A 57,671-nucleotide genomic window follows, 5' to 3' on the forward strand; every position below is an offset into this window, starting at 1 on the left:
GCTTTTACCGCTGATACGTTTGTTGTCGAGTACTTCGGTAAAGGCAACCGGAGCGGTCAAGAAAAGGGCGAGGATGCCGATATCCTGCAGCAACGCAGTGATAAACAGGTCCTCAGCATGGTTGCCGGTTGCTCGGGCGAGGAGTTTGGCAGACACCGCGGTGGATATCGATCGGCGCCAAAACAGGTCAATATCGAAACCACTCTGTGGAAGGTCCTTGTAGGTATCAACAAGCACAAAGGAGAGGGCAATGTTCTGCAGGGTCTGGGTGCCGAGCAGGGCGGTAGCCTGGGCCAGGGAGGTTACCTGTTTCGGGAGGCTGTAGATGGAGGAGTTGGCAATTTTCAGCAGTTTGGCCGTGAGTACCGGGTCCGAGGTGACAATGTTCGCCAGGTCATTGAAATTATTTTCTTCCTGGCGAACCGCCTCAAGAATTTTCAGGGCAATTGCCGGTGGAGTCGGCAGTTTGTCCGCTTGACGGAGAAAGGTATGCAGCGCAGTCATGAACCCTCTACTCAGGAGTGAATGTGTACTCCGACGGTCGTTGACCGACGGGTGGACAAAACGATTATTCGGAGATGACGGGCGCGCCTCCGGTTCTTGGTTTCTCAAAGATGATGAAAAAAGTCAACAGCGAGGGAATGACAAAAAGGGTGAAAATGGTGGAGATCGCCAGACCGCCAAGGAGAATAGAACCCAGCCCACGGTAGAGTTCGCTCCCTGATCCTGTGGCAATGACCAGCGGCGACATGGCGAGCACTGAGGTGGTGGCACTCATGAAAATCGGCCTGATACGGGTTCGGACAGCTTCACTGATGGCCGCGTCCCCTGTCATAGCTTTGTAGCGGATGTTATTCAGGGATTGGTGAACAATGAGGATTGCGTTGTTCACCACTGTACCGATAAGGATGATAAACCCGAGCATGCTGAGGACATCAAGTGCCTGGGGAGCAATCAGGGCGTTGACGACTCGCAGTCCCATGAGACCGCCGGCGGCGGCAAGTGGCACAGTGAAAAGAATAATGAACGGATAGAGAAAGTTTTCAAACAGTGCCGCCATGAGCAGGTAGGTGATCACCAGGGCGAGCAGCATATTCCACTGCAGGGCCTCACGGGTTTCGGTGAGCTTGTCTGCGTTGCCGCCGATGGAAGTGGATACGCCATCGAGTTTTCCCGCTTTATTCAGGGGCGCGATGATCTCCTCTTCAATGATCTCCATTGCCGACTGGAGGGCGACATCCTGCGGCGGCGTCACCTGGAGGGTGATGGTACGATTTCTCTCCAGATGGTTGATCTGGGGCATTCCCTCGGTGTAGACAAGTTCGGCCACGTCGCCGACACGAATCAGATCGCCGTTTCCGGAAACGATGGTGGCGTTGAGGATGTCCTCCGGTGTGAGGATAAGCGCTTCATCGCCCTTGACGACCAGGTCTACCTGTTTGGTGCCTTCAGGACGGAATTCATCAATTTTGCGCCCATCCATGAGGATGTCAACGTAGATTCCCAGGTCCGCTTCCGTAAGACCGTTGGCGCGAAGCCGTTCTTTGTTGGGTATGATCTTTACTTCGGGGTAGCTTGTTTCCAGTGACGGGACCGGTCTGATCTGGGCGCCTTTGATCTGTTGGCTGGTCGCACCGTAAAGTGTTCGTGCCGCCTCTATGATGTTGTCAATCTGATCACCGGCGATATTGACCTCCACTGTTCGCCCTTTGCCTATCCCAGATTCAAAAATACCGGCCTGGATGCTGACGCCGAATATGCCGGGGATCGAGTGCATGATCCTGTTGAACAGCGGCATCATTTCCGCGGCCCTGGTCTCATGGACACTGATTCCGCCGAAAAGATTGATCCGATCGGCACCGACATAGAACATCTGCTTGATCTGCGGGATGCCGTCTTTCCCGTCTTCCTCAAAGTACGGAGCGGATTCGCTGTAGATGTATCTGCCCATGTCCTTCATTTTTTCAACCGAGTAGCCCGGTGGCGGGATGAGGATGTTGAGGATCAGGTTTCGGTTTCCCTGGGGGAGGTATTCCGCACTGGGCAGCAGAGAGATGATAAGAAACACCGACAGCGCGGTAAAAGCGAATACCGAGGATAGCCTGGTGAGGACGTTGCGCATACAGAGGTCGGATATTCGCATGATGAGTGCCGCAAGCCACGGGCCGACGTAGGAACGCTGCAACCGGTTTGGTTCGCTCTGCCCCCGTTTGCGGTAGAGCAGGTTGATCAGGGTGGGAATAACGGAAATGGAAACAAACAGGCTCAGCAGGATCGAGGAGGTGATCGCGATGGCTATATCGCGAAAGAGCTGCCCGGCCTCCTCCTGGATAAAAACAACAGGAAGAAAGACGGCCACGGTGGTTGCCGTGGAGGCGAAGATGGCTCCCCACACCTCTTTGGTCCCCTCATAGGCCGCGCTCATGGCGCTTTTGCCCATTTTACGATGTCTGTCGATGTTCTCCAGGACCACGATGGAGTTGTCCACCAGCATGCCGACGGCAAAGGAGATACCCGCCAGGCTGACAACATTGAGGTTCCTCCCGGTCAGCCAGAGAAAGATAAAGGCTCCAATGGCGGAGACGGGAATCGCCATGGCAATGGTGGCGGTGGAGCGGACACTTCGGAGGAAGAGCAGCAGTACGCCGATAGCCAGCAGGCCGCCGATAAGCACATTTTGTTTGACGATGGCAATAGCGCGGTTGATGTACGGCCGCTGGTCATAGACCCAGTCAATAAAGAGCCCGTTTTGATCAAGCAGGGTGGCGTTGAGGGTATCGACCACCTCTTCCAGTCGATCACTCATGTGGAGGACGTTGGCTCCCTGTTCTTTGCGCACCCCGACGACAATAACCTGGCTGCCGTTGTGGAGCACGGAAACGTCTTCTTTTTTATGACCGTGCCTGGCTGTAGCCACATCCCGGAGATAGACCCGGTTGATGCCGTCGTCGGCAATGACAACTTGCAGAACATCCTCAGGATTTTGGAACTGGCTGACCGTTCGGATCCGGTAATTCTTTTTTTCAATACCCAGCACCCCGGCGGCAATGTTGCTGTTGGCCTGCTGGACGGCCTGGACGATCTGATTGATCGTTACATCATAGCGGGCCATGTCCTGAGGAGAAACGATGACCTCCAGCTGATTCTCGGTGCCCCCGAACACGAACAGGGAGCCGACTCCTGGAACACGTTCCAGGTGCTGCCGCACGTAATCTTCGAAAAAAGTCCGGTAGTTGTTGATGGGTGTGGAATTTTCGGGTTGAGGGCGGATAACCATCCACACGACCGGTGAGCTCTGGGCGCCGGCTGCTTCGATAACCGGTCTCTTGGCGGTTTCTGGATAATCGGAAACCTCGTTGAGTTTGTTGGAAACACGCAGCAGGGCGTCGTCGAGGCTGGTTTCGATTTGAAAGGAAAGGGTAATTTCCCCAAAGGAATTGTAGCTGGCACTTTCCATTTTGGTCAGGCCCTGCAGTCCCTTGAGGGTTTCTTCCTGTTTTTCGATTATTTCTTTTTCCACCTCGTAGGGAGTTGCACCGCTCCAGGTGGTGTTGACCGTGATCTGCGGTGTTTCCACGTCCGGGGTCAACTGAACCGGCAAGGCATTGAGACCGATAAGGCCAAAGAGCACTACCAGGATGACGCCAACGGCGACGCTCACAGGCTTGTCCAGGGATGAACGGATAATGTCCATGGGTTTATTCTCCGATCACGGTAACAGGCTGGTCGGGGCGCAGTCGCTCGTTGCCTTCGATGACGACCGGCATTCCCGAGACCAGGTAGGGGTTATCGGCAGCGATCCTGTCCCCCAGATAGGTAACAATGTTAACCGGCAGAATAGCGGCTTTGTTTTCTTTGACGGTATAGACAAAATCATCGCCCTTGAACTTTATCAATGCATCTCTGGGCAGAATACTCAACTGCTGTTTCTCGCTGATCGGAAGATGCACGGTGGCGGAGAGGTTCTCTGTGCCGTTCTCCATAGGTGGTATACGGACCTTGATGGAGACATTTTTGGTTTTTGCGTCTGCCCGAGGGGCAATGGTGTCGATGGTTCCGGTCATGGTCAGGTCATAGGCGTTGATACGCACATCAACCGTTGCCCCCGGTTCGATATACTGCAGCAGAGTTTCGCCGATGGGAACATTGATGAACAGCGCGTCACTGGCACCGATCACAGCAACCTGTTTGCCCTGCTGGACCCAGTCGCCGGCCTCGACATTTTTCTCCAGAACAACACCGTCAAATGGCGCCTTAATGACACTTTTTTCTTTCTGTAACTGCAGCCTGGCAAGGGTTAACCGTGCAACCTGGAGTTCCTTTTCTGCATTGCTCAACGCAAACTGTGCATCATCGTATTTTTTTTCGCTTGCCCCTCTGTTTTCCAGTAGGCTTTTCTGCCGCTGGTAGTTTTTCGCCGTCAGCTCCTGTTCCAGTCGCTGTTGTTCGACCCGGGTTGTACTCAATTGGATATCCTTATCGAGCAGGTCGGTATTGAGGGAGACCAGAGGTTCACCTTCGAGAATCCGATCGCCTATGCGGATCTTGATCGATTCAACCAGTCCTGCTACTTCGCTGGAAACCTTGCTCACTCGATCGTAATAGAGTACCCCAAGAAAAGGTTTGTTGCGCGCAACCGTGTCGCTGGTGACGGGAGCAACCCGCACCTTGGCCGGGGGAGGGGTCTGGCATACTCCGGGAGCAGCCGTCATGCCGAGCAAGGCCACAAGCAGAAGGGAACAAAGACAGGCAATGGCTTTAGTTCTGGGGGGTGCAGTGCGCAGGCGTGCTGAGGCTGAGGCAGGAGCAGGTGTCGATAAGCTGGAAGATCTGAACATCATGGGTATGTTTCCTGAATGGTGGAAGAGCAGAACACATTGAGAGTACAGCCAGAAAGAGCATCACGATAATATAGCAATGGGGGAAACTCAACACTTTTTCCTGGAAGCAGGGCAACCTGGCCAGGGAGTGCGGTGTGGTCGACCGGATGTTGGATTGGATCAGAAACCTTTCGCCGGGAATTCGGGCTAATATCCAGGCAGGCAAAGGGGAGAGGCAGGTACCCCTCCCCCTTCCCGGAGACCGATGCAGGAAAGCTGCCTCAGGCTTCGGTGGTGACGGGGATGGAAAGGGTGAAGGTTGATCCCTTGCCGGTCACACTGGTTACATCCACCCGACCGTGATGGCTGTGGGCAATGTGCTTGACAATGGCCAGGCCCAGACCGGTACCGCCCATATCTCGATTTCTCCCCTTGTCGCAGCGGTAAAACCGTTCAAACAGACGAGGCAGATGCTTTTTCGGTATTCCCGGTCCCTGGTCGATAACGCTGAGATTTACCATCTTTCCCCCGTTCATGGCTTCGCCGGGAACGGCCCGAAGGGTGACCGTGGAGTTGGCCGGGCTGTAGGCGATGGCGTTCTGCAGCAGGTTGATGATCGCCTGCTCAAGCAGTGGTTTATTCATCGGCACGGTCAGCGAATCCGGGCTCTCCACCTTCACGGTGATGTCCTTTTCCTGGGCATGACGGCTCAGGGTTTGCACCGCGGCCTCAAAAACCGGGGTGACCGGCTGGGAGGTCAATGCAACCTGCCCGGACTCCTGCTTGTTTTCGATGCGCGAAAGGGCGAGCAGGTCGTCAATGATCGAATCGAGCCTGTTGGCCTGCTTGGAAACAATAGTGAGGAAACGGACAGCATCCTCTGTGTTTTCCAAGGCACCGTCGAGGAGGGTTTCGACATAGCCCTTCACAGCGGTGATCGGCGTTTTGAGCTCATGGGAAACATTGGCCACGAAATCCTGACGTATGTTTTCCAGCCGATTGAGCTTGGTCAAGTCATGCATGACCAGCAGTACCCCCATGGGCTGCTGTTCGTCGGCCAAGGGAACCACATGGACCTGAAGGATCAGGGGCTCGGTCCCGTCGAATAGAGTCACCTCCTCCTTGAGGGTTCTATTCTTGGTCAGCGCCTCTTCAATGAGGTTGAGCAGATCCTGGTTGCGGATCACCCCGTTGACCGGTTCTCCTTTGACCGCCTCCGAGGAAAGCTTGAAGAGGTTGGTGGCCGCATTGTTCATCCGTAATATTTTTCGGTTCACATCAATGGCCACCACAGAATCGGCCATGCTGGAGAACACGGCTTCCAACTCGTTGCGCTGCTGGATGATAACCCGAACCCGTCGGTTGATTTCGTCAGCCATCTTGTTCAGTGCTCCGGCGAGACCGGCCATCTCCACCGACATGTGTTCGCTGCTGATCTTGATCAGCTGATCAATGCGCCCCTTGGTCAGTCGTTCGGCACCCTGCTTCATCTGTTCCAGCGGCCTGCTGATGCGTCGTGCGCTGAAGAGGGCAAGCACCGCTGCCAGAGCAATAATACCAAGCCCAATAAAGATGATTTTGTTGCGGATGGAGGTGAGCTTCTCCTCATAGGTAGTGGTCGGAACAGACAAACGCAGGGCAGCCTGCTTGCCGTTGTTCAGTTGGATGGGGATAGCCACGTAGAGCATGTTCTGTCCGACCGTGCGGCTGAAGCGGATGGATGAACCTTGCTGCCCTGCCAGAGCTTTTTGCAGTTCAGGCCGGTTGGCATGGTTGTCCATTTTGGTATGATCCTCGTTGGAATCAGCGAGCACCACTCCATTGATGTCAACAAGCGTGATGCGGGTGGAGCCCTTGCGGCCTGCCTGCCGGACGAAGCTCTGCAGCCTGTCGTCGGGGCCCGTTGCTGCGGCGGCAATGGTTAACTCTATCAGCTGGGCTCTACGCTGCAGCCCCTCTTCGAGCTGGCTGAGATAAAAGGTACGGCCGGATTCGCTAATGAACCAGACCACAGCGATGAGGGAGATGACAGTGGTAAAGACAATTGCCGGATAGATTTGCCAGAATAGGCGGATATTCTTCATGGCGATATGGATAAGCTGGTTTGAGAGATTAATGTGTGGATACAGGGGGAGTGATGTGGGCAAGTGACCGTGGTCACTCCTTGATTCTATAGCCGATCCCCCGGACCGTTTCGATGTAAGTGCCCGCAGACCCGAGTTTCTTTCGCAGACCAAATATCTGCACGTCCACTGCCCGTGGGGTGATCATATAATCATAACCGCGAACGTGATCAATAATCTGCTGACGGGAAAACACCCACCCTGGGCGGCTGGCAAGCAGGGTGAGAATAGTAAATTCAGTGATGGTGAGGTGTACCTGTTCGCCATTGATGCGAACTTCGTGACGACCGGGATGGATTTCCATGGAGTGAACGGTGATAGCTCCGTCATCGTTATTATTGGTACCCTGCTGGTGTTCGGAGAGTCGACGAAGCACCGCCTCAATTCGTGCGAGCAGCACCCGGGGACTGAACGGTTTGGTTACATAGTCGTCCGCTCCGGTGTCAAGCCCCATGACGACATCGTCTTCCTCACCCTTGGCGGTGAGCATGACAATCGGCAGGGTGCGCGTTTTTTCCGTCTCTCTGACGATGCTGCAGACTTCCATGCCATCCTTGCCTGGCAGCATCAGGTCGAGCACCATGGCGTCGATAGGTTCACTGGCGAGAACCTGTAATGCCTCTTCTCCGGTATCGGCACAGGTGACATTGTACCCGGCCTTGATCAGGTTGTAGCTGACGAGCTGCTGAATGTCAGCATCGTCTTCAACTATTAATATTCTGAGTTTACTCACTTTTTTCCCTCAGTGCATGATAATGATGTTGCAATGTAATGTACTCTTTGACCAAGGGGTTGCAACAAAAAATAAAAAGGCTAACCGATTCTTAACAGTTTGCTAACAACGCGATAATCTCTATTGTTTTTAGTAACGCGTCCATTTTCAACTCTTTACAATAACAGGAGGAATACCGTGGCAAGGCATATGCATTTTCACCGTGAGATTGAGATGCTGAAACAGAAAATTCTTGAGCTTGGCGGCTTGGTTGAAGACAAGGTCCGCAGGGCATGTAACATCCTTGCCAACCCTGATAAACAACAGGCTGAACACCTGCTTGTTTCGGATTGGGAAGTTGACGATATGGAGATTATGGTTGAGGAGGAGTGCCTGAAAATTCTGGCGTTGCATCAACCTGTTGCCAGGGATCTGCGGTTAATTGTGGCGATAATCAAGATCAACAGTGAGCTGGAGCGTATAGCCGACTTGGCGGTGAATGTGGCCAAGCGAGTATTGACCATCGAAAAGAAAGAAATCGGTGGCTTGACTTTTGACTATCAGCCGATGGCGGAAAAGGCGCTGGCCATGGTTAAAATCAGCCTTGATGCTCTGGTGGCAGAAGATGCCGATCTCGCCCGCAGCGTGTTTCTTATGGACGAGGAGGTCGACAGGTATCGTAACCTAGCCTACAAGGCGGTCATTGAAGAACTGGACCGGCAGAGCGGCAATGCTGCGGGGCTGGTCAATCTCTATCTCATAGCCCGACATCTTGAGCGTATCGGTGACCGTACCAATAATATTGCCGAGGAGGTCATCTACCTGGTGGAGGGGGAAATCGTCCGTGCCGGCGGTGGAGCAGAGGTGTAGCCGGTTGTTTGTCTAGCAGACCGGGAGTGGCCGCGGTTAGCGCGTCACTCCCGGCTGGCTGGAGAGCTAAATCTGTGCGCCAAGGCAAGTGCCGGTATCAATGGCCGATCGTATCCATGGGTGATCAAGGGGGATGGTTTTACGTTGGCCGGCGACCTCTCTAAGGGGCACAAGGGTGGTCGACTCGCCGTCCACTGCCACCATGCAGCCGAACTTTTTCTGGCAAATGGCCTCCACGGCGGCATTCCCAAGGCGCGTGGCAAGGATGCGGTCAGCAGCAGAAGGCGTGCCACCTCGTTGCAGGTGTCCAAGGATGGTCAGCCTGCTTTCCAGTCCGGTCATCATTTCCAGTCTGCGTGAGAGCAGCAGCGTATTTTCACTTTGGCCGGATTTAAAGGTGGAGAGTGCATCACTGGCCTTGCGCAACTTCTTTTCGTCGCCATTTTCTTTGGCACGCTTTTTTTTCGATTGCAGTTGGTTGAGTTCCTTATAACTTTCTTTGGAAAGGGCGCCTTCCGACACTGCGACGATGCTGAAATTTCTTCCTCTGTGCCGCCGGCGACGGATGGCGTTGGCGACCATGTTCACGTCATAGGGTATTTCGGGGATGAGGATCACATCCGCTCCGCTGGCCATTCCCGCTCCCAGGCCAAGCCAACCCGCGTTATGACCCATGATCTCGACCACGATGATGCGGTGGTGACTGTGGGCGGTTGAATGCAGCCTGTCAATGGCATCGGTGGCAATGGACAGGGCGGTGTCGAAACCGAAAGTGATATCCGTGCGGGCAACATCATTATCAATGGTTTTGGGGAGGGTGACGATATTCATACCGGTCTTCACGAGCCGGTTGGCATTTTTCTGTGTCCCACCGCCACCAATACAGATGAGGGCCTCAAGATGATGCCGGTGATAGTTGTCCAGCATCACTTCAGTCATATCCTGCAGCTTTGAACCAACAGGCATCTTGTGTGGCTTGTCGCGGCTGGTCCCGAGAATGGTGCCACCAAGGGTCAGGATACCGGACAGGGCGTCGCCTTCCAGTTGGATGGTCCTGTTTTCCATGAGCCCGCGAAAACCGTCCTTGAAACCGATAACCCGCATGTTGTGCGCATTGAGTGCGCTTTTGCCGATGGCTCTGATTGCGGCATTCAGTCCCGGGCTGTCGCCTCCTGCCGTTAGTACACCTATACATTTCCCCATGGTCTTCTCCTTGAGCCTGTTCATCGTCTGCACATCCACGATAGGCACACCTTATTCATCATTGCAGGTTTTACCAGCTTCCCTCCCAGCGCCTTGCATGGGGGAGCCAAGCTGTGAGATTCCTTCAGTTATGGCCATCAGAGGAGGCTTCACCCGATCATTTGATTGCAAGGTCCCTACCATAAGCAGAAAGTGGAAGCAGTGGCAACTGCTCTAACCAAATTCTAACAATTGCCGAACGCATGGTTAACAAAGGGTCTGTAAGGTTTGCGCCTGATGACTAACTAACTTTTTCCGGTAAACCCTCATGTCGCCAAATTTCCTCCTTGTTTTCACTCTTGCCCTGTGTTCCATCGCGTTCATGGTTGGCAAGAAAAGAGCTTTCTCCGTCGCCGGAGAGGGGCACCCGATCAAGCTCCACTCCAGGCCGGGCTATTACGGAGCACTCACTGCGCTGTGGTGCGGCATTCCAGCCATGCTGATTTTCGCCGTGTGGCACTCCTGCTCGGATATGGTTTTGACCAATCTGGTCATGGGAGCCGTGGTCGGCCCGGACGAAGCGATTGATCCTGCGCGGATGAATCTCCTGGTCAATGACCTGCGGAACCTGGTAGCAGGAAATATAGTCTCCGGAACCATTGATCCTCAACTGCAGATTGCAGCGGATCGTTTTATTGCCATGCAGCGTGTCGGCAATATGGCTTTGACAGTAATCATGTTTGCCGCTGCAGCGGTCGGCGGGGCAATTATTTGCTCGCGGATCAAACCGACCATGCGGGCCAGGAATCATGTGGAAGGTATTGTCAAAATTGTCCTGATCCTCTGCTCAGCCATAGCTATTTTTACCACCCTCGGTATTGTCCTGTCCGTCCTGTTCGAATCCTACCGGTTTTTTCAGCAGGTACCGTTGACGGATTTCCTGTTCGGGCTCAAATGGAGTCCGCAGATGGCCATCAGAGCTGATCAGGCCGGCAGCTCCGGCAGCTTCGGGGCCATTCCTGTCCTTGCCGGCACCTTCATGATTTCCGGTATTGCCATGGCCGTCGCTGTTCCTATCGGGCTAATGGCTGCTATCTACCTCTCGGAATACGCGGGAAATCGATTCCGGGCCATTGTCAAGCCGCTGATGGAAATTCTGGCCGGGGTGCCCACAGTGGTATACGGCTTTTTTGCCGCCCTGGTGGTTGCGCCGCTCATCCGCAACACCGGCGCAACCTTTGGTCTGTCGGTATCTTCTGAAAGTGCCCTGGCCGCCGGCGTTGTCATGGGTGTGATGATTATTCCCTTTGTCTCCTCGCTTTCCGATGATGTTATCAATGCCGTACCGCAGTCGCTTCGCGACGGATCCTTCGGTTTGGGAGCGACCAAAAGTGAAACCATTCGCCAGGTCATTCTGCCAGCGGCACTTCCCGGTATCGTCGGTTCCATCCTGCTCGCTGTTTCCCGGGCCATAGGGGAAACCATGATCGTGGTGATGGCCGCCGGCCTGTCGGCAAACCTGACAGCTAATCCGCTTCAGGCGGTAACCACGGTGACGGTGCAGATCGTCACCCTGCTTGTTGGTGACCAGGAATTCGACAGTCCCAAGACGCTTGCTGCCTTTGCCCTTGGTCTGCTGCTGTTCGTGATCACCCTGGTGCTCAATGTCATTGCCCTCTACGTGGTCAGAAAATACCGCGAAGAGTACGAATAAATTCTCCCATCTTAGATGGTACAGAGTACAAAGCATATGGAAACACAGACCCCGTCAACCATGGAGATCGTTAATCGCGGTCTGGCCAGGCGATACCGTAAGGAGAAGCAGTTCCGGCTGCTTGGCCTTGCCGCCATTGTCACCAGTATCCTCTTCCTGGTCATTCTCTTCAGCTCCATTGTGAGCAATGGCTGGACAGCCTTCCGCCAGGCCTCCATTTATCTGGATATCACCTTTGATGAGGAGGTGCTGCAGGTCGAGAACCTGCGCAATGCCAATTATGCCCGGCTCATCAAATCGTCCATGGGCGACCTCTTTCCCGAGGTCTCGGGCAGGAGCCAGACCAGACGATTGAATAAGCTGGTCAGTTCCGGGGCAGCCTTTGAACTGCAGGAAATGGTACTGCGTGACCCGTCACTGATCGGTACGACCCGTCTTGTTCGTCTGCCTGCCGACGATGAAGTGGATATGCTGCTCAAGGGGCACGTTTCCCGGGATGTTCCCGAATCGGAGCGACGGATTTCCGACGACCAGATCCGGTGGGTGGATCAACTGGTCAGTGCCGGCCGGCTTGATTTGGAATTCAACACCACCTTTTTTACTGCCGGTGATTCCAGGGAGCCCGAGCTTTCAGGGATCAAAGGGGCGATCATGGGCTCGATGTTCACCCTCCTGGTGACGTTGGCGCTTTCGTTCCCCATCGGGGTCGCTGCTGCTGTCTATCTGGAGGAGTTCGCCCCGTCAAATAAATTCACCGACCTGATTGAAGTGAATATCAATAACCTGGCCGCCGTACCTTCCATTGTATTCGGTCTGTTGGGGCTTGCAGTCTTTCTTAACTTTTTCGGGCTGCCTCGTTCCGCTCCGCTGGTAGGTGGCCTGGTACTGACCCTGATGACATTACCTACCATCATTATTGCCAGTCGGGCATCGTTGAAATCGGTACCGCCTTCTATCAGGGAAGCAGCCTTGGGGGTTGGGGCGTCCAAGATGCAGGCCATCACCCATCATGTGCTGCCGCTGGCCATGCCCGGCATGATGACCGGGACCATTATCGGCATGGCCCAGGCGCTTGGAGAGACCGCCCCCCTGCTGATGATCGGGATGGTTGCCTTTATAGTCGATGTCCCCGGAGGGTTCACCGATCCCTCCACGGTCCTGCCGGTACAGATCTACCTCTGGGCAGATTCACCGGAACGGGCCTTTGTGGAAAGAACCTCTGCCGCCATCATGGTGCTGTTGACCTTTCTCATTTGTATGAATGCGATGGCAGTACTGTTGCGAAAGAAATTTGAGCGGCGTTGGTAAGTAAGAAGAAATGTCGTGCAGGCATTTTTTTATACTCAAGGGCAGCTGACTGTCCTTGGAAAAACTGAAGAATGAAAAGTATGATAAAGGAGAATAGTATGTTGAAGAAAAGTCTGACCATTGCGGCAGCTGCCCTTTTTGCTGCATCTGTCGCAAACAATGCAATGGCCGCCGGCGGAAGAGATTATATTTCCATCGTTGGTTCATCCACTGTCTATCCTTTTGCAACCACCGTTGCCGAGCAGTTTGGAAAGACCACCCAGTTTAAGACTCCGAAAATCGAATCCACCGGTTCCGGTGGAGGCATGAAGCTGTTCTGTGCCGGTGTTGGTGTTGAAACCCCTGACGTGACCAATGCCTCTCGCCGAATCAAGGCCTCTGAGTTCAAGAAGTGCCAGGAGAACGGCGTCAAAGACGTTGTCGAAATCAAGATTGGCTATGACGGCATCGTTGTTGCTAACTCTAAAAAGGCCGAACAGCTGAAGCTAACCCGCAAAGACCTCTTCCTGGCATTGGCCAAAGATGTTCCTGATCCCAAGGGTGGCGAAAAAATGGTACCCAACCCTTACACCACCTGGAAGGATGTCAACGCGGAACTGCCTGCGACCAAGATTGAAGTACTCGGTCCTCCGCCTACCTCCGGAACCCGTGACGCCTTTGTTGAGCTGGCCATGGAAGGCGGTTGTAAAACATTTGATTTCATCAAGGCCATGAAAAAGTCGGATAGCAGTGCCTACAAAGGGTACTGTCACACCGTTCGTGAGGACGGCGCGTACATCGAAGCTGGTGAGAATGACAACCTGATCGTCCAGAAACTGGAGGCCAACCCCCAGAGTCTCGGTATCTTCGGTTTCAGCTTCCTTGATCAGAACGGCGACAAGATTCAGGGATCTTTTGTCGATGGTCAAGCTCCCACCTTTGAGAACATTGCTGATGGCAAATACCCAGTATCCCGTCCGCTGTACTTTTACGTGAAAAAAGCGCATGTTGGCGTTATTCCAGGTATTGCTGAATTCCTTGCCGAATTCACCAGCGAAAGGGCCTGGGGAGACGATGGCTACCTCACCGAAAAAGGGTTGATCCCGGCCCCGACTGAAGAACGCAATAAGTTCGCTGCCGATGCAAAGGCGCTGGCGCCCCTTTCTATGTAAGACCTGACAAACAGGTAGTACGGTAGTATAATTAAATGAAAGACCTGCCGAAAAACAGCCCGACTGTTTTTCGGCAGATTAATCCTGGTAATGACAATGGGTATGGATACGGTTTTGGATATGGGTGATACTTATCTGGCTGGAGAGAATGTTCTCGGCAAGGTCGATGAGGCGGCAAGCGAAAAAGTCAGCCGCGAAGAGCGGGCTACGGTCGGCACCCAGTTTGTTGACGACCCACGCATGACCTGCCGAGGCGTTAATGTATTCTATGGTGAAAAGCAGGCCATTCAAGACGTTTCCATTGATGTGGCCAACAACGAAGTGCTGGCCATGATCGGACCGTCCGGCTGTGGAAAGTCCACCTTTCTCCGCTGCCTGAATCGAATGAATGATACCGTGGACATTTGCCGGGTCGAAGGGGAAATTTTGCTGGATGGACAGGACATCTACGATAAAAGTGTGGATGTTGTTCCCCTGCGGGCCCAGGTGGGGATGGTGTTTCAGAAACCCAATCCCTTTCCCAAGTCCATTTATGATAATGTCGCCTATGGCCCGAAGATTCATGGGTTGGTGAATAATAAATCTGAACTGGATGGGATTGTCGAAGAATCGCTGAAAAAAGCCGGCCTATGGCAGGAAGTGAGTGATCGACTTGAGCAGCCAGGGACGGGACTGTCTGGCGGGCAACAGCAACGACTCTGTATCGCCAGGGCCATTGCCGTTCGGCCTGAAGTAATCCTCATGGATGAACCGTGTTCTGCACTCGATCCCATTGCCACTGCCACGGTGGAAGACTTGATCACCGAGTTGAAAGAGCAGTACACCATCGTGATTGTTACCCATAACATGCAGCAGGCTGCAAGGGTTTCCCAGCGGACCGCCTATTTTCATCTTGGCGACCTGGTCGAAGTCGGCGCCACTGATCGGATATTTACCAACCCGCTGCACCAGTTGACCGAGGATTATATCACCGGTCGTTTTGGCTAAAGCCCCTACGGACGGTTACCGCAGTATTAGAAAAGCCGTTTCCCACCTATGGGAAACGGCTTTTCTTTTTCTCTTTTCACCGCCTAGACTACCCGACGGATATTAAGCGGGTCCCGCTGCACGGTACGAAAATATTTCACTGCCGGCTTTCCAAACAGCATCACATAACCGATCTGGTGATCTTCAGGGATATCGAGCTGTTCCTGCATTTCAGGAACAATAACGGTAAAGGCCCACTTCGCCAATCCATCCCAGAGAGTACCGATGTTCATGCTTGCCGCCAGCAACTCAAAGTAACTGAAAGCAATGATCGGGTCTGCCCCGGGAGATGGTCCGTTTTTCGGGACAGAGATAATCAACATGTGCGGCGCTTTCCTGAAAAGGACATCTTTGCCCTTGTCCCATGCCCTGACAATACCGGCGAAGAATTCAAGCCCCTCGGGCAGTGCCTTTGCGTCGGCCTTTTGCCGTATGCCCTCAATGGTGGTGCGAGCGATCCGTTCCATCACCGCCGGGTCCTCCACCACAGTAAAAAGGCACTGGCGCCTGTTAACACCGGTTGGGGCATGAGCAATGGTGGCCATCATCCTGTCGATGACCTCACTGTCCAGGGGGGTGGAGCGGTATCGTCGCACCGATCGGCGGCCCCTGATCAGCACATCCATCTGCTCCGGAGTTGGAAACTGTCCCTTGAGCGGCAGTGAATCAACCGGATCAAAGCCGAGAATGGAAAGGGCGCCGGTGGGGCAGACGGCCAGACAATGCTGGCACTCTATACACTGGTCGCTTTTGTCATCAATCGCCCTGGGGTAGTCGGGGTCAAGCTCAAGTATATGGTAAGGACAATCCTGAACACATGCTCCGCACTGGATACAGGCCTCTGTGTCGATCTTTAGTCGCAAGTCCATTGCATCCCTCCTCTGAGTGAATTATGGTTGTCTCTACTGCCTTTGCTGAAGGGGTATGGTACCATAAACCCATCCAATCCCCTAACATCTTACTCTGCATGGATATCCATTCCACCATACGGGATATGCATCACTTCCAGGGTGGTGCCATTGATACTTCATCATTGCTCTACCTTGAGCGGCTTGCTCTGCTTGAATCCGCTGCCACCTGCTATCGATTGCTGTTGATCCCGCAGGTTGCTGCAGAGCATGGACAAAGTCTCCCTTCAACACTAGTCACGGTGAGTGCACCTTCCGGTCCTGCAGACAGTGCCCTGTGTCCTGTGGCCGCTCGCCACCAGCTAGCCGTCATTTCCGAAGATAAACAGGTGCTCAGGCAGGCGGAGAATTCGGGGCTGACCTATTTTAACACCTTGATGTTACTCTTGATCATGTTGTACAATACTCAATTGACCGTAAATGAATGCAGTCAGCTGACCACCCAACTCAGCGAATTCGCTCATTATAGTCGTCATGTCTGGCGCTACGGGGAGCAAGTACGAGCTTACGTCATGTCGCTCGGCAGAGAACCCTCCTTGTCTGTACGGGACTTGACGATCAACCACTGCTGAGCTCATGGCTCCTGCCCGAAGTGATCGAAAACCAACTTGACCAGGTTGAGGAAGCTTTCCTGTACGAGGTGATGATTGCTGTGGGGAGGAGGTTAATTTATGAAATTTTAAGTGTTTGAGGTATGGGGATATGACTGAGAACCGACAACGCGACCCACGTTTTCATCGACGAAGATTTCTGCAGATAATTGCGGCAGCCGGTGCTGCCGGAGGACTCTATCAACTGGGCGCGCACTTCCGGGCCGACACCCCTGCCCAAATCGTTCGTGAAAGTCGACAGTTGATGGGGACACAGGTTAACCTGGTGGTGTGTGGTCCTGATCGTGATGCCTGTTACCAGGTGATCGATGCCACCTTGGGACGTATGCAGGCGGTTGAACAGGTATTAAGCAGATACCTGGAGTCCAGTCAGTTATCACGGCTTAACCGTCACGGGCAGGTCGACAGCCCCTCATCCTCATTTCAGTCGGTCCTTGACCTGGCTGGGCAGATCAGCGGGATGACGGGCGGGGCCTTTGATATTACCGTATTGCCGCTGTTGGAATTGTATGACAGGGCAGCTCTGCCAGCTCCGGAACACCTTGCCGCGGCCCGACGACTGGTTGATTATCGTGCCATCAGCTGGAACAGCAAACGTGCCCAGTTCCACCGGCCGGGCATGGGCATAACCGTGGATGGCATCGGGAAAGGGTATATTGTCGATCAGGGCGTCGAAGTGTTGCAGCAGCATGGTTTTCAGAATGTCTATGTGGAAGCCGGAGGCGACCTGATGGTTTCCGGTTCCAAGCCCCAAGACGCTCCCTGGCGGATAGGTGTACGTAATCCACGGCCGGAGAACACTCAACGGCTGCTGGTTATGGAGGTGAATCGTCCGACGGCCATTGCCACATCCGGAGATTATCTCCAGTGGTATACCGAGGATATGCTGCACCATCATATCATTGATCCCCGTACCGGCATATCCCCGCCAGAGCTTGCAAGTGCCACGGTAACTGCACCATCAGTGGCCCTTGCCGATGGCCTGGCTACGGCTGCCATGGTTATGGGACCAACCCAGGCCATGGAGGTATTGGAAGCGGCAGAGAACTGTGAAGGACTGCTGATCGGCAAAGATCTGCGTCATTATCGTACCAGCGGGTTCCAGGGATAATATGAAAACAATTACGATAGAGCGAGGCCTTGACCTTCCGCTCAAGGGGCAGCCACGGCAAACCATTCGCCAGGGGCCGTCGATACAGCAGGTGGCGCTGGTTGGAGATGATTATATCGGCTTGAAACCTACCATGCTGGTCGAAGAGGGTGATCGCGTCAAGCTGGGCCAACCGGTGTTCACCGATAAGAAAAATCCAGGTTTTCCTTTTACCTCTCCTGGTGGCGGGACCGTGGTCTCCATTCACCGCGGGGCAAAAAGAAAATTTGAGTCCCTGGTCATTGCCCTGGAGAGTGAGGAGCAGGTGTCGTTTGATGCGGCTGCAGCCACGCCGGTCGAGGAACAGGAACCGGAAGATGTGCGAAAAATCCTGCAGGAATCCGGCCTCTGGACCAGCTTTCGACAGCGGCCCTATGGCAAGATAGCAGGTGTTGACGGTAACCCGTCCTCCATATTCGTCACTGCTGTTGATACACGTCCCCTGGCCGCTGACCCTTCGGTGGTGCTGGAAGAGCGCATGGACCTGTTCACCGCCGGTCTTCGCGTGCTTCGAAGGATGGCCTCTGTTCCCATTCACCTCTGTATTTCTCCGGATTATACTAGTCTGGCAGCGATGGAAGAAGAAGGGGTGACTGTGTGGGGCTTCAGCGGACCGCACCCGGCAGGGTTGCCGTCAACCCATATTCATTTTGTTGATCCGGTAGGCGCCAGCAAGCGAGTGTGGCATGTCAATTACCAGGACCTGGTCCGTATCGGCCATCTTTTCGTCCATGGATGCCTGTCAACCGAAACGGTGGTCGCCCTGAGCGGCGAGGGGGTCAGGCAACCGACGCTGATCGCAACCCGGATAGGGGCCTCGCTTGATCAGCTGTGCGCGGATGAACTCCTTGCTCCCAATGAATACAGACTCCTTTCCGGAAGCGTTCTTGACGGCCGGCCCATAGGGGACAGCACCAGCTATCTCGGCCGGTATGCAACTCAGGTTTCCACCGTGAAGATCGACAGCGGCAGCGCTCTTTTCGGTTGGATGCATCCGGGAAAGGATCGTTTTTCCAGCACCAGGCTCTTTCTTTCTGCGCTGGCACCTAAAGCTCGTCGTTTTTCTTTCTCTACGGCTCTCTGGGGCGGGCCGCGGGCAATCTATCCCTTGCCGGTATACGAAAAGGTTATGCCGATGGATATAATGCCCTTGCCGCTGCTCAAGAGCCTGTCTGTCAGGGATACGGAAAAGGCGAGGTTGCTGGGTTGCCTTGAGCTGGTCGAGGAGGATCTTGCCCTGTGTTCCTATGTCTGCCCAGGGAAGAATGAGTTCGGTCCCATGTTGCGCGCTGTCCTCAATGATATTGAGTTGGAAGGGTAACTGCGCATTTACTGACTGAAAAAAGAAATTCAACGCGTGTACAGGAACATGAAATTTCTCAGTGATCAGTTCGAGAAGTTAGGACCAAAATTTGAAAAGGGCGGTCCGCTGGAGCGCTGGTATCCGCTCTACGAAGCCACCGATTCTTTTCTTTTTCATAGCCGCAGGATCACCAAAACCGCCCCGCATGTCCGTGATGCGACCGATTATAAGCGGATCATGATAACGGTGATTATCGCCTTGGTGCCCTGTGTTGTGATGGCGCTATGGAATACCGGTTATCAGGCCAACAGCGGGCTTCAGCAGATGGGCGTTGTCCTGCCGGAAGGGTGGCGCGGAAGCGTGATGAGCCTGGTCGGCTGTGATCCCGGCAGCATGGTGAGCAATTTTCTTCATGGGGCACTCTATTTTCTGCCCATTTACCTGGTAACGGTCATTGTCGGCAGCATCTGGGAGTGCCTGTTCAATATTGTCCGCGGCCATGAAATATCCGAGGCTTTTTTGGTAACCAGCTTGCTTTTTCCTCTGACCCTGCCGCCGACGGTTCCATTGTGGCAGGTTGCCATGGGAATCAGCTTTGGTATTATTTTCGCCAAAGAGGTCTTCGGCGGCGTGGGGCGCAACTTTATGAATCCTGCGCTGGTTTCGCGGGCATTTATTTTCTTTGCCTACCCTGCACGCATGAGCGGCGACAAGGTGTGGACAGCCGTGGACGGATATACCGGAGCCACGCCCATCGGGATGATTGCCGCCAGTGAACCTGGACAGGTTATGGAGAACCTGAGCTACACGTGGTCACAGTCTTTTCTGGGGGTTATCCCGGGTTCCATGGGAGAAACCTCGACCCTGGCCTGCCTGCTTGGGGTTGCCCTGCTGTTGGTCACCGGCATTGCTTCCTGGCGAATAATGCTCTCCATGCTCTTGGGCGGTCTCTGCATGGGCACGGTCTTTTATCTGCTGCCGGCTGGTTCCAATCCATTGCTGGAGGTTCCACCGCAGTGGCATCTGGTCATGGGCGGGTTTGCCTTTGGCCTGACCTTTATGGCGACTGACCCGGTATCAGCCGCCCAGACCCGCTTGGGCAAGTGGCTGTACGGTGGTTTCATCGGGGTCTTGGCCATTGCTATCCGCGTTGCCAATCCGGCATATCCGGAAGGGGTGATGTTGGCGATTTTATTGGGCAATGTACTGGCGCCGTTGCTTGATTATTTCGTCATACAGGCCAATATTAAACGAAGGGTGGTGCGTCATGGCTGAAGAATCTCCATTCAAACCTTTTTATTCGGTGTTGGTATTGGCCTTTGCCTGCTCTCTGCTGGTGGCAGGTGCCGCTGTTGGCCTTCGTCCTCTGCAGCGGGCAAATCAGCAACTGGATCAGAAGAAAAATATTCTTCGTGCTGCAGGGATGCTGCGCCCTGATCTGCCGGTTGCCGAGCAGTTTGAGGGGGTGCAGACCCGGCTGGTTGAGCTTGCAACCGGTCGTTTCGTCCCTCAAGAGGATATACCACTGCAGGCTCGAGACCAGGCCAAAGCGGCACTCAGTGATGAATGGGGACGACCGCTGCAAGAGGATAACGATCTTGCCCGACTTTCGCGGGTTGAAAAATATGCGCCCGTCTATCTGGTCATGGGAGATAATCAGGCAGTGGAACAGCTGATTCTGCCTGTCCGTGGCAAGGGGTTATGGTCGACCATGTATGCCTACGTCGCTCTGGATGCCGACCTGACTACCATCCGGGGGATCAGTTTTTATGCCCATGGCGAGACACCGGGCCTGGGAGGAGAAGTGGAAAACGACCAATGGCAACAGGGCTGGCAGGGAAAGAAGGTGTACGGCCCGGAAAACGAAGTCCAGTTCCAGGTGGTGAAGGGGAACGTTGAAGAGGGCAATCCGGCAGCCGCATACCAGGTGGACGGACTGTCCGGGGCGACCATGACCTCTGACGGCGTCAGTGACCTGATGCGTTTCTGGTTTGGCGACCATGGCTTTAAGCCGCTACTTGACCGGCTGCAACAGGAGGGAGGGCTCAATGGCTGACAGAAAGAGAGATTTACTGCTGCGCTCGATCATTGAGCGCAATCCCATAGCCTTGCTGGTGCTGGGCATCTGTTCGGCCCTGGCTGTCACCTCGCAAATGATTACCGCTTTTGTGATGTTTATCTGCGTGACCCTGGTGGTGGCTTTTTCCAGTCTGACTATCTCCATTGTTCGCTACCAGATTCCCAATTCAGTTCGGATCGGTATCCAGATCACCGTTATAGCCACCCTGGTCATCCTGGTGGACCAGTTTCTGAAAGCCTTTTATTTTGACCTGTCCAAGCAACTCTCCATCTACGTCGGCTTGATCATCACCAACTGCATCGTAATGGGCCGGGCAGAGGGATTTGCCATGAGTAATCCACCGATTAACAGTTTTCTCGACGGTATCGGCAATGGCCTTGGATACGGTTTTGTACTGATGTTTGTTGCCTTCTGCAGGGAGCTGTTCGGCTCGGGAACGTTGTTCGGGTATGAGGTCTTTCAGCTATCCACCAACGGCGGCTGGTATGAACGAAACGGGTTTATGCTGCTGCCAGTGAGCGCTTTTTTCCTTATCGCCGTCCTCATATGGTTTTTGAGAACCATTGACCCGGTACAGCAGGAGGATGCATGATGGCCCATTATTTTGATATCATCTTTCGTTCGCTGTTCATCGAAAACCTGCCGCTCAGCTTTTTCCTTGGCATGTGTACCTTTCTTGCCATTTCCAAAAAAGTGAAGAGCGCTGTAGGCCTGGGGCTTGCGGTGGTGGTTCTGATGCAGATAACCGTGCCGGTCAACAACCTTCTGCTCAATAACATGCTCAAACCCGGCGCTTTGGCATGGGCCGGGCAGCCTGACATTGATCTGACTTTTCTTGGCCTGCTCACCTATATTGGCATTATTGCCGCCATTGTCCAGATTCTGGAGATGGTGCTTGATCGCTTCCTCCCCGCCCTATACAACACGCTGGGGATTTTTCTTCCCCTGCTTACCGTGAACTGTGCCATCCTGGGGGGGACCCTGTTTATGGTGGAGCGCGACCAGACCTTCGGCGAGAGCGTGGCCTATGGCTTTGGCGCCGGGGGCGGCTTTTTTCTGGCGGTGGTGCTGCTTGCCGGGATCAGGGAAAAACTGGAGTATGCCAATCCGCCGGCTGCCCTTCGCGGTCTCGGGACCACTTTTATCTGTGCCGGATTGATTGCTCTGGCCTTTATGGGCTTAGCAGGATTTTAATCCCATGGACGCCAATGAACAAACCAAAGCCACCTCCATATTCACGGAGCATGTGTGATGAATGAGATTATTTTTGGTGTGTTGTGTTTTCTTGCTATCCAGCTCGTTTTGGTCACACTGATTGTCACTGCCAAAAAAGTGCTGCTGCCCAGCGGAGATATCTCCATCCTCATCAATGACGACAAAAAATTGACTGTCCCGCCAGGGGGGAAATTGCTCACAACTCTGGCGGAGAATGAAATTTTCCTTTCTTCGGCGTGTGGAGGGGGAGGCAGCTGCGGTCAGTGTCGCTGCAAGGTCGAGGAAGGGGGAGGCGCGATTCTCCCCACCGAGCTGAATGCGATTCAACCCTACGAGGCCAAGGCCGGATATCGGCTCTCCTGCCAGGTGCCGGTGAAGCGCGACCTGAAAATTCAGGTGCCGGCTGAGATGCTGGAAACCAGGAAGTGGCAGTGTACCGTGCGTTCAAACAGGAATGTTGCAACCTTTATCAAAGAGCTGGTGCTGGAGCTGCCCCCGGGGGAAGAGGTCGACTTCAAGCCGGGCGGCTTCATCCAGATCGAGGTTCCGGCCCATGAACTCAATTACAAGAGTTTTGATATAGATGAAGAATTTTTGGGTGACTGGACCAAGTTTAAAATGTTCCAGTACTCTTCGCATGTGCATACACCGGTGACCCGTGCCTATTCCATGGCCAATTATCCGGGAGAGAAAGGGATTATCAAGTTGAATGTGCGCATTGCCAGTCCACCTCCCCGTGGGCCGCTCGGTATTCCTCCGGGACAGGCATCATCCTATATTTTTAACCTGAAGGAGGGGGACACGGTTACTATTTCCGGACCTTTTGGAGAGTTCTTTATCAACGAGAGTTCTGCTGAGATGATTTACATCGGGGGCGGAGCAGGTATGGCCCCTTTGCGAAGCCATATTTTTTCACTGTTCAAGGGCCAGGGGACCAAGCGAAAGGTTTCCTACTGGTATGGTGGACGCAGCCTGCAGGAAGTTTTTTATGCCGAGGAATTCGAACAGCTTGCCGAGGAATTTGATAATTTCAGTTTTCATGTGGCGCTTTCCGAACCATTGGCCGAGGATGAGTGGGAAGGCAAAATCGGTTTTATTCACCAGGTGCTCTATGATACCTACCTGAAGGAACACCCGGCTCCAGAAGATGTTGAGTACTATCTCTGCGGGCCACCGATGATGATTTCAGCGGTGCTGACCATGCTGGACAACCTGGGAGTTGAGCAGGAAAATATTTATTTTGATGACTTTGGGGGCTGACAACCCATGGGCGAATTTCTGCTGGTTTTTCTCATTGCGTTTACTGCTTTTGCCGGCTTTACTGGATTGCTTATTTTTTGTCGACGACGCGCAGCACGCACCCGTCACGGCCTCACTGGAATGTGTCATTCCACCGGAGGTACCATGTGCGCCAGTTGCAGTGAAAGCTTAGGAACAAACGATCAGCCACATCTGCAGACAGAGATTAAGCCGCTGGAGAAGGTCTCACCATCGCAATGAGTGACGGTGTCTTTCTGGCGTTGGCAGGCTGGGCTCAGCCTGTCTGAACGCTACCGCATCGATAGCAGCCACCTGCTGCAGGTGCGCTCTACCTATTTCGTTTCAACCGGTAATCCTTTTTCCTTCCAGGCCTTCCATCCGCCTTTGAGTGCGTATACCGTGGAGTAGCCGTTGTCGATCATCTGCTGTGCCAACCTGGCACTGGTTGCTTCGTTCGGTCAGCTGCAGTAGAGGACTATCGTCGCATTACGGGGATAGGTATCTTTCCAGACCCTGTATTCACTTGAGGAGGCGCGAATTGCGCCGGCAATTTTTTCCGAACTTTGCGACCAGGCGCCGGCAGAGCGGGAATCAAGGATGACCAGTTCAGGCGAGCCCATCAGCTCTTGCAGTTCCTGCGGTTCCATGGTCGGTACCGCTGATGCGGCTGCGAGCGGCAACGAAGGAAGAAGGCTCAGCAGAAGGAACAGTATGAGATGTTTACTCATTTTCATACCTCCGAAAGAATAGGTGGCGTTTTCAGTGGACCCTGTTCCTTGCCGTTGGTCGAGCAAGAAGAGGAGAGGCGCTGGTCGGTGCCGGCTTCCATGGAAAGGGTGCCGGCACCGGGAGGAGCAGCGTTAAGCGATGGTGGTGAATACCTGTTGTTTAGCGCCGCAAACCGGGCATTTTTCCGGTGCTGCGCCGAGCTCAATGTATCCGCAAACCGGACAGAGATAGAAATCGCTGACATCCATATCAGTTCCATTCTTTACGGCTTCCAGGGCTTTGCTGTAGATCTGGGCATGGACTTCTTCCGCATCCACAGCAAATTTAAACATGGTTTTTGCCTTGTGGCTGTCGGAAACGGCCTGGTCAACCATGGGGGGGTACATTTCGGTGAATTCATGCGTTTCACCGTCAATAGCGGCCTGGAGGTTCTCAGCGGTAGAGGCAATAGCGTCCAGGGCCTTCAGGTGTCCTTCTGCATGAATCCGTTCTGCTTCAGCGGTGGTTCGAAAAAGTTTGGCAATATTGACGAAGCCTTCTTTCTCTGCTTTTTTTGCAAATGCACGGTATTTCTGATTTGCTTGACTCTCGCCGGCAAAGGCTTCCTGCAGGTTTTCATTGGTGGTTGCCATTGGTTTTACTCCTTTGTTGATTGTGTTGGTTACCTAAAAGGTATTGATGAGTTAGGGTCGATCGAACAAATATGCAAGATGTGTAACGTATCCTGCAAAAGTTTGCAATATTTTTGAGAATAAAAATCATTTAATATAAATTATCATTAGCGCCTGGTTCCTGCCCCGCCAAAAACCAGCTTGCCGCCCAGGTGGCCGGCTATACCGACTGCACCAAGGAGCAGAAAGGCCAGCAGGACAAAGAGCATTCTGGCTGAAGAAGGGGTGGTGAGCAGGTCCGGTCGCGCTGCCTGCCAGATAACGAGAATGATCAGCAGCCCTGTGGAAACCAGAGAGGCCGCGATTTTAATCCGAAAAAGCGAGGTCATTGCCCCCTTATATTTTTTCTGCCAGGTTACCCATCCGGTATAGAGGACCAGGGGCATGGCCAGCAGGACAAACACCAGGTTGTAGAAGGCCGCCGTCGCAAAGGAATGCATTCCAATCATCCAGGCCATCAGCATCAGCAGAAATGCCAGGGGAATAATACCGTTGGGGGTATGCGTCATAATCGGGTGCAGGTGGAAGCGAAGGATCAGGTCGGATACCTTGTCCAGCATGGATTCGTTCACAGCTGCTGTATTGACGGAAGCTGTGTCTTCGGCAGGTGGCTGCTGCTGTTGGTCAGCGGCTGTTTCCTCCACCACTTCAATAAATGCACTGCTGTCAGCGCCGCAGACCGGGCATTCCTCGGGTGGGGTTTCCCCCTCATGAATATATCCGCAGATCGTGCATTCCCATCGTTTCATAGAAGCTCTCCTGTAAAAAAAGGTTGAACAGCAGGTAACCGGCGCCGGTCATGTCTTTGTCCGGGCCTGGTGAGTGTATGATTGTGGCCAACTAATTTCATCGCAAAAAAGAGGAGAATGCCGTAGAACGTCAGCATGGATGCGATTTTTGCATAGCTGCCCATTTTGGCTTCCTGAGCGCCATAAGGACTGTTCTTCCCCATCCGTAAGGGGGGACTGTGCAGCGCGGGTACCTGTTAAGGCCAGTTCCTCCCTGTGGCGCTGAGCCGTGTACCGGTCGAACGCGTCATGGCGTGCAGGACAAGGAAGAGTAATCCACAATAAAAACAACAAATATTACCATACATGTATCTTGTCGGCAAAGAATACCGGGAAGGAGCACGGCAGGTGGAACGACTTATCTGGGAAGTGGAGGAGCGCTGAGTGGAAGACAAGAGAACACAGGGTGGCGGTGCCTTCAATGGCCTGACTCCAGACACCATCCTCAACATCGCCGAACAGCAGCTCGGCAGGTATCTGACCAATGTGTGCCGGCCGTTGAACAGCTATATCAATCGGGTCTATGAATTGGAGGACGAGGATGGAGAGGGGGTTATAGTTAAGTTTTTTCGTCCTGGGCGATGGACAAAGGAAGCATTGCTTGAGGAACATACGTTTCTCAACGAGTTGGCGGAAGCCGAGATTCCGGTCATTGCTCCTTTAGCGCTGGAGGATGGGCAGACGCTTGGAAGCTACGGCAGGATCAATTATGCTTTCTTTCCCAAGCGCGGCGGGCGATTGGTCGATGAACTCAATGATGAGCAGTGGGCTGCTCTCGGACGGTTAATGGGGAGGATGCATCTGATCGGTTCCGGGGGAACCTTCACGCATAGACCGCGGATGGAGCCCGGGCAGAGCACGCAGGCCCAACTGGACTATATCCTTGCCAGCGGTTTGCTGCACCAAGAGCTTGCTTCGGCTTACACCGGCCTGGTCCATCGGCTGATCGCCACTGCAGCCCCCTTGTTTGAGCAGACGGAGATGATCCGCATTCATGGTGACTGCCATTCCGGTAACCTGATTTATCGTCCGGGCGAATCGTATTACCTTATCGATTTTGATGATATGGTCACCGGACCCCCTGTGCAGGACTTCTGGATGCTGTTGCCCGGAGACCTGCAGTCCGCCTTTGTCGAAATCGATATCTTTCTCGAAGGGTATGAGACCTTTCGCCATTTTGACCGAAAAAGCCTGGTGCTGATAGAACCTCTCCGGGCCATGCGATTTGTGCACTATACGGCATGGTGCGCGTACCAGGTCAAAGAGGATGGGCACTCAGCGGTGATGCCGAATTTTGGTTCACGTGCCTACTGGCAGCAGGAAATCGCCGATCTGCAAGATCAGTTGGAGCGGCTGCAGGAAAAGGTGGACCTGCCCGGTAATAGAGTAGAACCATATTGATAGTGAACGCATCTGCCCGGCCAGCGTTTTCGCTGACCGTGGCTGGGCTCAATAGAGTGATGCGGTGATCCCCGCTGGTCGCTAATCAGCGATCAACAGCTATATCCTGGATCCAGGCCAGCGCTGCGGCAATTTTAGGAAACCCGATTGTGGAAATCAGAACCAGCAGGGCATGCTGCACTTCCTCCACCGTGGCTCCGGCGGCCATGGCACGCTTGGCGTGCGAGTGCACGGCACCAGTAGATTGGGCGGCTGCAGCTACCCCCAGTTGTATTAGTTCCGTGGTTTTTCTATCCAGCGGACCCGCTGTGCGGATGGTGGAACCGAGGTTTTCGACCGCAGTAAGGACCTCGGGAAAGGTGTTCACCAGGTATTGATAGTGGCTGTTTGGTTTTTCGCTGCTCATCTGTTTTCTCCCATGGCTGTTGTTGATGATGACTGCCTCTCATAGTAGCCGTAATGCAGCGTGCGGCAATCCCTTTTCAGGTCATACCCCTTTTTTTTCTTCCCACCGTGCTCGGTGCTGTGCGCAGCGTGTTCCCGAGACAACCGCAGGTAGATTTCCCTCCCTGCCCAGGCATCGGTAGCCGCATAGACCAGCTGTCCGGGAGAAAGGTTATCCTTGGCCCAGTTGCTGATTTTTTTTGATTTGGCAATACGAATCCCCATGGTCACTGCAGCCAGCCCTCGAAGCCCGAAATGCCTCAGCTGAAAATTTCGCCCCAGCGAGGCCAGGTCCACGAAACCGGCAGGGGTGAAATGGCTGAATTCCTGCAAGGCCAGCACATCGTCACGGGGCGCTACACCTGCTTTGACGATCGCCTGGTTACTGAGCAGGGAAATCACTTCCTGCGGCAGCCCTGTCCGTTTGAGCTGAAACAGAAAAACTTCGTGTTTGGTTGCCAATTGCAGCAGCGAGGGCAGATGGCGTTGCCCCTTGCGAAAAGCAGGACGGGTTTCGGTGTCAAAGCCAAGAATGGAAGCTGTCTGGAGCCGTCGGGTGGCGGGAGCGACCTGCTCAGGAGCGGATACCAGACAGGTCGGTCCCTCCCACCTGCCCAGAGGGAGAGCGTTGATGGCCTCTTTGGAGAGTCGACGAGTCGTGAGCGGTGGTGGTGAGAGGGGGCTGTGGACCCCTTGCTGTGGTTGGCTTGAACAATGCATAAATCGAATACAGGTTAGGTAGATGGGGGTGAAAAGGGTAAGCGCCTCCAGAGCATCCTTGTCAGCACGTCAATGGATCTGCCGGACAAAGGGCTGGAGCGCATTGCTGGTACTGCATAGGATGACAACAACAGGAGTTTGTGAATAGAAAGAAGCGAACCTTTACCAGAACAAGCAGAGAAATGGCAACCAATATATGGATTCCAAATAGCGGCCACAACACACAGCAGCCTCGTCCGGAGGTCAATGGGATGCAGGGCCGCAAGGGAAGGGAGAGCAACACGGCGATCCAGTGAGGTCGGGACTTCACCTGGCCGCAGCTCTCTCCCACGAACATGAAGAGGAGACAGCGTATTATATGAACTGCTGCAGATACAAATGTTTTTCCGAGAGAGTTTCCTGCAGGTGCAGAAGAGAGTAAAGAAAAATAAATTGGTATTACCAATTAAGAAGCAGGAGCGAGTTAGTATCTATGATATCTTTGGCTTATGGTTTTTTGTCCTAAAAATAAGACGTTAACCTAAAAATAAGACTAAATATCTTGCTTGACAGCCCTGTTTTGCCCCGATACCATTGGCTGCAATAAGGAGGTGGAAAGGCTGCTTGTTTGGCCCGTATTGGTAGTACCAATTACTGATCTATGCAGGCCGCGTACGCCTGGTCGCCGGGGAGGGGTTTGGTCGTCAGCTGTTTTCGGGTACATGATGATCGAGCCGTTAAACACGGCTGGAGAACAGCATCGAGATGTTCTCCCGTCTTGGAAACAATTTTGATGAGGTGTTTTATGTCAATGACTGTACAGGCCATACTGGCTGCAACTCCAATTATCCTGGCAGCGGTGCTCTTGCTCGGCTTCCACTGGTCTGCCAGGCGGGCCATGCCTGTGGTGTATCTCTCAGCGGCTGCCGTCGCACTGCTCTTCTGGGATATGAGTTTTAGTCGAGTCCTTGCATCGACCTTGCAGGGAATCGTCGTTACCGGTGCCGTGCTGTGGATCATTTTTGGGGCAATCATGCTGCTCAATACCCTGCAGAACTCCGGCGCCATCTCCACCATCAGAGCAGGCTTTACCGACATTAGCCCTGACAGGAGGGTTCAGGTACTCATTATCGCGTGGCTGTTCGGTTGTTTTATCGAAGGTGCATCCGGTTTTGGTACACCTGCGGCCATTGCTGCGCCACTGCTGGTCGCCATTGGTTTTCCCGCCCTTGCTGCGGTGATGGTAGGGATGATGATCCAGTCCACTCCTGTATCTTTCGGTGCGGTGGGTACGCCTATTCTGATTGGGGTGACCAACGGACTCGATCATGGGGCCCTCAGTGAGCAGCTTGCTTCGGTTGGCTCCAGTTGGGAAATTTTTCTGCAAATGATTACCTCTCAAGTGGCCATTGGCCATGCCATTGTCGGTACCCTGATGCCGCTGTTGATGGTAACCATGCTGACCCGTTTTTTCGGTGAGAAGAAAAGCTGGGCCGAAGGGTTGCGCATGCTGCCTTTTGCACTGTTTGCCGGGCTGGCCTTTACCATTCCCTATGCATTAACCGGTGTTTTTCTCGGGCCGGAGTTTCCATCCATCGTCGGTGCACTGGTCGGCCTGTCCATCGTCGTGCCGGCAGCAAAAAAAGGCTTTCTGTTGCCGAAAAAAGTATGGGATTTTCCTGCTCAGAGTATGTGGCCTGGCACCTGGCTGGGCAATCTTACGCCAAAGCAGCCGAATAAAGATGAACGAAAGATTTCCCTTCCCCTGGCTTGGACCCCGTATGTGCTGGTTGCCCTTATCCTGGTTGCCAGTCGTGTTTCCGCTCCCTTTAAAGGGCTGTTGAAAAGTGTGAGTTTCGGTTTCACCAATATTTTGGGAGAAACCGGTATCAGTGCGTCCATTCAGCCGCTTTACCTTCCAGGTGGAATTCTGCTGTTTGTCTGTCTGCTGACTCTCTTTCTCCATCGGATGAAGGTGTCTCAGCTCGCCAATGCAGCTGCTGATGCCGGAAAAACGCTGGTTGGAGCAGGGTTTGTTTTGGTATTCACTATCCCCATGGTCCGTATTCTTATCAATTCCGGCGTCAATGGAGCGGACCTTGCCTCCATGCCGGTTGCCATGGCCAGTTTCGTGGCCGAGTCGTTTGGTGCTGTATACCCGATATTCGCTCCGACCGTTGGTGCACTGGGCGCCTTTATCGCTGGTTCCAATACAGTCAGCAATATGATGCTCAGTCAGTTTCAGTTTGAAGTGGCCGGTGCGCTCAGTATTTCAGGAGTTATAATGGTCGCGCTTCAGGCCATTGGCGCAGCAGCGGGCAACATGATCGCCATTCATAATGTTGTTGCAGCATCCGCTACTGTCGGTCTGCTTGGCCAGGAAGGAAAGACCCTGCGCATGACTGCCCTGCCGACCATATACTATGTGATGGCAACCGGTGTCTTGGGACTTCTGGCGGTCTATGTCTTCGGCATAACCGATCCTCTTCTTTAAACCGGTCGTTGTTTATCTGCGCTCTTTCCAGCCTGTATTTTCCGTCTCGACATGACGGAAAATACAGGCTTTTTTTGTTAGTTTTTCCTCCTGGGAAACTGTGCACCCTTTCTGCCCTGTCCATGGTGGAGCTGCGGCAGCCTCTGATGGATGACAGTGCGCTCTTCCCCAGTGTCGCATGATAAGGCTCAAACCGGCACCGGAAATAGTGTGAGATAATTTTTTCAAGGTCTGCTATGAATTGAGCTAGTCAAAAAATCTCCGGCAGCTGCTCAGGGGCCGGGGCAACGAAGAACATCTGTCAGCGGTATCCACCTACGATAGCAGCATGGTCAGCGAGGCAGACAAAGACGTTGAGGTCCCGGTAGCCGGTCAACTAAGCGCGTATCTCCGTTTTCTTGGTTCCAACAGGAAATTCAGACGGTTTTGGCTGGCAACCATCGTCAGCCAGGTCGGTGACTGGTTCAATTATATTGCTATCTTTGTTCTGCTGGCGGAGATTACCGGATCGGGTGAAGCCATCAGCTGGTTTCTGGTGGCCAAATTTCTTCCCACGACCCTGCTTGGCCCCATTGCCGGCGTGGTTGCCGATCGGTTCAGCCGTAAGACGATAATGGTCTGCTGCGACCTGCTGCGTGCAGCGGTGGTTTCCTGCTACCTGTTGGCAGGGGAAGCATCGCAGGCCTGGCTCATTTACCTGTTGGCATTTGCCCAGGAGTCGGTGTGGACGTTTAATCATCCTGCCCGCCAAGCCTCGATTCCCGACCTATGCTCCAAAGAGGAACTCAATATCGCCAATGGGCTTTTTGGGATGTCGTGGTCGATAAATTTAGCCATTGGTGCGGCCCTGGGGGGATTGGTCACCGCCTGGCTGGGGTGGAAAGCCGCCATTATTATCGACTGCGTCACCTTTGTTGGCTCAGCAGGGCTCATCAGTACGGTCATGCTGCTCGCTCGTCCACGAAAAAAACGTCGGCTATCCCTTGCAACGATTACCGGTATAGCCTCGCTCCTTGAAGGATTGCATTATTTGCGTCAACATCCCAGAGTGGGCGCGCTGCTGCTGGTCAAGAGTGGATGGGCCCTCTCCGGCGGTATTCTCGTCATGCTGACGGTGTTCGGAGAGCAGGTTTTCTCTGAAGGTGGTCGTGGTGGATTGAGCGGATTGTTTTATTCCATGCGCGGCCTCGGGGCGGCTGTTGGACCTTTTCTTGCGTGGCGCTGGTTCGGTTCGCGTCCTACAGATATGCGCCGGGCAATTGGTTTTGCCTTTGTTCTCTCGGCTTGTGCCTACCTGTTGTTCAGTCAGGCGCCCAATCTCTACATTGCCTGTCTGCTGGTCTTCGTCGGACATGTCGGAGGTTCCATTCAGTGGGTTTTCAGTTCAGCGCTTCTCCATTTACGGGTTAATGAGCAGTATCGCGGGAGAGTATTTGCCGCGGAAATGGCACTGCTGACCCTGACCATGAGTCTGTCGACAGTGTTGACAGGCAGGGCATTGGGAGCCGGCGTGTCTCCGCGCACCATTGTAGCGGTCTTGGCTTTGCTCTTTCTGGTTCCTGCCGGGCTCTGGGGGGCCTATCTTCTCCGGCTGCGCCGATCCAGTGACTAGGTGGGGCCTGCCACATCGGTGGTCGGTGCCGGTGAACAAGGGCTCAGCCGCACTAATGATGAAAAGTGTTGCCGCGCAGTGGTTTTTTGCCAGCTGTTGTTAGCATTGACGATTATCCGCCTGATTTGATATAGTTAGGTATAAGGAAGCAGTTTCGGGTCACCGGATCCTTGCCGTATTTCAGTCCGCAGGATGCAGATCCTGCAGTGCTAAGGTTGCCAATGATTGAAGTGCGCGCAGGAGCACTGGAAATGGTCGTCAATTCCGGCCCCTCCCTGTCCCACTGAGCGATTATCGCCGGACCTACTCTCTATGTCGCGATTTCTGCTGATCAGCAAAAAAGACCTTCCCATTCTCGCCTTTATAGGCTGCTGGTTCGGTTTGCTGACCTTTGTCTACCTCCACATGCTGCCGCTCCTGATCCTTGATCACCAGCTTCTTTCTTTGCCTGTTGCGGCAGGTGTGGCGAGCACTGTTTTTCTCCTCCTTTTTCTCGGGCCCGGTTTTTTTTTCAGGGTGGATCTGGATCGTCTCTTAAGCAGTGGGTTTACCTTCGGTGTCCTGCTCGGGATGCTCTATGGCTTATATGCCTGCCTGCTGGCTGTTCTTGATCAATTATCTCCCAACTCCAGGGACGTACCAACCGAACTTCTGCTGCTGGTCATTCTCGGGTGTGCACTGGTCTACAGCCCGCTGAGGCGACTGGTCCAATATACGGTGGACCGGGTTATTTTTGGCGGACGTCCCGATTACCAGAATTTACTGTGCGACTTCAGTGGCAGGATTGCAACCACCCTCAACCTGCCCGATCTGGTAGAAATACTGGTAAATGAGTTGCCGCAGAAATTCCAGATAACTGCGATTGGGCTGATGATTATGGAGGAAAAACGGAGTCGCCTCTACCCGGAAAATTTGCGGTTCGGGACCAATCTTTGGTCAGAAAGTCGCCTGATCGAGCTGCTTCGGGACGGTCACCAGTCCTATTTCTGTCAGCGGGTGGTTGGCGAACCGGTTCTCACCGATGAGCTGTTGGGGATAGAGGCAGCCGGATTTTCCTTGGTGTACGGTCTGCAGGGGGGCTCACTTTTTGCCGGCATGTTGCTGCTCGGTCCGAGAAAGGACGGAACTGAGTATACAAGCCGCGATGTGCAGGCATTCAGCACCCTGGCGAACCAGGTATCCATTGCCGTTGTTAATTCCCTGAATTTGGAATCGTTGGTCAATAGCAACGACCAGCTGCAGACCACCTTTCATAAACTCGTTCAGGCGGAAAAAATGGCCGCCCTCGGCGAAATGACCGCCATGCTCGCTCATGAGCTGATCAACCCCCTGGGTATCATTCGGAGTTCAGCACAGTACCTGCTCAGTGAACAGCGCCCGCTCGATGTACAGCAGAACCTGCTGCAGTATGTTATTGAGGAGGTGGATGGTCTTAATTTGGCGATCAACAATCTGCTCGGTCTGGCCCGGCATAAACCGCCCAAGTTCAGAAAAGTTGATCTTCATGCGGAGATGAAAGCGTTTATGCGCAAGTGGCTTGAATGTGATGAACATTCCTCCTCGGTGAAGATAGATGTCCGGATGCCGGAGAACCTCCCGGTGCTCTATGCCGACTTTCAGCAGTTGCGTCAAGTGTTGGTTAACTGTGTCGCCAATGCAGAGGAGGCGATGGGGGGAACCGGTTCAATAGCCATAACCATTGCGGAGATTGACCGGCAGCGTCTTGAAATTATCATTGCCGATACTGGCCCCGGAATCGCAGAGGATGATTTAAAGCTGGTGTTTAAAAAATTTTTTACCACCAAGGAAAAGGGGGTGGGGCTTGGTTTGCCGGTATGCCGGCAGATTGTCCGTGCCCACAACGGGAGTATCAAGCTGCTCAATCGTGATCAAGGAGGGGCAACGGTGGTGATTCGTCTGCCGCTGCGCCCATTGGTCACTGTGGGGCATGATGGAGCAGCGGAAGCCTAATTACGTGCGGATGGAATACTGATGAAGCGAGGCCGAATACTGGTTATTGAGGATGAACAGCGTATGCGTCATCTGCTGGCCCTGGTCCTCTCCGGTGCAGGATATGAGGTCAAGGCCGCTGAAGACGGGATCGAGGGTATGGCGCTGTGGCATGAAGTACAACCGCATGCTGTCCTTACCGATCTGAAGATGGCACGGGCAGACGGCCTGGAGGTGCTTGATTTTCGAAATCGTAAATACCAGCAAACCCCGCTTATCATTCTCACCGCCTTTGGCACGATTCAAAGTGCCGTCACCGCAATGAAACAGGGGGCATATGATTACCTGACCAAGCCAATCGACAACGAGCAGCTCGTCAAGGTAGTGGACAAGGCGATAAATGATAACCGCAAAGAAAGCGGGGTATCCCAAATCAGCAGTGCCTGCACTGGGCGGATAATTGGTTCCTCGGATATCATGCGCAGGCTGCACGCTGATATTGAGCTGATCAGTGCGACCATGATGACCGTCCTGATCACTGGTGAATCCGGTACCGGCAAAGAGCTGATAGCGCATTCAATCCATGAATATTCCGGACGGTCGGAAAAACCTTTTATCCGGGTGAATTGTGCGGCTATCCCCCACGATCTGCTGGAGAGCGAACTGTTTGGTCATGTCAGGGGGGCCTTTACCGGTGCGGTGGAAAACAGAAGGGGCGCATTTATGCAGGCTGACGGCGGGACGATCTTTCTTGACGAGATTGGTGATCTGCCCCTGGACCTTCAGCCGAAAATGCTCCATGCTGTTGAAGAGAAAATGGTTACACCGGTTGGTTCATCCAAACCGCAGCTTGTGGATGTGAAAATTATTGCCGCGACCAATCGTAACCTGGATCGAATGGTAGCCAGTCGACAATTCAGGAGTGACCTCTATCACCGTCTCAATATGTATCCGCTGCATGTACCCCCGCTCAGACATCGCGGACAGGACCTTGAAGAACTGGTTGACTATTTTCTGGATGTTTTTTGCAGCGAACAGAAAAAAAAGCGGGCTGTACCGTCAGCAGGGGTTATGCGCCTGCTTTCCAGTTACCATTGGCCGGGTAATGTGCGTGAGTTGCGCAATGTGCTCGAAAGAGTGGTGCTGGTCTGTAACAAAGAGACGATTACCGAGGATATGCTGCCGGAAAAAATCCGCTCTGAGGAGATCGTACCCCAGGAAAACAACAGCACCGTACTTGACCTTTCCTCTCATGAGAAAAAACTTATTCAGGATGCACTCGAACAGAGCGGCTGGAATCAGTCGAGGGCAGCGAAAAAACTAGGGATCACCAGAAATACCCTGCGTTATCGGATGAAAAAATACGCTATACATCGCGCCTTCTGACTTTCAGCGCCATCACCTGTTCCTCTCGCTGGAGAGGGCCTGCCTTTCAGGATGGACAGGAGTTGTTCTTCTCTTTCTTTTGCTTTTCGGGCTGACAAACAGCCTGCCGTTCGCTTCTCTTCCTTACCTGGTCTCAAAATGGTGAGTGGTGTAAATGCACCACCATAACTGGTGTATATGCACCAGTACGTCTTTTGGCATGGTCTGTGCCACGCTTGCTGTTGCACCTTGGAGACAGGACTGGGGCATATCCGATGTTTTGGTGGCCAATTGGTATGACAATTGCTCAGTATGTTTCAGGGCAGCAGGACATGCCTCTGGGATGGTCAACCCCCCAGGGCGGTCTGCTGATAGGCGCTGGCTTGAGCAGGGAGCATGGCAGTAATGAAGAGAAAAAAAAATGAAAATGCACCATTGACCTCACTGCTGCATGATGCAGCAGTAGTGGAAGAGTTACAGGCGCGGCCGGAACTGTGGGACAAGGATACCGCTGTGCTTGCTGCAGCGGGCAAGGCCGATGCCGCTGAAGGAGAGACGCTGGCAATGGAAACGGCTCAAGCCGCACAGGGTCTTTTGGAGAGCAGGGACGTGGTCTCCGGCCGGTTCGGTTCGGCTGAGGCGATTATCCTTGCCACCGGCAGGCCAGCGCTTCTCATCCGGGGTGGTATCTGGGAGGAGCCAGAATTGCAGGTCGTCAGAGAAAGGCTTGCTTCTACAGCTGGCCTGCTCGAGGCGGCAATTCCCAAAGTGGGGCGAGTGGAGTTACTCAATGATCCCACCATGGAGTATGTCGGGACCGGATGGATGATCGAAGAAGATATCCTCATAACCAACCGTCATGTCGCGACCTATTTTGCCTTTGCACAGGGGAGCCAGATTGTCCTTCGGACCAACCCCTTTGGTGTACGTCTTGATGTCCAGGTAGATTTTAACGAAGAATTTAACTCCCCTGACCCGGCCTTTGAAGTGGAGGTGGCTGAAGTCATCTTTATCGAGGAGCAGGGACCTGGCAGGCCGGATATGGCGTTGGTTCGTCTGCAACGCCACGGCGACTTGCCGTCACCGATAGAGCTCTCAACCAGGCTTGCACAGCGGGGCGATGATATAGCGGTCATCGGTTACCCGGCACGGGATGCGGCGAGGAATGATCCGTTTGTCATGGAACGAATCTTTAAAAATATTTATGACGTCAAGCGGTTGAGCCCGGGTAAAGTAACCGGCGTCCGGGAAGATCGATTTATATTGACCCACGACTGTACCACACTCGGGGGAAACTCGGGTTCGGTCGTTATCAATCTTGAGGATGGAAAGGCCGCTGCGCTGCATTTTGCCGGATCCTATCGGGAAAACAACTTTGCGGTGACCAGTGAGACGATCAGGGCCCGGTTGACGGACCTGCGTGGACGAAGTGTGATCTGTTTCCCCGAACCTGCCGCACAAGAGGACCAGAGTATCTCTGCCGATCTGCAGTCCCGTAGTGGGTACAATCCGTCCTTTCTTGGCGAGACGGTTCCACTCCCTGAGGCTGAGGCGGCAAGCATCGCCCCGGTGAAGGGGCGAGATGACGGTTGCCTGCACTATCTGCATTTCACCGTGGTAATGCACAAGCAGCGCAGGCTGGCACTGTTTACGGCCTGTAACATTGATGGAGAGCAACTTTATGCCATTCCCCGTCGTCGCGATCGATGGGCGCTTGATCCACGGATGGACGAAAGCTACCAGGTGGGCAATGAACTCTATCGAAATAACCCCCTTGATCGGGGCCATCTGGTTCGTCGCCTTGATCCGGCATGGGGAAAATCGCGGCAGGAGGCTGCCCAGGCTGCTGAGGATACTTTTTACTACACTAATGCTCATCCCCAGCATGCCCAGCTTAATCAACGGAGCTGGCTTGACCTGGAGGCGTATATCCTCGACAATGCGGCTACCCACGAGCTGAAGGTCAGTGTGTTTACCGGTCCGGTATTCGGAACATGCGATCGGGAGTATCGAGATGTGCTTGTTCCACAGGAATATTGGAAGGTAGTGGTGTGTGTCAATACCTTTACCGGTCAGTTGTCGGCAACCGGGTACCTGCTGAGTCAGGCCAGGTTCATTGAAGATCTGGAGTTTGTATTCGGTGAATACAAAACCTACCAGGTACCGATCCAGTTGGTGGAAAATAAGGCCGGGCTGCGTTTCGGGCAGTTGGCGATGCATGACCCGCTGGGAATGATTGAACATCGCGGATACCGGGTAGTGGATTCGGCGACAGACATCACCCTCTAGCAGGTGAGCGCGGGCAGGAACAGTTGCTGAATGCGGTAAGCAGAAAGCGAGCTCGCAAGCCGGGCGCAGGGCAGGGCATATCGTTCACTGCCGGAGCCCTGTGAGGCAATAAACGATGGAGCATGGGAGAAAACAAATGGAACGCCAGTATACAGTGTTGCGCAATATGGGGTCAGTAGAGACAGGGTCACCGTTTGAACGCTTTCCGGGAACGCGGGGGTTTGATGTGCCGCGGGAAATGCATCCCCAGGTGGAGACGACCACCTTGCGGACAGCCGAGGTGGTCGACCTTGCCCGTGATCCACAGGTAAGTGCCATGGCTCCGGTGATGCCGACCCGGTTGATTGAACCGGTTGCCCTGCCGGGAATCGAGGAACGACCCCCCGCATGGGGAATCGAAGCGGTCGGTGCCGTTGAATCAAGCTATAACGGCAAAGGAACGCTGGTTGCGGTGCTGGATACCGGCATTGATCGCGATCATCCCGCCTTCGCTGGGGTGGATCTGGTTGAAAAAGACTTTACCGGCAGCGGGGATGGCGATGTTCAGGGACACGGCACCCACTGTGCAGGCACCGTGTTCGGTCGTAACGTTGAGGGGCTGCGTATCGGTGTTGCACCCGGGGTGGAGAAGGCTCTGATCGGCAAGGTACTGGGAGACGACGGCCGGGGCAATTCGCAGATGCTGTTTGAAGGGATTCAGTGGGCAGCCAACCAGAGCGTACGCGTAATTTCCATGTCCCTGGGATTTGATTTTCCCGGCTGGGTCAGTCATATGGTCAACAACGAGGGGTTGCCGCCGGACTTGGCCACATCCCGTGCACTGGAGGGCTACAGGGCGAACCTGCGAATGTTTGATGCCGTCATGCTGATGATACAGCGTCAGGGGGCTTTTGGTTCCGGGACCGTGGTCGTTGCCGCGGCAGGTAATGAGAGCCGTAGAAATGAGAATCCGGATTATGAAATAGGGGTGTCCATTCCGGCCGCAGCCGAAGGGGTGGTGTCTGTTGGAGCACTGGAACAGGGGGAAAACGGCCTGCAGATAGCCTACTTTTCCAACACCTTTCCCCAGATAGCCGCGCCAGGCGTTGCTATCGTCTCGGCAAAAGCAGGAGGAGGGCTGACCTCGATGAACGGTACCAGTATGGCCTGCCCGCATGTCGCTGGCCTCACTGCCCTGTGGTGGGAAGCGGTCAGTAATCAGCCGTTGCCCCCCAAGGCTGTGGTTGTACAGGCGAGGCTGCTTGCGACAGCGGTTACTGCTCCCCTTGCCGAGGAAGTTGATGTGGCGGACAGAGGTGTTGGGCTGGCCCAGGCGCCATGATGAAAGGAGGGCTCAAATGGCACGAGCATGGTGGTCAACAACCCACAGCAGAGTCGGGCAGCGCAGCCAAAGGGAAAGAATGTTTGTTGTATGGTGGCTTTTTGTGTTGTTGGTGCCGCTGCACGTCTCCGGCGCAGAGCTGCGACCTTTTCCAATGCCTGTTCGTCCAAATCAGCTGCAGCAGGCAGTACCCCCAAGCTGGGTTTCGCAGACCGATCGGGAGGTGCAGCGCTTCAGAAGGGATATTGCCGAATATAGTTGCCAGGATCTGGAGCGTTTACGCCTGCAGCTCAGCCGCGAGTATTCCAATGCAGCCACGGCTGAAGACCGTAGCTACTTCAGTCGTTTTCTTAACGCTGTCAATGATGAAATCCGTTTGGATGGATGTAGTCATTGACCAGGAGGGAGGTGTGGAATGTGGAAACTGCACGTAATGCTTCTCCTGGGGTGTCTCTTTTTCGCCGGCATTGCCGGTAACACTCTTGCCGGAGATGGCCAGGATGCTGCTGCTGTAGATAAACGATTTCAAGAAATAGTGCAGCAGGCACCTTCCCGGCAGATCAATAGCGAGGAAAAGGAGTGGGCAGTGCTCGAGTATGAATACAGGGTAATGCAGGAAAAATACAGGATGTGGCTGCTGAGCGGCATTGTGCTTACCACGCCCATATTGATGGCTCTGGTGCTTTTCTGCTTAAAGAAAGTGCCTGGTTGTGCCAGTGAACACCTGGTGACCGCCGTTGGGCTGATCCTGGTGATTGAAGGAGTAATTTTTGTAGGCTTTTCCGCAGAGACGACAGAGCAGCTTACAGCACCCATAGGTATCCTTGGGGCTATCGCCGGCTATCTTTTTGGATCAGTCAGGAGAAAAGCTGAGCAGCCCTGAACAGTTGACCGGAATCAGGATATCAACGATTAGATCGCCCATGGAGAAAAGAATGGACGGGGTATATATCGGGATTGTGAAGAATGGTGAGTTTCAGCAGCTTTTTCCGAAAAGCAGGGATTTTTCCTACCGACTGACCTCAACCAGTATCCAGGACAGTATCCCCCCGGAAAATGGGGAGCTAAACCTGGTTGAGTATGAAGAGAATGCCATAGCGGTATCCGGGAATGCCAATAGGGAGTGGATTTATTCCGCAAGCATTGTGGATACCGGAGAACCGATTGTTACCGCTTTGGTTCGTCAGGTGTTTGCCCGATAGTAAGGGCACCGCTTGGTATGAGCCGATGAGCAACCGCTGCGGGGTCAGATCAGTTGTAGGCATGGCCGTATGCCAATATGGTGCATATGCACCAGCAATGGTGGTGCATATGCACCATATTGGCCATTGCCTCCGGGGCATTGCGCTCAAATTACCCCATGAGACAGTCTGTTACGGTTCAACTCGGGTTAGGAGTGATTTTTGCTTATCAAGGAACTAACCGCCAAGCGCAACAATGAAAAGGTGGATGGGGCAGAATGAGCCTGAGTATTCTGGTGGAAATCACCCTGTCAGATGACCATGACCATGCTGACCAGGTGATGGAGCGATGCAGAGAGTGGCATATAGACGGATTTGTGCTCGATTCCGAGTACGAACCAGTGCTGATGTACGCTCGCGGTCCCCAGCATCCGCCAACCACAGCCATTGTTCATGGCTGGGCGGCGACCCCTGAGGTGATGAGCACGCTTCAGGCAGTGAAGACGGTCGCACAGGTATGGAAGGATACCATTGTTGAACCTCTCGAACCTACGGAGTAGCTCTGTGAGGCGGTTTTTTGTCAATCCTCGATAAGCATAAATAAAAAAATATACTAGAGGGAAACATTATGGCTAAAGCACCGAAGAAAAAGGCTGGCAGTGGTGATGTAAACGGTTCTATTCCTCAACCCATAGATAGCGACGGTAACTATAGCGTTTTGATCGAACTGCGTCATGGGCCAGGGGTCTCTCCCGCGCTGGCAATGGGAACCGCCCGTGGCCTGGCCTTGCCGGGGTTCAATCTTGACGAAGAGTTTGAGCCGGTGAGCCTCAGCAGTGCTGCAGCCGGTATGCGTGGGGGAGTCGATCCCTCGGTGGAAACCTATGTGGTCCGTGGTACCGTCAAGGATGAGGGAGAGATAGAGGCGTTGCGCGGGCTCCCCGAGGTCGCTGATGTGTGGCTGGATACACCGATTGCGCCGTTTCCTGACTGGGAGTCCGAACCACAGCCGCAGGAAACACCGGCGGCCGCTCCCTGCCCCATTTCACCCTGTGACTGCTCGCCGTCAACCCCCAAAGGCAACATGGCTGACGTGGCCAATTATCTCGGCGTTGATCAGATATGGGCAGCCGGGTTTCGGGGAACAGGGATTGTGGTGGGGGTGCTTGACAGCGGGATCACCGCCCAGGGGCGACCGGTAAAACCAGGCGAGACAAGTCGACGCATACCCCGGGTAATCGGAGGGTGGCCGGCCAGCGACTGGGGTACTGAATCGGGCAAATGGGGCAATCATGGCAACATGTGTGCCACTGATGTGCTGGGCATGGCCCCTGATGCACAGTTGTATGACCTGCGTATAGCTGGCAGCGGTGGCTCACCCGGAACCATCAGTCGTGCCCTCCAGGCTTTTAACTGGGCGATCAATAAACACAGGGTGGACGGAACCCCCCACATCCTGACCAACAGCTGGGGTATCTTCCAGGAAACCTGGGATGCCACCTATGCCCGTAATCCCAATCATCCGTTTACCCGGAAAGTGGTGGAAGCGATCAATGAGGGGATTCTGGTACTGTTTGCTGCCGGAAACTGCGGCGGTACCTGCCCGGATGGCCGATGCGGCTCTGATTCCGGTCCAGGAAAGAGTATCTGGGGAGCCAATGGTCACCCGCTGGTAATGACCGTTGGTGCTGTGAATAAGAATGAGCAGTTTATCGGGTACAGCAGCCAGGGACCCGCAGCCTTGGATCCCAACAAACCCGATTTCTGCTCCATCAGTCACTTTACCGGCTATAATACAAGCGACTCAGGTACGTCGGCAGCAACGCCGATTTGTGCGGGCGTTGTGGCCCTGCTGAAACAGGCCCGGTCATCCCTGACCCAGAGTCAGGCCAAGTCTGTACTCAAAGCCACGGCCAAGGACATCGGGCCGGCCGGGTTTGATCGGCATTCCGGCGCCGGGATCATCCAGGCTCTTGCAGCCTACAGGCGTCTGACCAGGCCGGCCATACGGACCTTGGCACCGCCCTGCCGGCCGACCAATCCGGTTACCTGCCGACCGACCAACCCTGTTACCTGTCGGCCGACCAGGCCGATCACCTGCCGTCCTACGCTGAGCGGTCCACGCTGTCCGCGACCGACCCTGAGCGGTCCGCGCTGTCCGCGTCCTACGCTGAGCGGTCCTCGTTGTCCCCGGCCAACTGTTGTAGGATCGACGTGTCCACGTCCGACCTTGAGTGGGCCACGTTGCCCTCGGCCGACACTCAGCGGGCCGAACTGCATCCGTCCGACCCTGAGCAGCCCCGGTTGCCTGCGCCCGACGTTAAGCGGTCCGCAATGCTTGCGGCGCACTGTGGCCAACTGTCCACGGCCAACGCTGGCTGGTTGTCCGCGTCCGACGTTTTCCGCTGCCATGTGCACCCCGCCGCCGCGTTTTGAATATGATGCGCCGGAATACTGGTATGATGAAACGTACCCTGAGTATTATGATGAGGAGGAACTTTACGCACTGTACGAGGCCGAGGCAGCGGAATATTGGAATGAAAACGCAGAACTTGAGGGATATGATGAGGAAGAGTGGTACGATGAGGAGACGTATGATGACTGGGACCTGGATGATGAGGGTGAGTGGTAGAAAATAGGGTTTCCTCATCCAGCGCATTCGGCTACTATCACCGCAGGCAGATCACTGCCTGCGGTTTTTTATTGAGACCATGATGCACGGCTGTAGAGTCGCTTGGCTGCTGCGCTGACGGCTGTTTCGGCGGCTTCGCTATGTTCTTTCGCCAAGGGTGTTGTCATCAAAAACGAGCAACTTCTTCATTATCTGCTCAGGCATGATCTGCTTTTGCCTACAGAAGTAATTGACATGGGCGTGGAGTTGGTGGACGAGGTGCGCGACCGGACCCTGTTGACGAGAGTCACTGTCGGTGAGACGCCTACCTATATGGTCAAGCAGGCAGTTGCAACTGAGTACAGGGGCAATATAGAGCAGGAGGCGCGTGCCTATGCCTGCCTGCAGGGGATCGAGATGGTACGCGACTGCACTCCGCCGCTGGTGCGTGCGGACAGGCGGAATGCAATACTGGTGATGGGCTGGGTGGATTCAGCCGGCATGGAAGGGGGCCTGTCCAATGACGAAAGGGAAGGGCGCTTGGCCTCCTTGGTGGGGTACCTGCATGCGGTCACCGCAGATACCCTCGGCAAGGTCGCACCGGTTGAACAGCCGTGGGTGCTCTCCTGTCTGGGGAGCGATGCCGGATGGCGACCGCATGGGCTGGAATCGGTTGTCAACCGCGCTGTGCGACCAAATCTGCTGCAGGTGGGGTTGGAGGAGGCCAGGAGCAGGTGGCAGCCCGATGCACTGGTCCACGGCGACCTCAAGCAGGAGCACTGCCTGGTGGTGCGCAGGGATGGCAACGCCGACATCTGCCTGCTGGATTGGGAGCTTGCCGGCTACGGCGATTCGGCCTGGGACATAGGAAGCATGCTCAGCGATACCTTGTTTGTTCGCGGATATGAAAGTGGCCTTCACGGGATCTCGGTGGCAGCGATGATTGAACAGGGAATACTCGATGAGACCTTACATCGCTACCGTAGATATCTTTCCCCTGCGCCAGATACCTTGTATCGGGCCGTGCTCTTTACCGGAGCCCGACTGCTGCAGACCGGTTTTGAATCTGCTGCTGTCTATGGGCTGGGCCCTGATTCGGGGGTGGACCTGGTATTGGCCATGGCCGAGGAGATCTTCAGCGATCCCCAACGTTTTAGCCTTTTGCTGGCACGGGGAGTTGCTGATGGGTGAGCCGCTGAATGCCGGTCAAACCTCCTCTCTGCTGGATGCAGCGATCCGTGAGGCGGTAGGGGTGATCGTTGATGAGATCCTCCCCTTATCGGTTATTGCACCGGCTCAACAAAGACAACAGCTCATCGATGGGTGCTACCAGGCCTGGTACACGCGTTCGGCCGAGGAAAAAAATATTTCTCCTCTCCCGCAACCGGATTATCCCCAGGTTTACCGTGTGATGCATCGAGGGGACGGGGAGTGGGAACCGGGGTGGCTGGTGCAGAAGGTCTCCTCTGCCGGGCGACTGATGGTGAGCCGGGATGAGGAGATCAGGATAGTGGCTCCCGGCGATTACCTTACTCCGGAAAAACCAGGTTTGCTGCCTCGGCCGGGGATGTCTGTTAGCGTGGTTGCTCGCCGGGAAATTGCCGATGAACAACCAGGGTTCTGGATAACTGCCTCTCCGGCATGGTACCAGCTTGAACCGGGTTTACTTCGTCTGTACTGGAATACAGACCCGGAAGGTGGAGCACTGCTGGTAGAACAGGTGACCAGGAACATCAGTGATACGGTCCCTTACAGTCTTAAGCTGCCGGTCGATGCCATCGGCTTTCAGCGGGCTGATGCGGCGGTGCTGTATATCCAGGCGAGTTATTTTGCCCAGATACGTCCAACATTGGTCGGTATCCACAGGCACATGCAGCCTAGATTGTGGCCGCAGGTGCCCGGGATGTGCCGGGTTTTGGCTCCCGGTCTCGGGCTCGCAGAAGACCCTCCCCATGCGAATGAAAGTTTTGGCCTGCACCGCTGTCGGCTGATTGCTGATGCGATTATTGCAGCAGGCCCGAAGAGGTGGCATGATCCCTCCCGCCTGGCAGAGCTGGTAAAGCTATCCTTACAGGAGGCCGGTATCGACCCGGATCGTCCCTACCTTAATCCTCCGGCGCGAAAAGACTATGACTGGGAGGCGTAGGATGTTCCGGAAAGCTGACAGTTCTGCGCAACGATTCCGCGCTTCAACCGACTTTGCAGCCGTTGCTAAAGCCATTGGTCAGCGCCTGTCCCGGTCGGCAATATGGCATGAAGATCGCTGCGGCTGGACAGGAGACGATTACACCCTTATCGACCGTGAGTGGAAGGTCATCCATCAGACCGTTGACCCCTATCTTTATTCGGGCAACGCCGGTATTGCCCTGTTTCTGTCGTGGTGCGGGCAGTATTTTGTCAATGAGGAGATGCAGCGAACCGCGCTGGCTGCCATCCGTCACTCCCTGTACCGCTGCCGGTTGCCTAGAGTGGCAAAGGCTCCACTTGGGCTGTATGACGGGGAGGTGGGCATCGCCCTTGCCGCCTGTTCGCTGGGCCGGCAGTTACACGACGACGGGCTTCTGCACAGCAGCCGGCAGTTGGTTGACGCTATCTGTAATCGTATTACCACCCATGGTCACGGGGAGGCAATGGATGTGGTCTCCGGCGTGGCAGGCATGCTCAGTGGGCTGGTGCAGGTTGCACGCTTCACCGACGACCCCACGCTCCATCCGGTGTGCACCCAATTGGCTGACTTATTGGTGTCCAGAGGACGGGAAACGCCCTATGGAATATACTGGCCTGAACAAGGAAAAGAGGGCGGCGCGGACGGCTTGTGCGGGATGGCGCACGGTGCCTCAGGTATTGCCTATGCGTTGTTGGAGGCGTGGCAGCTGCTCAGCAGGAACGAGTATGCAGCTGCGGCCGCGCAAGGCATGCGCTATGAACGAACCTGGTTTGATCGGACAGCGAGTAACTGGCCGGATAACCGAGGGCCTGAAGGAGAGTTGGAAACCGGCCTGGTCCATGAGCTGAGCTTTCCCGTCTACTGGTGCCACGGTGCAGCCGGGATAGGTCTGGCCAGGCTTCATGCCTACCGTCTTACCCGAGAGGCGGTGATGCTTGCCGAGGCGACTGCCGCCATCCACGCCGCAGGCCGGGTGGTTCGGTCATTTCTTCCCAGGGACGGTCAAGTTCCCCATCTCCCCCGGGAGGTGAACATGAGCGTCTGTCACGGACTTGGCAGTATTGTCGAACTCTTTCTCTATGCCTCCCAGGTGCTTCACAGTGGGGAGCTGTTGCGTCGCGGCAGGGACGTCGGGTTTTTTGCTGCCCAGGTCGCCTCCCGTGAACAGGGACGATGGCGCTGCGGTATCCTGGAGGGCGGCGAAACGCCGGGCTTGATGATGGGGTTGGCCGGAATCGGTTCGGTGTTTCTCCAGCTTGCCGAACCCGGGCGTTTTCCCCTCCCAGGCCTGCTCAACCTGGTTCCTCTGCGCAGCCCTATGAGGCTGCAGTAAACTATCAACGGGTAGAGACCTGCTTCATTTCCAGATAGGGGTGGAGTTTTTTACACAATCCCTCCACTGCTGCCTCGAGAATCGCTTTGCCGGTCTCGCCGTTTGCCAGCCATGGCGCAGAGTCCATTCGTCCGTCTGGATAGGTTTGTTTCATTTCCTCAGCGGTCATCGGCCAGTATGTCTGCTGCTGGGTCACTGGTTGCGGATGGGTTGCTTTCCCGGCAAACGCCCCCGGTCGGAGATGCATGGTTAATGATATTTCGGAAGGCGTGGCATGGCGCCCCTCCTTGCGTTGAAAACAACGGGTATTGAAACGTTTTACCCCGGTGCACTCGTACCAGGAGAATACCTCAAAGATGCCTTCCTGATTTTCCATTTTACATTGCTGCAGGGCCGCGTGCAGAACGTGGCGGTTGCCGCCGTGACCGTTGATAAAGAAAATCCGCCTGAAGCCGTGGGAGGTAAAGGAGCGGATCAGGTCGCAGCAGACCGCCAGCATGGTGGTGGGCTGGAGCGTAGCGGTGCCGGGAAATCCCATGTGGTGGGGAGAAACACCGTAAGGGAGGACCGGGGCAACCATCAGCTGCAAACGATTGCCAGCTGCTCTAGCCACAGCCTCCGCAGCCATACAATCCGTACCGATGAGACCATATGGGCTATGCTGTTCGACTGCGCCAACCGGGATGAGGAGCGCATCTTTGTTTTTCAGGTAGGCATCCACTTCCGGATACGCACATTCTTCCAGTAACACGTTGAGCTCCCATGCATATAATCCAGTCTGTTTCTCAGGGCCGGTGAGGAGGAGACAGCATCGTTTTCTATGAGCAGACCGTGGACGAATCGAAGTGTTGTCTCCGCTAGGCACCTTTCCTAAAAGGGGATTAAACAGTTCCACATTCCAACGAAAAATGCAAACCATGAAAGGTCACACAATGTGTGCCTGAAGGTAGGGGAGGAAACAACGATATATGGAAAAAATAATTTCCCTTTCTCAATTGTATTTTTATAGTTAAAAAGATTGTGATACCCATTCTTGTTATCAATGCTACTACTACCAACGGTTACACAGGAGTTGCCCCTTTGAAGCCAACAAATATAAAAGACGTGGAATATTTCCACAAAGTTATCGACTGCCAGTACGCCTGCCCGGCCCATACGCAGGTACCGGAATATATCCGGCTGATCAGCGAAAAACGGTATGATGATGCCTACATGGTCAACTGGGAATCCAATGTCTTTCCCGGCATCCTCGGCCGTGTTTGTGATCGCCCCTGTGAACCGGCCTGCAGAAGAGGCCGGGTCGAGAAGGAGGCGGTGGCCATCTGCAGGCTGAAGCGAGTGGCAGCCGACAACCGAAATCCCGGGATTGAACAACGTTTTCCAAAGATACCGGCAGAAAAGAACGGGATGAAGATCGCCCTGATCGGTGGCGGACCGGCTTCATTGACCGTTGCCCGCGACCTGCTTCCCCTTGGGTACGAGGTGGATCTCTATGACGACCAGTCCAAGGCCGGCGGTTTCATGCGCAGCCAGGTACCGTCTTTTCGTCTGCCGGAGAGAGTCCTGGACGAGGAGGTCGGCTACATTATCGACATGGGGGTCTCTACCCATTTCAATCATTATGTATCGAGCATGCGGGAGATACTGGACAAAGACTACACAGCCGTTTTTGTCGGAACGGGCGCCCCGCGTGGGAGGGACTTGCCCGATCTTCCCGGAAGAAAGGAGGGGGACGCCTTCATTCACGTGGGAATCGATTGGTTGGCTGCGGTTGTTTTTCGCCATCTGGAATCCATCGGTAAGCGGGTTCTGGTGCTTGGAGGCGGCAATACGGCCATGGATTGCTGCCGGACTGCCAGGAGGATGGGCGGTGAAGATGTGCGTATAGTGGTTCGGAGTCCCAAGGCGGAAATGAAGGCCTCCCCCTGGGAGATTGAGGATGCGGAACGGGAAGATATTCCTATTTATGAAAATCATGTGCCGGTAGACTTTGTGGTTGAAGATGGCAAGCTGGTAGGCATGCATTTTGAGAAAGTCCTGCCTGAATATGATGCCCAAGGGAAAAGGAGCTTGGTGCCCACCGGAGAACCACACGTCTTTATGGCATGCGATGAGGTCCTTGTTGCCGTTGGCCAGCTTAATGCCTTTCCTTGGATCGAAAAGGATGTGGGGATAGAGTTTGACAAGTGGGGCCTACCGCTGCTGGGGGAAGGAACCTTCCAATCAAGTCTGGACCGGGTCTTTTTCGGTGGCGATGCTGCCTTTGGACCGAAAAATATCATTACCGCAGTGGCTCACGGGCATGAGGCGGCCATTTCTATTGACCGCTACTGCCGTGGGGAATCGTTGACCAATCGCCCCCGACCCAAGGTACACCTGGAAGGGCAGAAGATGGGCGTACACGACTGGATGTATCATAATCAGATTGATGACGAAGATCGCCAGATCGTTCCAATGGTCGACAAGGCAAAGAGTTTGCGGGACAGGTTAATTGAAGTAGAACTTGGGTTTGATGAGGTGGTGGGACATACGGAAACCCTTCGCTGTCTCAACTGCGATGTGCAGACAGTTTTCACCTATCAGGAATGTATCGAATGCGATGCCTGTGTGGATGCATGCCCCGAACGCTGCATTAATTTTACCGAAAATGGAACCGAAGAGGACCTGCGCACCCGTTTGAATGCGCCCGCTACCGTGCTTACCCAGGACCTGTATGTCTCCGAGGTACTGCCTACCGGCCGGGTGATGGTCAAGGATGAGAATGTCTGCCTCCATTGTGGGATTTGTGCCGAGCGGTGCCCCACGTCAGCCTGGGAAATGCAGAAATACATCTATCAATCACCACAGGTGGAGCGGAAATGAAACCACTTGAACGCACCAACGATTTTGTCGTTCGTTTTGCCAATGTCAACGGCTCCGGCTCGGCCAGTGCCAACAACCTGTTTGCCAAGGCTGTTTTTCGAATGGGGGTGCCGGTCAGTCCGAAAAATATATTCCCCTCCAATATACAGGGCCTACCCACCTGGTACGAGGTCAGGATTAATGAGCAGGGATATCTGGGCCGGCATGGTGAAGTGGATATGGCCGTGGCTATGAATGGTCAGACCATGCACCAGGATTACCAGGGAGTCCGCTCGGGGGGGTATTTTGTGTACGATTCGTCGCGCACCTTGCCCGAAGAGTATGACCGAACAGACCTGGTATCAATCGGTATTCCCCTGACCCTCCTGTGCAACGAAGCCTTTGAAAATCCGCGAATGCGAGGGTTATTGAAAAATATCATCTACGTAGGTGCACTCACTTACCTGTTGGATATGGAAATGGAGGTGCTGACGACTTCGGTGGAAAAGCAGTACCGTAAAAAGTCCAAGCTCATCTCGCCCAACCTTAGGGCGCTGGAAATAGGCTATGAGTATGCCAGGGAACACTACCCAGACGCCTGCGGGCTGTCAGTCCGGCGGCGGGACAATGTCGGGGACGCCATCGTCATCGACGGCAATGCTGCCACCGCCCTCGGTGCGCTCTACGGAGGTGCCACCATCGTCGGTTGGTACCCGATAACCCCCTCCACCTCAGTAATTGAATATTTCGGTCGGTATGCTGATCGTTTTCGCCGGGAAGAGGAGAGCGGAAAACGAAAGGTCGCGATTGTTCAGGCAGAGGATGAACTGGCTGCCATGGGGATTGTCATCGGCGCGGGGTGGAATGGAGCACGCGCTTTTACGGCAACCAGCGGCCCTGGTGTATCTCTGATGAGTGAGTTCCTGGGGTTGGCCTATTTTGCTGAAATACCGGCTGTATTGATTAACGTGCAACGGACAGGGCCTTCGACCGGCATGCCTACCCGGACCCAGCAATCTGATATCCTGAGTTGCGCCTATGCCTCCCATGGAGACACCAAACAGGTCCTGCTGTTTCCGAGCAATCCGGTGGAGTGTTTTACAATGACCGCTGATTCGTTTGATATTGCCGAGCGGCTGCAGACACCGGTTATCGTGATGAGTGACCTGGACCTGGGCATGAACGATCATATGAGTCCTCCCTTGGTATGGGATGATAGTCGACAGTATGACCGGGGAAAAGTTTTGAGCAAGGAACAGGTGGAAGAGCTCGGGGATCGGTGGGGCCGGTACCTGGATGTGGACGGCGATGGAATAGGGTTCAGAACATTTCCAGGAACCCACCCAAGCAAAGGCTCCTATTTTACCCGGGGGACCAATCATGATGAGTATTCCAGGTATACTGAGGAGGGGGCGGCCTACGTGCAGAACATGGACCGCCTGCTGCTCAAATGGGAAACCGCCAAATCTCTGGTTCCTGAGCCGGATATTATTGTCCATGATCAGAATGCCACCGTCGGCCTAATCTATTTTGGGACCAGCAGTGATGCCGTGGATGAAGCCGTGGATCTGCTCAAAAAGCAGGGGAGAGCGGTGAATCTGCTGCGTATCAAAGCCTTTCCGTTCCAGGATGTGGTTCGCCATTTTATCGACCAGCACGATCAAGTGTATGTGGTTGAGCAGAATCGGGATGGGCAGCTGCGGACCCTGTTGATCAGTGAGCTGGGCGTCGCCCCTGCCCTGCTTGATTCCATTCTCCATTACGATGGTTTACCCATAACTGCTCGTATTATTGCATCGGCAATCAATCCTTCCAGCATACCAAAAGGAGAGAGCGCATGACTTTTTTCCGTCCCAGTTTCCGTCACCCTGATCTGCCGCCCAATGATGCCGGGTACCACCTTAAGGATTATGAGGGCGGTATCTCAACCTTGTGTGCTGGTTGCGGCCATGACTCAACCAACGCTGCCATCATCCAGGCCTGTTTTGAACTGTCAATCCCGCCCCATAAGATAGTGAAGGTCTCTGGAATCGGCTGTTCCTCCAAAAGTCCGGCCTATCTGCTCGGTAAGGCACATGGGTTTAACTCGGTCCATGGCCGGATGCCCTCCATTGTCACCGGTGCTAACATGGCCAACCGGGATTTGCTCTATCTAGGTATTTCCGGCGATGGCGATACCGCCTCTATCGGTATGGGCCAGTTTGCGCATGCTGTTCGGCGCAACCTCAACATGGTGTACATCGTAATGAATAACGGCTGTTACGGGTTGACCAAGGGACAATATTCAGCCACCGCCGATAAAGGGTCGGTGGGCAAAAAAGGCGAGCCGAACCCGCTCGAGTCGATTGACCTGTGCGAGATCGCTATCCAGTTGGGCGCCGGTTTTGTGGCCAGGAGCTTTTCCGGCGACAAACGGCAATTGGTGCCTATGCTTAAAGCAGCCATGTCCCATACCGGGATGGCCTTTATTGATGTTATTTCCCCTTGCGTCACCTTCAACAACACCCCGGAATCCACCAAGAGCTACCATTGGGTCAGGGAGCACAGTGAAGCGACCAATACCTTTGATTATGTTCCATTTCGTCAGGAAATTACCACCGACTATGAGGAGGGGACCAGCGAGCGGGTTGTCCTTCATGATCAGAGTACCATTTATCTGCACAAAGGGGACAGCTCGGTGCAGGTAACCGACCGGCGACAGGCCGTCGATGCCCTGGAAGAGTACAAGGAAAAGGGCTTAATCCTCACCGGTATTCTATATATCGATCCCGACAGTGAAGAAACCCATGACATTCTCCACACCAGCGATATCCCGCTCAACACCTTGAAAGAAGCAGACCTCTGTCCAGGGAGCGAAGCACTGGCAATGATCAATGAAAACCATCGTTGAAACAATGCGGCAGGGCTCAAACCTTGTATCCGTAACAGCATTGTGCCTGAATCAGGCTTACGCATTGTTATCATAGAAAATAACCGGTATGCCTTTGAAAGGCTCCTCCATTCCTGAACGCTCACGGATTTTGGCAAAACCAAAAAAGGCCTGCCCGTCTTGAAGACAGGCAGGCCTGAGAAGAGAACCTCACAGCGGTGGAACTCGGCCAACTATAGGCCATTTTGCATAATGGTATTTTCGTCCAATCTCTCCGTTATGCTCAAAAAATTATCCCCGGAATATTGTATAGATGCCTGTGGTAATTTTTTTCGCCTGCTTTGAACTTGAACGAACATGCTCATTATTCAAAATACCCTATAGAAATAAATAGGTGGCTGCCAGTCCTGTTATGGACATGGTGATGGTGTAGGGGAGGGCAAGGTACACCATGCGGCCGTAGGACAGCCTGATTACCGGGGCAAGCGCAGAGGTCAATAGGAATAGGAATGCGGCCTGTCCGTTGGGGGTCGCTACACTGGGTATGTTGGTACCGGTGTTGATGGCGACCGCGAGCCGGTCAAACTGGTGCATAAGTGCTGCTGCCTTTTCGGCTGCTGCCTCAGGCAGGGTTGCCAATACTTCACTGCGGGGATGGTGAGGGTCGGTCAGTTTGTCCATCAGTTCTTCGCCGCTCATGCCGATATTCTGCAGCGCGTCCAGGGCATGAACAAAGTGCATCTTTGTTTCTGAGATGTAGACCGTGGCCACAAAGACGTTGTCGGATATCATAGAGAGCACGCCGTTGGCAATGTAGTAGGCAGCCAGCTGTGCCTGCCCTTTCAGGCTGAGCACGTATTCAATGACCGGGGTAAACAGATGCTGGTCATGGATAACTGCCACAATGGCAAAAAAGACAACCAACAGGGCGGTGAACGGCAGGGCCTCCTCAAACGCCTTGCCGAGCTGATGCTCCTCTATCACCCCGTTAAGCGAGGTGAGTAGAACTATTACCGATAGGCCAATGATGCCCACGGCAGCCAGGTGCATGGCGAGAGCAATGATCAGCCAGATGCCGACCAGTGCCTGGATGATCAGTTTTGCCCGACCGAGATGGCCGCGCTTGGCCTCCATCTGAATCTCTGTTTCCAGCAGGTGGGAACGGATGTTGCCCGGCATTTCCACCCCGTAGCTGAACCACTTTTTCTTTTCCAGGTAATAGCAGGTGCCAAGCCCCACGGCCAGTACCGGCATGGAAACCGGGGCAACCTTGAGGAAGAAGGGCAGGAAGTGCCATCCCATTTCGCTGGCAATAAGTAGATTCTGCGGTTCGCCGACCAGGGTGCATACCCCGCCCAGCGCGGTTCCGACAGCGCCGTGCATCATCAGGTTGCGCAGAAAAGCCCGAAATTGCTTAAGTTCCTCACGTTCTGCTTCTTTTACGGCCAAATCGCTAGTGAGGTCGTGGCTTGTGTGGTGGTCTTTACCGGAAACGTAGCGATGATAGATATTATAAAAGCCGTAGGCCACCGCAATGATAACGGCGGTAACGGTGAGAGCATCGAGGAAGGCAGAGAGAAAGGCTCCGGCAAAGGAGAACAGCAGGGAAATGGTTACCTTGGACTGTACCTTGACCAGGATACGGGTGAAGGTGAACTGGAGAAAGTCCTTCATGAAAAAAATGCCGGCAACCATGAAGATCAGCAGCAGGATCACCTCAAAGTTGTTTAAGGCCTCGTGATAGACGGTCTCGGGATGAGTCATCCCGATAACGACCGCCTCAATGGCCAGCAGCCCGCCAGCTGGCAACGGGTAGCATTTCAGGGCCATGGCAAGGGTGAAGATAAATTCAGCGATCAGTACCCAGCCGGCAATGAACGGGCCTGATGTGTACAGCACAATCGGGTTGATCACCAGGAAAAGCAAAATGGCAAACTTGTACCATTTCGGGGCATTGCCTAAGAAATTGCGGGCAAATGCCTGGGGCATGGATTTTGGCATGGTAGTCTCCTAACCGTTTAACATATCAATCTAAAGCACACGTGGCCCGCGCTCATGCTCACTGGCGCAGCTTGCCGCTCTTGGGCAGTGCGCAGGCTGACGGTGCATACCTTATACAGGCGGTGTTCCGAGTGTTTGTGTACGCAACCTGCCCCCTGGGTGCAGGGAAGGGCTCCAGTAACTTTTTTTCTGTTGGCGGGCAGGATTTAAAGGTATGAAATGATAGTACTTACCATTTCTCTTTCAGGGGTGTCAAGTGGGACCGATATTGCGGTAGTGATGAGGAGAAGAGTGGAGAGGACAGCATCCTTGCACCCAGGAAAAAGGAAGGTTGGTTAACAAGTGGAGAGGCTAGTGCTGAAGGAGAAGAGTGTCAATAAAAGGGAATAATTTTAATAGGTAAAATAACATGCTCGCTGTGAGTGAGGGTGGCAGGTAAGGTTGCAGGGCAGCTGGATGTGGCAGAAGGTGTCACAAGAGAAGGGTCTTGTAAAATATTGATAGGAAGGATCAGAAATTCTGATAAGCCTATTGGGAAACGTCTGCTCAACTGAGGGCAGGTTGCAGCAACAATCAACTCGACTTTTCAGACCAGTCGAGCAAAGATGGTCATTACAGAGGGGAAACAGCAATGAAGATACTTTTTTCAACAGCAGCCATACTGGGCTGCCTGGCAGTTGTGCTTGGGGCATGGAGCAGTCATGCGGGGGGGCGAATGCTCGGTCCTGAGCAGGTGGAGCTTATCCAGAAAGGGATTCGGTACCAAATGCATCACGCGCTTGCTCTTTTTGCCGTGGCCTGGGCCATCGGTCAGTGGCCGAACGCCGCTGGAGCGTTGCTGATTGCCGGTATTCTGCTTGCAGCAGGGGTATTTATTTTCTGTGGGAGTTTGTACGTGCTGGCCTTTGGCATCATGGACCCGGGGTATATAACCCCTGTGGGGGGCACACTGCTTATTCTCGGGTGGTTGTGGCTGGCTATTGCTGTGTGGAAAGGGTAGCGCTAGCTGGACGCAGTCTCTACGGCGCTTACCTGCCATTGTATGGTCTCGCCGCCAAGAAATGGACGCACAGGCCCATAGTTTTCCGGTACGGTCCATGGCGTATGGGACATATGCACCTTTTTCAGGGGCGGTTCCAGCCGGTAGTAGTTCCGGGCATTGGTGCTGAGAAAGGGGGGCAGCATATCCAGTCGCTGCTCATGGTCAAACAGTTCCACCAGCTTGGCCAGTGCCACCGGCGCAGAAAAAATGCCAGCCGCACACCCACAGCACTCCTTGGCTTGAGTGGGATGCGGAGCCGAGTCGGACCCGAAAAACAGTCGTGGATGCCCTGCGAAAACAGCTGACCGCAAGGCTTCCAGGTCGCGCGGGGTCTTGGCAATCGGCTTGCAGAACAGGTGTGGCTGCATCAGCCCGCCAACCACATCATCCAGGGTAAGCAGGAGGTGGTGGAGGGTAACAGTGGCGGCCACCTGAGGGAATTCGTCAAGGACTTCCAGAGCGTCTGCGGTGGTGATGTGCTCCATCACCAGACGAAGCCGGGGAAATTTTTTGGCGAGCCGGCGATAAATCGCACAAAATTCGCGTTCCCTCTCCATGACAAACCCCCCGGTTTCCCCATGAACAAGCAGAGGAATATCCAGCTCCTCGAGTATGGCCACAGTTTGTTCAATGGCGGCGAAATCGTGCACTCCTGCCTCACTCTGCGTGGTAATGCCTGCCGGGTAAAGCTTGAGGCCGATGATGTGCTCCCGAGCTGCTATGAGCTCCTCCCGGGAGTATGAACGGAAAAAAAGGGTCATATACGGTATAAAATGCTCTTCAGCGCAGGCGCTGTGAATCGCATTGCGGTAATTTTTCAGTTTTTCCAGGGAATCCACCGGTGACTGCAGGTTCGGCATCACCACCGCTCCTGCAAAAAGGGCCGCGCTGATCGGTGCAACCAGGCGAAGCATTTCTGCCTCGCGCAGGTGGAGATGCATATCCAGCGGTGTATCAAGTGTCAGTTCCATGGCAGATTGTTTGTGGCTTTTTTGAAGGAGGGGGCGGCAGTCCACCCCAACGCTTATTTCTTGGTCGGCAGCATATCGGTGATGGACCCGTCAACGATTTCGGCGGCAAAGGCAAAGGTTTCGGCCAGGGTTGGGTGAGCATGGATGGTTTTGCTGATATCCTCGGCATCTGCTCCCATTTCCAGTGCAAGGAGGGCCTCATGGATAAGCTCGCCGGCATTGTGGCCGCAGATCCCCGCTCCGATGAGCCGACCGCTTTCAGCATCAAACAGGACTTTGCTTACGCCTGAGGTGGCACCGGAGCTCAATGCCCGGCCGCTTGCCCCCCATGGAAATTTTCCCTTGGTGTACGCTCTGCCCGCGGCCTTGGCCGCCTTCTCCGTCATTCCGGCCCACGCTACCTCAGGAGCTGTATAGGCTACCGACGGGATGGTGACCGGGGTAAACGCTGCCTTGTGTCCGGCGATGACCTCAGCCGCCACTTTGCCCTGGTGGGTGGCCTTGTGCGCCAGCATGGGCTCGCCCACCACATCGCCGATGGCATAAATGTGGGGGACCGAGGTCTGTTGGCGCTCGTTGACCGGCAGAAATCCGTGGTCGTCCGGTGAAAGGCCGAGAGATTCCAGGCCGATCCCTCCAGCCGAAGGCCTTCGCCCCACTGCAACCAACACGGCGTCATAGTCTCCCTTCTCCGGTGCTTTGGGACCGTTCAGGGTGACCGATATTCCCGAATCATCGGCGATAATTTTCTCCACCTTGGTCTTGGTGAAAATCTGGTACTGTTTTTTCAGCTGAAGAAACAGCGGCTGAATCATATCCTTGTCCGCAGGAGGGATGATATGGTCCATCAGTTCGACAATGGTGATCGAGCTGCCAAGGGAGTGATATATTTGGGCCATCTCCAAGCCGATGATGCCACCCCCCACGATCAGCAATCGCTCGGGTACGGTTTGTAGCGCAAGCGCGTCGGACGAGTCCCAAATTCTTGGATCATCCGGAGTTCCGGGAAGTACTACCGGGGTCGATCCGGTGGCGATGATCGCATCCTTGAAGGTAACGGTGGTCGTCTCTTCTCCTTCCACGATCATGGTGTCGGGAGCGGTGAACGCACCACTGCCATGCAACCTGGTTATTTTACGCGCCTTGCACAGTCCGTCCAGCCCGTCGGTCAACTGTTTGATGACCTGTTCCTTATGCGAGCGAAGGGCATCCATATCAATAGTCGGCTGCCCAAACCGTATACCGAGCTGCTCGGCCTCGCTGGCCCCTGCAATAAGCTCTGCGGCATGGAGCAGGGTCTTGGATGGAATGCACCCTACATTGAGGCAGACCCCGCCGAGACGACTGGCCTTTTCCACCAGGCAGACGGACAGGCCGAGGTCCGCCGCTCTGAAAGCAGCGGTGTATCCACCAGGACCGCCGCCGAGTACAACAACATCCGTTTCCATAGTATGATGCA

49 protein-coding genes (2 of these 49 cut by a window edge) are annotated in these 57,671 nt (G+C 54.3%); 33 read left to right on the forward strand and 16 right to left on the reverse strand.

Translation table 11 applies throughout. From position 1 onward, the window contains the following. From ACZ52Z_RS17590 to ACZ52Z_RS17610, 5 genes are all read right to left on the reverse strand, one after another. Nucleotides 1-504, reverse strand: the 5' portion of a protein-coding gene (locus ACZ52Z_RS17590; protein WP_464268079.1) for a sensor domain-containing diguanylate cyclase. 996 nt of this gene lie to the left of the window's left edge; only the first 504 of its 1,500 coding nucleotides appear in the window; its start codon is at nucleotides 502-504; its stop codon lies off the left edge, out of view. Between the two features lie 64 nt (nucleotides 505-568). After that, nucleotides 569-3,694: an efflux RND transporter permease subunit gene (locus tag ACZ52Z_RS17595; RefSeq protein ID WP_464268080.1), complete on the reverse strand. Its 3,126-nt coding sequence runs from the start codon at nucleotides 3,692-3,694 to the stop codon at nucleotides 569-571. 4 nt (nucleotides 3,695-3,698) lie between these two features. Beyond that, nucleotides 3,699-4,841 carry an efflux RND transporter periplasmic adaptor subunit gene (locus ACZ52Z_RS17600; protein ID WP_464268081.1) on the reverse strand — a complete coding sequence of 381 codons (1,143 nt, stop codon included), beginning with the start codon at nucleotides 4,839-4,841 and terminating at the stop codon, nucleotides 3,699-3,701. A gap of 260 nt (nucleotides 4,842-5,101) precedes the next feature. After that, entirely contained in the window at nucleotides 5,102-6,967 is a 1,866-nt protein-coding gene (locus ACZ52Z_RS17605) for an ATP-binding protein (RefSeq protein WP_464268082.1), read from the reverse strand. Between the two features lie 10 nt (nucleotides 6,968-6,977). Beyond that, entirely contained in the window at nucleotides 6,978-7,676 is a 699-nt protein-coding gene (locus tag ACZ52Z_RS17610; RefSeq protein WP_464268083.1) for a response regulator transcription factor, read from the reverse strand. A 177-nt stretch (nucleotides 7,677-7,853) separates the two neighbouring features. Between ACZ52Z_RS17610 and phoU the strand changes: the two genes are divergently transcribed. Beyond that, complete coding sequence (gene phoU / locus ACZ52Z_RS17615; RefSeq protein ID WP_464268084.1) at nucleotides 7,854-8,525, forward strand: phosphate signaling complex protein PhoU; 672 nt, start codon at nucleotides 7,854-7,856, stop codon at nucleotides 8,523-8,525. A 66-nt stretch (nucleotides 8,526-8,591) separates the two neighbouring features. Here the strand turns inward: phoU and ACZ52Z_RS17620 are convergent, their stop codons facing one another. Further along, nucleotides 8,592-9,728 carry a 6-phosphofructokinase gene (locus tag ACZ52Z_RS17620; RefSeq protein WP_464270818.1) on the reverse strand — a complete coding sequence of 379 codons (1,137 nt, stop codon included), beginning with the start codon at nucleotides 9,726-9,728 and terminating at the stop codon, nucleotides 8,592-8,594. Between the two features lie 307 nt (nucleotides 9,729-10,035). On the opposite strand from ACZ52Z_RS17620, the gene pstC reads away from it, so the two are divergent. The 4 genes from pstC (at nucleotide 10,036) to pstB (ending at nucleotide 14,867) form a co-directional block, all read left to right on the forward strand. Further along, nucleotides 10,036-11,421: a phosphate ABC transporter permease subunit PstC gene (pstC, locus tag ACZ52Z_RS17625; RefSeq protein ID WP_464268085.1), complete on the forward strand. Its 1,386-nt coding sequence runs from the start codon at nucleotides 10,036-10,038 to the stop codon at nucleotides 11,419-11,421. A gap of 36 nt (nucleotides 11,422-11,457) precedes the next feature. Then, nucleotides 11,458-12,729, forward strand: a complete 1,272-nt coding sequence (gene pstA, locus ACZ52Z_RS17630; protein WP_464268086.1) for a phosphate ABC transporter permease PstA — start codon at nucleotides 11,458-11,460, stop codon at nucleotides 12,727-12,729. Nucleotides 12,730-12,827: 98 nt separating this feature from the next. Continuing rightward, the gene (locus ACZ52Z_RS17635) at nucleotides 12,828-13,880 is read left to right on the forward strand and encodes a PstS family phosphate ABC transporter substrate-binding protein (RefSeq protein WP_464268087.1); all 1,053 of its coding nucleotides are present in this window, start codon (nucleotides 12,828-12,830) and stop codon (nucleotides 13,878-13,880) included. Between the two features lie 96 nt (nucleotides 13,881-13,976). After that, nucleotides 13,977-14,867: a phosphate ABC transporter ATP-binding protein PstB gene (gene pstB / locus ACZ52Z_RS17640; protein WP_464268088.1), complete on the forward strand. Its 891-nt coding sequence runs from the start codon at nucleotides 13,977-13,979 to the stop codon at nucleotides 14,865-14,867. 83 nt (nucleotides 14,868-14,950) lie between these two features. On the opposite strand, the gene ACZ52Z_RS17645 is transcribed toward pstB, so the two are convergent. Next, entirely contained in the window at nucleotides 14,951-15,775 is an 825-nt protein-coding gene (locus ACZ52Z_RS17645) for a nitroreductase family protein (RefSeq protein WP_464268089.1), read from the reverse strand. Nucleotides 15,776-15,798: 23 nt separating this feature from the next. Between ACZ52Z_RS17645 and ACZ52Z_RS17650 the strand changes: the two genes are divergently transcribed. From ACZ52Z_RS17650 to nqrF, 8 genes are all read left to right on the forward strand, one after another. Next, nucleotides 15,799-16,386, forward strand: a complete 588-nt coding sequence (locus ACZ52Z_RS17650; RefSeq protein ID WP_464268090.1) for a hypothetical protein — start codon at nucleotides 15,799-15,801, stop codon at nucleotides 16,384-16,386. A 130-nt stretch (nucleotides 16,387-16,516) separates the two neighbouring features. Next, complete coding sequence (locus ACZ52Z_RS17655; RefSeq protein ID WP_464268091.1) at nucleotides 16,517-17,536, forward strand: FAD:protein FMN transferase; 1,020 nt, start codon at nucleotides 16,517-16,519, stop codon at nucleotides 17,534-17,536. Nucleotide 17,537: 1 nt separating this feature from the next. Continuing rightward, nucleotides 17,538-18,896, forward strand: coding sequence for a Na(+)-translocating NADH-quinone reductase subunit A (locus tag ACZ52Z_RS17660; RefSeq protein ID WP_464268092.1), 1,359 nt, complete (start codon nucleotides 17,538-17,540; stop codon nucleotides 18,894-18,896). Nucleotides 18,897-18,944: 48 nt separating this feature from the next. Beyond that, nucleotides 18,945-20,153: an NADH:ubiquinone reductase (Na(+)-transporting) subunit B gene (locus tag ACZ52Z_RS17665; protein WP_464268093.1), complete on the forward strand. Its 1,209-nt coding sequence runs from the start codon at nucleotides 18,945-18,947 to the stop codon at nucleotides 20,151-20,153. Continuing rightward, nucleotides 20,146-20,934 (forward strand): Na(+)-translocating NADH-quinone reductase subunit C, encoded by a 789-nt coding sequence (locus ACZ52Z_RS17670; protein ID WP_464268094.1) that lies wholly within the window; start codon nucleotides 20,146-20,148, stop codon nucleotides 20,932-20,934. The genes ACZ52Z_RS17665 and ACZ52Z_RS17670 overlap by 8 nt, the downstream gene beginning before the upstream one ends. Then, on the forward strand, nucleotides 20,927-21,550 hold the full coding sequence (locus tag ACZ52Z_RS17675; RefSeq protein WP_464268095.1) for an NADH:ubiquinone reductase (Na(+)-transporting) subunit D: 624 nt from the start codon (nucleotides 20,927-20,929) through the stop codon (nucleotides 21,548-21,550). Before ACZ52Z_RS17670 ends, ACZ52Z_RS17675 begins: the two co-directional genes overlap by 8 nt. Beyond that, the gene (nqrE, locus tag ACZ52Z_RS17680; RefSeq protein ID WP_464268096.1) at nucleotides 21,547-22,152 is read left to right on the forward strand and encodes an NADH:ubiquinone reductase (Na(+)-transporting) subunit E; all 606 of its coding nucleotides are present in this window, start codon (nucleotides 21,547-21,549) and stop codon (nucleotides 22,150-22,152) included. The genes ACZ52Z_RS17675 and nqrE overlap by 4 nt, the downstream gene beginning before the upstream one ends. A gap of 57 nt (nucleotides 22,153-22,209) precedes the next feature. Next, nucleotides 22,210-23,433, forward strand: coding sequence for an NADH:ubiquinone reductase (Na(+)-transporting) subunit F (nqrF, locus tag ACZ52Z_RS17685; protein WP_464268097.1), 1,224 nt, complete (start codon nucleotides 22,210-22,212; stop codon nucleotides 23,431-23,433). A 458-nt stretch (nucleotides 23,434-23,891) separates the two neighbouring features. Here the strand turns inward: nqrF and ACZ52Z_RS17690 are convergent, their stop codons facing one another. The 3 genes from ACZ52Z_RS17690 to ACZ52Z_RS17700 form a co-directional block, all read right to left on the reverse strand. Beyond that, nucleotides 23,892-24,161 carry a rhodanese-like domain-containing protein gene (locus ACZ52Z_RS17690; RefSeq protein WP_464268098.1) on the reverse strand — a complete coding sequence of 90 codons (270 nt, stop codon included), beginning with the start codon at nucleotides 24,159-24,161 and terminating at the stop codon, nucleotides 23,892-23,894. Nucleotides 24,162-24,293: 132 nt separating this feature from the next. Then, nucleotides 24,294-24,794: a rubrerythrin family protein gene (locus ACZ52Z_RS17695; RefSeq protein WP_464268099.1), complete on the reverse strand. Its 501-nt coding sequence runs from the start codon at nucleotides 24,792-24,794 to the stop codon at nucleotides 24,294-24,296. A gap of 146 nt (nucleotides 24,795-24,940) precedes the next feature. Next, nucleotides 24,941-25,582 carry a rubredoxin-like domain-containing protein gene (locus ACZ52Z_RS17700; protein WP_464268100.1) on the reverse strand — a complete coding sequence of 214 codons (642 nt, stop codon included), beginning with the start codon at nucleotides 25,580-25,582 and terminating at the stop codon, nucleotides 24,941-24,943. 423 nt (nucleotides 25,583-26,005) lie between these two features. Here ACZ52Z_RS17700 and ACZ52Z_RS17705 point away from each other — a divergent pair, with 423 nt between their 5' ends. After that, a complete protein-coding gene (locus ACZ52Z_RS17705) occupies nucleotides 26,006-27,022 on the forward strand; it encodes a serine/threonine protein kinase (RefSeq protein ID WP_464268101.1) in 1,017 nt (338 codons plus the stop codon). Between the two features lie 85 nt (nucleotides 27,023-27,107). Here the strand turns inward: ACZ52Z_RS17705 and ACZ52Z_RS17710 are convergent, their stop codons facing one another. Both ACZ52Z_RS17710 and ACZ52Z_RS17715 read right to left on the reverse strand, forming a co-directional pair. Further along, complete coding sequence (locus ACZ52Z_RS17710; protein ID WP_464268102.1) at nucleotides 27,108-27,428, reverse strand: carboxymuconolactone decarboxylase family protein; 321 nt, start codon at nucleotides 27,426-27,428, stop codon at nucleotides 27,108-27,110. Continuing rightward, nucleotides 27,425-28,186, reverse strand: a complete 762-nt coding sequence (locus ACZ52Z_RS17715) for a 3'-5' exonuclease (RefSeq protein WP_464268103.1) — start codon at nucleotides 28,184-28,186, stop codon at nucleotides 27,425-27,427. Before ACZ52Z_RS17715 ends, ACZ52Z_RS17710 begins: the two co-directional genes overlap by 4 nt. Nucleotides 28,187-28,970: 784 nt before the next feature. Here ACZ52Z_RS17715 and ACZ52Z_RS17720 point away from each other — a divergent pair. The 15 genes from ACZ52Z_RS17720 (at nucleotide 28,971) to ACZ52Z_RS17790 (ending at nucleotide 46,488) form a co-directional block, all read left to right on the forward strand. Continuing rightward, nucleotides 28,971-30,659: an L-lactate permease gene (locus ACZ52Z_RS17720; RefSeq protein WP_464268104.1), complete on the forward strand. Its 1,689-nt coding sequence runs from the start codon at nucleotides 28,971-28,973 to the stop codon at nucleotides 30,657-30,659. 328 nt (nucleotides 30,660-30,987) lie between these two features. Then, on the forward strand, nucleotides 30,988-32,271 hold the full coding sequence (locus ACZ52Z_RS17725) for an MFS transporter (RefSeq protein WP_464268105.1): 1,284 nt from the start codon (nucleotides 30,988-30,990) through the stop codon (nucleotides 32,269-32,271). A 312-nt stretch (nucleotides 32,272-32,583) separates the two neighbouring features. After that, entirely contained in the window at nucleotides 32,584-34,242 is a 1,659-nt protein-coding gene (locus ACZ52Z_RS17730; RefSeq protein ID WP_464268106.1) for a sensor histidine kinase, read from the forward strand. Between the two features lie 21 nt (nucleotides 34,243-34,263). Next, on the forward strand, nucleotides 34,264-35,607 hold the full coding sequence (locus tag ACZ52Z_RS17735) for a sigma-54-dependent transcriptional regulator (protein ID WP_464268107.1): 1,344 nt from the start codon (nucleotides 34,264-34,266) through the stop codon (nucleotides 35,605-35,607). Between the two features lie 275 nt (nucleotides 35,608-35,882). Next, nucleotides 35,883-36,011 (forward strand): hypothetical protein, encoded by a 129-nt coding sequence (locus ACZ52Z_RS17740; protein WP_464268108.1) that lies wholly within the window; start codon nucleotides 35,883-35,885, stop codon nucleotides 36,009-36,011. Next, complete coding sequence (locus ACZ52Z_RS17745) at nucleotides 35,992-37,875, forward strand: DNA/RNA non-specific endonuclease (protein WP_464268109.1); 1,884 nt, start codon at nucleotides 35,992-35,994, stop codon at nucleotides 37,873-37,875. Before ACZ52Z_RS17740 ends, ACZ52Z_RS17745 begins: the two co-directional genes overlap by 20 nt. Before the next feature lie 136 nt (nucleotides 37,876-38,011). After that, a complete protein-coding gene (locus ACZ52Z_RS17750) occupies nucleotides 38,012-39,196 on the forward strand; it encodes a S8 family peptidase (RefSeq protein ID WP_464268110.1) in 1,185 nt (394 codons plus the stop codon). 16 nt (nucleotides 39,197-39,212) lie between these two features. Further along, the gene (locus tag ACZ52Z_RS17755) at nucleotides 39,213-39,593 is read left to right on the forward strand and encodes a hypothetical protein (RefSeq protein WP_464268111.1); all 381 of its coding nucleotides are present in this window, start codon (nucleotides 39,213-39,215) and stop codon (nucleotides 39,591-39,593) included. Nucleotides 39,594-39,611: 18 nt separating this feature from the next. Further along, entirely contained in the window at nucleotides 39,612-40,079 is a 468-nt protein-coding gene (locus tag ACZ52Z_RS17760) for a hypothetical protein (RefSeq protein WP_464268112.1), read from the forward strand. A 52-nt stretch (nucleotides 40,080-40,131) separates the two neighbouring features. Continuing rightward, nucleotides 40,132-40,398: a hypothetical protein gene (locus tag ACZ52Z_RS17765; protein WP_464268113.1), complete on the forward strand. Its 267-nt coding sequence runs from the start codon at nucleotides 40,132-40,134 to the stop codon at nucleotides 40,396-40,398. A 257-nt stretch (nucleotides 40,399-40,655) separates the two neighbouring features. Continuing rightward, complete coding sequence (locus ACZ52Z_RS17770; protein ID WP_464268114.1) at nucleotides 40,656-40,937, forward strand: hypothetical protein; 282 nt, start codon at nucleotides 40,656-40,658, stop codon at nucleotides 40,935-40,937. Nucleotides 40,938-41,005: 68 nt separating this feature from the next. After that, a complete protein-coding gene (locus ACZ52Z_RS17775) occupies nucleotides 41,006-43,009 on the forward strand; it encodes a S8 family peptidase (protein WP_464268115.1) in 2,004 nt (667 codons plus the stop codon). A 102-nt stretch (nucleotides 43,010-43,111) separates the two neighbouring features. Beyond that, nucleotides 43,112-44,179, forward strand: coding sequence for a phosphotransferase family protein (locus ACZ52Z_RS17780; RefSeq protein WP_464268116.1), 1,068 nt, complete (start codon nucleotides 43,112-43,114; stop codon nucleotides 44,177-44,179). After that, nucleotides 44,172-45,134, forward strand: coding sequence for a T3SS effector HopA1 family protein (locus ACZ52Z_RS17785; protein ID WP_464268117.1), 963 nt, complete (start codon nucleotides 44,172-44,174; stop codon nucleotides 45,132-45,134). The genes ACZ52Z_RS17780 and ACZ52Z_RS17785 overlap by 8 nt, the downstream gene beginning before the upstream one ends. Before the next feature lies 1 nt (nucleotide 45,135). Beyond that, nucleotides 45,136-46,488 carry a lanthionine synthetase LanC family protein gene (locus ACZ52Z_RS17790; protein WP_464268118.1) on the forward strand — a complete coding sequence of 451 codons (1,353 nt, stop codon included), beginning with the start codon at nucleotides 45,136-45,138 and terminating at the stop codon, nucleotides 46,486-46,488. 4 nt (nucleotides 46,489-46,492) lie between these two features. Here the strand turns inward: ACZ52Z_RS17790 and ACZ52Z_RS17795 are convergent, their stop codons facing one another. Continuing rightward, the gene (locus tag ACZ52Z_RS17795; protein ID WP_464268119.1) at nucleotides 46,493-47,239 is read right to left on the reverse strand and encodes a creatininase family protein; all 747 of its coding nucleotides are present in this window, start codon (nucleotides 47,237-47,239) and stop codon (nucleotides 46,493-46,495) included. 329 nt (nucleotides 47,240-47,568) lie between these two features. Between ACZ52Z_RS17795 and ACZ52Z_RS17800 the strand changes: the two genes are divergently transcribed. The 3 genes from ACZ52Z_RS17800 to ACZ52Z_RS17810 are packed head-to-tail and all read left to right on the forward strand — an operon-like array spanning nucleotide 47,569 to nucleotide 52,219. After that, nucleotides 47,569-49,350 carry an FAD-dependent oxidoreductase gene (locus ACZ52Z_RS17800; protein ID WP_464268120.1) on the forward strand — a complete coding sequence of 594 codons (1,782 nt, stop codon included), beginning with the start codon at nucleotides 47,569-47,571 and terminating at the stop codon, nucleotides 49,348-49,350. After that, nucleotides 49,347-51,170: a 2-oxoacid:acceptor oxidoreductase subunit alpha gene (locus ACZ52Z_RS17805; RefSeq protein ID WP_464268121.1), complete on the forward strand. Its 1,824-nt coding sequence runs from the start codon at nucleotides 49,347-49,349 to the stop codon at nucleotides 51,168-51,170. Before ACZ52Z_RS17800 ends, ACZ52Z_RS17805 begins: the two co-directional genes overlap by 4 nt. Next, the gene (locus ACZ52Z_RS17810; RefSeq protein WP_464268122.1) at nucleotides 51,167-52,219 is read left to right on the forward strand and encodes a 2-oxoacid:ferredoxin oxidoreductase subunit beta; all 1,053 of its coding nucleotides are present in this window, start codon (nucleotides 51,167-51,169) and stop codon (nucleotides 52,217-52,219) included. Before ACZ52Z_RS17805 ends, ACZ52Z_RS17810 begins: the two co-directional genes overlap by 4 nt. Nucleotides 52,220-52,576: 357 nt before the next feature. Here ACZ52Z_RS17810 and nhaB read toward each other — a convergent pair whose 3' ends face one another. Next, complete coding sequence (nhaB, locus tag ACZ52Z_RS17815; protein ID WP_464268123.1) at nucleotides 52,577-54,199, reverse strand: sodium/proton antiporter NhaB; 1,623 nt, start codon at nucleotides 54,197-54,199, stop codon at nucleotides 52,577-52,579. Between the two features lie 631 nt (nucleotides 54,200-54,830). On the opposite strand from nhaB, the gene ACZ52Z_RS17820 reads away from it, so the two are divergent. Beyond that, nucleotides 54,831-55,199 (forward strand): DUF423 domain-containing protein, encoded by a 369-nt coding sequence (locus ACZ52Z_RS17820; RefSeq protein WP_464268124.1) that lies wholly within the window; start codon nucleotides 54,831-54,833, stop codon nucleotides 55,197-55,199. Between the two features lie 2 nt (nucleotides 55,200-55,201). Here ACZ52Z_RS17820 and pyrC read toward each other — a convergent pair whose 3' ends face one another. Both pyrC and lpdA read right to left on the reverse strand, forming a co-directional pair. Beyond that, nucleotides 55,202-56,212 carry a dihydroorotase gene (pyrC, locus tag ACZ52Z_RS17825; protein ID WP_464268125.1) on the reverse strand — a complete coding sequence of 337 codons (1,011 nt, stop codon included), beginning with the start codon at nucleotides 56,210-56,212 and terminating at the stop codon, nucleotides 55,202-55,204. Nucleotides 56,213-56,265: 53 nt separating this feature from the next. Continuing rightward, nucleotides 56,266-57,671, reverse strand: the 3' portion of a protein-coding gene (gene lpdA, locus ACZ52Z_RS17830; RefSeq protein ID WP_464268126.1) for a dihydrolipoyl dehydrogenase. The gene runs 1 nt beyond the window's last position; 1,406 of the gene's 1,407 nt are visible here — the last part of the coding sequence; the start codon is cut by the window's right edge — 2 of its three bases fall inside, at nucleotides 57,670-57,671; its stop codon occupies nucleotides 56,266-56,268.

This window comes from Desulfogranum aggregans (genome assembly GCF_055398265.1).

Bases quoted from the DNA above. Each gene is read 5' to 3' on its own strand.
- pstA (WP_464268086.1), top strand. From the start codon at position 11,458: ATGGAAACACAGACCCCGTCAACCATGGAGATCGTTAATCGCGGTCTG.
- pstC (WP_464268085.1), top strand. From the start codon at position 10,036: ATGTCGCCAAATTTCCTCCTTGTTTTCACTCTTGCCCTGTGTTCCATC.
- ACZ52Z_RS17730 (WP_464268106.1), top strand. From the start codon at position 32,584: ATGTCGCGATTTCTGCTGATCAGCAAAAAAGACCTTCCCATTCTCGCC.
- ACZ52Z_RS17595 (WP_464268080.1), bottom strand. From the start codon at position 3,694: ATGGACATTATCCGTTCATCCCTGGACAAGCCTGTGAGCGTCGCCGTT.
- ACZ52Z_RS17675 (WP_464268095.1), top strand. From the start codon at position 20,927: ATGGCTGACAGAAAGAGAGATTTACTGCTGCGCTCGATCATTGAGCGC.
- ACZ52Z_RS17775 (WP_464268115.1), top strand. From the start codon at position 41,006: ATGGCTAAAGCACCGAAGAAAAAGGCTGGCAGTGGTGATGTAAACGGT.
- ACZ52Z_RS17690 (WP_464268098.1), bottom strand. From the start codon at position 24,161: ATGAGTAAACATCTCATACTGTTCCTTCTGCTGAGCCTTCTTCCTTCG.
- ACZ52Z_RS17660 (WP_464268092.1), top strand. From the start codon at position 17,538: ATGAAAACAATTACGATAGAGCGAGGCCTTGACCTTCCGCTCAAGGGG.
- ACZ52Z_RS17755 (WP_464268111.1), top strand. From the start codon at position 39,213: ATGGCACGAGCATGGTGGTCAACAACCCACAGCAGAGTCGGGCAGCGC.
- pstB (WP_464268088.1), top strand. From the start codon at position 13,977: ATGGGTATGGATACGGTTTTGGATATGGGTGATACTTATCTGGCTGGA.
- ACZ52Z_RS17670 (WP_464268094.1), top strand. From the start codon at position 20,146: ATGGCTGAAGAATCTCCATTCAAACCTTTTTATTCGGTGTTGGTATTG.
- ACZ52Z_RS17645 (WP_464268089.1), bottom strand. From the start codon at position 15,775: ATGGACTTGCGACTAAAGATCGACACAGAGGCCTGTATCCAGTGCGGA.
- ACZ52Z_RS17700 (WP_464268100.1), bottom strand. From the start codon at position 25,582: ATGAAACGATGGGAATGCACGATCTGCGGATATATTCATGAGGGGGAA.
- ACZ52Z_RS17735 (WP_464268107.1), top strand. From the start codon at position 34,264: ATGAAGCGAGGCCGAATACTGGTTATTGAGGATGAACAGCGTATGCGT.
- ACZ52Z_RS17650 (WP_464268090.1), top strand. From the start codon at position 15,799: ATGGTTGTCTCTACTGCCTTTGCTGAAGGGGTATGGTACCATAAACCC.
- ACZ52Z_RS17665 (WP_464268093.1), top strand. From the start codon at position 18,945: ATGAAATTTCTCAGTGATCAGTTCGAGAAGTTAGGACCAAAATTTGAA.
- nqrE (WP_464268096.1), top strand. From the start codon at position 21,547: ATGATGGCCCATTATTTTGATATCATCTTTCGTTCGCTGTTCATCGAA.
- ACZ52Z_RS17820 (WP_464268124.1), top strand. From the start codon at position 54,831: ATGAAGATACTTTTTTCAACAGCAGCCATACTGGGCTGCCTGGCAGTT.
- ACZ52Z_RS17600 (WP_464268081.1), bottom strand. From the start codon at position 4,841: ATGATGTTCAGATCTTCCAGCTTATCGACACCTGCTCCTGCCTCAGCC.
- ACZ52Z_RS17695 (WP_464268099.1), bottom strand. From the start codon at position 24,794: ATGGCAACCACCAATGAAAACCTGCAGGAAGCCTTTGCCGGCGAGAGT.
- ACZ52Z_RS17720 (WP_464268104.1), top strand. From the start codon at position 28,971: ATGTCAATGACTGTACAGGCCATACTGGCTGCAACTCCAATTATCCTG.
- ACZ52Z_RS17715 (WP_464268103.1), bottom strand. From the start codon at position 28,186: ATGCATTGTTCAAGCCAACCACAGCAAGGGGTCCACAGCCCCCTCTCA.
- ACZ52Z_RS17710 (WP_464268102.1), bottom strand. From the start codon at position 27,428: ATGAGCAGCGAAAAACCAAACAGCCACTATCAATACCTGGTGAACACC.
- ACZ52Z_RS17740 (WP_464268108.1), top strand. From the start codon at position 35,883: ATGACAATTGCTCAGTATGTTTCAGGGCAGCAGGACATGCCTCTGGGA.
- ACZ52Z_RS17745 (WP_464268109.1), top strand. From the start codon at position 35,992: ATGAAGAGAAAAAAAAATGAAAATGCACCATTGACCTCACTGCTGCAT.
- ACZ52Z_RS17790 (WP_464268118.1), top strand. From the start codon at position 45,136: ATGTTCCGGAAAGCTGACAGTTCTGCGCAACGATTCCGCGCTTCAACC.
- nqrF (WP_464268097.1), top strand. From the start codon at position 22,210: ATGAATGAGATTATTTTTGGTGTGTTGTGTTTTCTTGCTATCCAGCTC.
- ACZ52Z_RS17635 (WP_464268087.1), top strand. From the start codon at position 12,828: ATGTTGAAGAAAAGTCTGACCATTGCGGCAGCTGCCCTTTTTGCTGCA.
- ACZ52Z_RS17805 (WP_464268121.1), top strand. From the start codon at position 49,347: ATGAAACCACTTGAACGCACCAACGATTTTGTCGTTCGTTTTGCCAAT.
- ACZ52Z_RS17765 (WP_464268113.1), top strand. From the start codon at position 40,132: ATGGACGGGGTATATATCGGGATTGTGAAGAATGGTGAGTTTCAGCAG.
- ACZ52Z_RS17655 (WP_464268091.1), top strand. From the start codon at position 16,517: ATGACTGAGAACCGACAACGCGACCCACGTTTTCATCGACGAAGATTT.
- pyrC (WP_464268125.1), bottom strand. From the start codon at position 56,212: ATGGAACTGACACTTGATACACCGCTGGATATGCATCTCCACCTGCGC.
- ACZ52Z_RS17810 (WP_464268122.1), top strand. From the start codon at position 51,167: ATGACTTTTTTCCGTCCCAGTTTCCGTCACCCTGATCTGCCGCCCAAT.
- ACZ52Z_RS17750 (WP_464268110.1), top strand. From the start codon at position 38,012: ATGGAACGCCAGTATACAGTGTTGCGCAATATGGGGTCAGTAGAGACA.
- ACZ52Z_RS17620 (WP_464270818.1), bottom strand. From the start codon at position 9,728: ATGGGGAAATGTATAGGTGTACTAACGGCAGGAGGCGACAGCCCGGGA.
- ACZ52Z_RS17785 (WP_464268117.1), top strand. From the start codon at position 44,172: ATGGGTGAGCCGCTGAATGCCGGTCAAACCTCCTCTCTGCTGGATGCA.
- ACZ52Z_RS17725 (WP_464268105.1), top strand. From the start codon at position 30,988: ATGGTCAGCGAGGCAGACAAAGACGTTGAGGTCCCGGTAGCCGGTCAA.
- ACZ52Z_RS17760 (WP_464268112.1), top strand. From the start codon at position 39,612: ATGTGGAAACTGCACGTAATGCTTCTCCTGGGGTGTCTCTTTTTCGCC.
- nhaB (WP_464268123.1), bottom strand. From the start codon at position 54,199: ATGCCAAAATCCATGCCCCAGGCATTTGCCCGCAATTTCTTAGGCAAT.
- ACZ52Z_RS17770 (WP_464268114.1), top strand. From the start codon at position 40,656: ATGAGCCTGAGTATTCTGGTGGAAATCACCCTGTCAGATGACCATGAC.